Below are 56,921 nucleotides of genomic sequence, written 5' to 3' on the forward strand. Positions count from 1 at the left end.
ATCTCGCCGAGCATATGGAGTGTAAGGATATGGCTATATCCAAAGAGCTTGAGGCGCAGATCATGCGCTATCACTACGCCGAGCACTGGCGCGTCGGCACCATTTCCCGACAACTCAATGTCCACACCGATGTCGTCCATAGGGTGCTGGCAAAGGCCGGTATCCCTAGTGCACAACGCACTAGGCGAGAATCGATCATTGATCCCTATGTACCCTGGATCGAGCAGACCCTGGCAGATTACCCCAAAATACCAGCTAGCCGGCTCTATGACATGGCCCGCGAGCGTGGTTATTCGGGCGGCCCTGATCACTTTCGCCACCTGATAAGCCAGTACCGGCCGAAACCGGTCGCTGAGGCGTATATGCGCCTGCGTACCCTGCCCGGGGAGCAGGCACAGGTCGATTGGGGCCATTTCGGCAAACTGCCCATAGGTCGGGCTAAGCGCCCACTGATGGCATTTGTCATGGTCCTGAGCTATTCGCGCTGGATCTTTCTGCGCTTCTACCTCGGCTCATCGACGGCCAACTTTTTGCGTGGCCACGTCGCCGCCTTCGAGGCCTGGCAGGGGGTGTGCAGGTGCCTGCTCTACGATAACCTCAAAAGCGCGGTGCTGGAGCGCTACGCCGAACAGATCCGCTTTAATCCGCAGCTACTCGATCTTAGCGCCCACTACGGCTTTGAGCCACGGCCAGTAGCCGTAGCCCGAGGCAACGAAAAGGGCCGTGTCGAGCGGGCAATCCGCTATGTGCGTTCCAGCTTCTGGCCCGGTAGGCAGTTTAACTGCCTTGATGATCTGAACGAGCAGGCGCAGCACTGGTGCGTAAGCATTGCCGCCGAGCGGCGCTGCGATCAGGAGCAAAAGAGCAGTGTTCGCCAGGCATTTGCCGAGGAGCAGCCTTACCTACGTGCCTTACCCAGCGAGCCATTTCCTTGCTATGAGAACGTGCCTGTAAAGGTAGGCAAAACCCCTTATGTGCGCTTTGACCTTAACGACTACTCGGTGCCGCACGAATATGTCCGCAAAACGCTCAGCGTCAGCGCAACTCTGGAGAGGATCCAGGTGCTTGATGGCGAGAATGTTATAGCCTCGCATCCACGCAGCTATGATCGCCATGCTCAAATAGAGGACCCGCGCCATATCGATAAGCTAGCCCAAGAGAAGCAAGCTGCTCGACTACATCGTGGCACCGACCGGCTTAGCAGCTCTGTACCGCGCGCCAAGGAGTTTCTCTCGCAAGCGGCAACGCGCACCAATAGCCTCGGCAGCGTCACAGCTGCGCTACTTCGTCTGCTCGATCACTACGGCGCCAGCGAGCTCGATGCCGCCATTGAGCACGCTCTCGAGCGTGGTGTACCCCACCCACATGCCCTCAGCCAGATCCTCGAACAACGCCGCGATCAAACCCCTGGCCCGCCATCGCTGCCTCTGCGCTTACCCGAGCAGCTACGTCAACGTGAGCCAAGCATCCGGTTGCGCGGGCTCGATGGCTACGACGCCCTAACCCCTAACTATGAGAAAGACGACAATGACCCCGAAAACACCTGAGCAGCAAATGATTGAGCGGGCCAAGGCCCTGCGCTTGCATGGCATCCTCGCCCACTGGGAAGAGATTGAGGATAAGGAGTGGATCGAGCAGATGCTGTGCTGGGAAGAGCAAGAGCGCACCCGCCGCTCTCTCGAGCGCCGCCTGAGCGAAGCACATATAGGGCGTTTCAAGCCGATGAGCGAATTCGATTGGTCGTGGCCTACTAGCTGTGACCGCGGCGCTATCAATGCCCTGATGAGCCTGGAATTCATCCCCGAGGCCGGTAATGTCGTCCTGCTCGGCAGTAACGGCGTCGGCAAAACCATGATAGCCCGCAATATCGCCTACCAGGCGGTAATCGCCGGCTATACCGCGCTCTTTGTCAACGCCAGCACCATTCTCGCCGAGCTGGCCTCACAAGACAGTGAGAGGCTACTCCAGCAGCGCTTTAACCGATTCACTAGGCCACGCTTACTGGTCATCGACGAGCTAGGGTATCTCTCCTACTCGACGCGTTATGCCGATCTGCTCTTCGAATTGGTCAGCCGCCGGTACGAGAAGAACTCTATTATCATCACCACCAATCGCCCCTTTAGCGAGTGGGGCGAGGTCTTCCCGAGTGCTGCGTGTGTCGTATCCCTGATCGATAGACTGCTGCATAACGCTGAAGTGCTCGCCATAGACGGCGAGTCATATCGCTACAAGGAAGCTCAAGAACGCAGAAACACCCGAGAAGCTAAGCGCAAGTCCCCGAGCAAAAAAGCCAAAGCAGAGAGTTAATTTACCACCTGTAAGGAAAAGGACATGGCGGTGGATCTCAGTAACGTATTAGTATGTCTGAATCCTCCGCCAATTTCGTACGGTTTTCCAAAGCCGCTAACACCCTGGATGCAACCACGTCGGAGCAAGCCTCATGACCCTATGTTATAGCGTTGAACTACTGCCAAAGGAGACGGTTCAAATCATTAGAACGGGACGTTCACTTCGCTTGGAATGGGCATGTCACTTCAATTGGAATAGGACGTTCACTTCGTTTGGAATGGGGCTATCACTTGACTGGAATCTGCATCCTTCGGCACCATGGTTGGCGTGATCCCCCGAGACATGGCCCGGGGTAAACGTGGTACAGGTAGGCTAAGGCGTGCCTATTGCCCTTACTTCTACCGAGGCGTTTCCGAATGCGCTAGGCTGGTTGCCCGGGGTCAATCCGGGCAATCAGACTCTTTGGAGGCGTCGGTGACCTTGGGAGGAGGAAGCCAAGGGAGGAGCATATGGAACGTCTGCGTTCCCTCTCTATGATCGCCTGCGTATGTAATTTCAGCCTAGTCATGCACGCGGCATCCGCGGCGGATCGGGAACCGCTTTATGTCGAAGCCGCAGTAGGCGATCCCGAAAACGCAGTGGAGTTGATTGAGGCGGGCGCCGACCCTAATGCTCGGGAAGAGGACGGCTGGACCGCTCTCATGGTTGCCGCTCAGTTGAACAAGCCGGACATGGCCGAGACTCTCCTCGATCATGGCTCCGACCCCAATGCTCGGGGCGAGAGGGGCGAGACCGCTCTGATGATAGCCGCTCATGAAAACGATCCGGAGATGGCCGAAACGCTGATCGAGCACGGTGCCAACCCAAATGCTCGGAGAGAGAGCGGCGTGACCGCCCTTATGTTCGCCGCTCAGCACAACGAGCCGGACATGGTCGAAACACTCCTCGATCACGGCGCCGACCCCAATGCTCGGGAAGAGGACGGCTGGACCGCCCTCATGCTTGCTGCTCAACACAACGAGCCGACCATGGCCGAGACCCTGATCAACCATGGCGCCAAAACCGATGCTCGGAACGAGATCAACGCGACCGCCCTTATGATCGCCGCTCAGTCCAACGAGCCGGACATGGCCGAGACACTCCTCGATCATGGCTCAGACGCCAATGCTCGGGACGAGGACGGCTGGACCGCCCTCATGTTCGCCGCTCAGCACAACGAGCCGGACATGGTCGAAACACTCCTCGATCACGGCGCCGACCCCAATGCTCGGGAAGAGGACGGCTGGACCGCCCTCATGCTTGCTGCTCAACACAACGAGCCGACCATGACCGAGACCCTGATCAACCATGGCGCCAAAACCGATGCTCGGAACGAGGTGAACGCGACGGCCCTTATGATCGCCGCTACGGGAAACGATCCGGCCATGGTCGACGCCCTGCTCGACCACGGCGCCGACCCGGGGAAGCGCATCGATCAGGGAACCACGGCTGCTGACTTCGCCGAGGACAACCCGGCTGTCCGCAATTCCGACGTCTACTGGCGCCTCCACGAAGGGCGCTACGAGTAAAAGCCAGGGCCGACGGGGAAAGTTACCGGGGCCGCTCCGCCCGTCCCCCGCCCTGGCCACCAACCGCCCAATGCGGGCGCTAGAGGGCTCCGAGGTGAGACCCCCGACGCTACCCAAATCTGTGTAGGTGATGCCCCCGCAGGATCATGCGGCTCATGACCAGCAGGTTGTCGTGTGCGGTCGCACCGCCAACCGGACACCCCGCTAGCTCAGGCACCGGCTGGAACCCAGCCCGGCTTTTGATCAGTCGGGTCCAGAGCCGGACTAGCCGCTTTTTCTTACTGCACCATCTTTCATTAACTGGAACACCGCGACGTTCTCGTCCTCGGCTTCCGAGTTTGCGTTGAGCGCCTTCGCTGAAGGGTGGTGGCAGCTGAGTATTCTTTTCGCAGTGACCCGGGACAGGAACACATGCGCCTTTCGAGCTGCAGCACCTACTAATACGATGCTCTCTAGTCTCGGCATCGCTGCGATTAGCGGCCTCAGATGCTTCACGCCGGCCCGAATGTCAGCTGACTTCGCCCCGCGGATCTTCTGGCGCCCTTCACCTCCGAGGTACCAAGGCACGACGTTCCAGACTGCAATATCTTCCTTTCCTATACCCGCCTCGCGTAGCTGGCGCTGAAAATTGCGGGCCGTAGGGTCCGGGTTGTTCACGGATACATAACCAGTTTGCACGGCCTTCGGCCCGGGGGCCTCAAGCAAGAACAGGTAGTGCGCCTGCTCGTTTCCGTTCTCTGGATCAAAGCTCGGTACCTCGCAGCTAAGCCCCTGTTCTTCTCTGATCTGATTAACAATTTCGGTAAATCTCATGTTCCTAGACAGTTCTAACGCGAAGCTGGGCAGCAGGCTTTAGTGCGTCGGCTCCAGCGTGTGGTTATGTTCTACACGACCGTTGCTTCTTCTTTTATTTCGGCAATCTCATCGAAATGACCGCCGTCTCATGATGGCGAGTCATTGCCGCACTAACGGTTTCAAAATGGTGAAGAAAATACTTTGCTTCCACGGAGTCCGCGCCGACATGATCTTTCACGGCCGGAAGCAATGCGATGCCAGCATTTAGCGCCAAAGGGACGAAATTGAAAAACACGCGCTCCTTCTCGATCCCCGATGCTAGTGCTTCCGCTTCGAATGAATCCGCAGCAAGGTAGTCGCGTATGAGATCTCGCGCTCCAGCCCGGAGTCGAGATTCCGCCTTCGGAAGTGAAAGGAAGTGATCCAGGTCTGCCCAAGACAGCGGAACATCAAAGCAGTCTCCTCCCTCCTCCTCGGGGGGGGCGGGGAAGTCCACGTAGAAGTAGTTATCGGCCATCGTAGGGTCAGCCGCAACGTACCGGTGATAGTTATATAGGCTCCGTATACGATTAGCCTTGTTGTGGTGCCGAGCATTACGGATGGCGAGGATCACGCAAAGCTCGGCCGTCTCGTACCAGTTTGGGCTGTCGAGTCCCTGCTGTCGCATGAGGTCGTATAGGTTGTGGAATGCGTTCAGCTTGGCATTGATCGCGGTCTCAAGCGTTCCGATAGCCTCCGCTCTATCAACCGGCATCAGTCGTTGCAAATGGAAGTTGGATTCCAGTAACACTCGAAACGCCTGCGCTAGGTCCTCGAATGAGTATGTCAGCATCGCCTTACGCTCCCCGTGACGGACAACGCTGAACTACGGTGCTGGCCGGAGCACAGCGTAGGCCGGTCGGCTTGAGTGCCGTGTTACGCGGATACGAGTTCACGGGCGCCCTCCCTTGAAACGAGTACGCAACGAAGCGAAAGCTGCCCGAGGGCGTATTCAGGAATCTTACGCACTTGACGTTCCCACTTCGGCTCATCCGGGACCGCCAGGACATAGTTTTGCCCGGGACCATGCATGAGGAGCGCCGCTTGCCCAAGGGCCGAATACATGGCTTGTTCGGATTGTTTCGATGAAGTGCCTTCGACCTCCACAAGATAGACTCCGTGTGCCGGGTGCTCTGCCACAATGTCCGTACGCCCAAACTCCGTATGTGCCCCGATAGTCGCTCCAAGATCTACTAGCTCTGCCTCCGCAACCTGAACTCGCTCCTTCTTTCCCTCGGGGTGTTGGCCGCCGCGGGCCCTCTCCATCGCATCAACGTCCACTGTGACGACCCAGCCATCCTTTGGGTTAAATCGGTGCGCCACAAGCCATCTTTTCACCTCAAGCTGGTACATGATTCACCCTTGTCTGTGTAATGCTACGGCTCACCGGCGGGGCGGCCGCGTAGCCGTTGGCCCGTCTGGTGGATCCGATTGTTGGGCGGAATTATCGCCGTTCGAAGGAAGAAATGAGCCAGTGTATCGAACGCGTTCTTGACAACACGCGCATCCATTTCTGAATGCGGTGATTTCTCGCCATGGAAAAGATTGCAGCGGACTCGATAGATGGTGTTGAGGCAGTGTGGCCAATCAACAGGGACCGCACCGGCCGCATCTTGGTGAAAGAACGCACACCGGGGCTCATAAGCGATACCCTCGATCCCACGGTAGTGTTCGATCACCTCCCTTCGATCATCTGAGATATGCCCGAAATGCCCAGCGCGCCGAATGTCTTGGGCCTTAAAGATAGGCCAAAGGTCCGCGAAGCTCTGGACGGTTCTTTGGAAATCGTCATCTTCTTCTAGTAGCTTCGAAAACAGGTCGCGCGTCTTCGGGCAATTTGCGACGCGGCGAATCATATTGGCATCTCGATCCTCGCCCGTCACACATGCAGCCCACGCATTGAACGCGATCCACAGAAAGATGAATGGCTCAAACGCTTCTTGAGCATCGCAATCGAGCTCACGATACGCGCGATTGGCCCAACCCTCTACGAGTCGCCGTCCCTCTCGGTGCGACCTCTCGAAGCGGCCGTAATCAAGTTCTTCATTGTTGGGAACTTCGTATGGACAAATCATCGGAAATCTGCCCAACTCTAGCGCTCAGCGGCGCTCATTTTCAGAGTCCGCTGGAGGGCCTTTTTGTGCACCACCTCTTTCAAATCTTTGAAACTTGACATTGCGCTGCCCATCGAAATCGGATTTAAGGAGCGATGTACACTCCTCTATGCGATTGAATGCCAAATCTATAAATTGGGTTCCCGGAAAATCGGGACCCTCAAGCTCTGCGTCAATACAAGAAGAAGAAGCTGACTCCAATTTCTCTACAACACCAGGAGATAGAACAGCAAAGTACTTCTCCCTAAACGCTTCTAGCTGCTTTCGAGTTTCGTTAGCGGATTGAGCCATTTCCTCCAGTGCATCTCCCCATTCCATGTCGGGATAGCGCTTTTCCGGAACCATATCTTTCTTGAGCTTATAAAGCTGCAAAACCGCATGGTATTGCTCTCGAAATATGAACTCGGAGTTTTTAAGCTTTTGCTTATGAACCTCAAGGTTCTCTCGAAGACTGCCCTCTAAAGATGCAATCTGGGATTTATACAAAGCCCGCTCGTACTCGAGTTTCTTATCCAGGTAGCGCTTTCCGAGCCAGCCTGCAATGATTACTAGTAAGCTTGGAATCCCAAGTGTCTCAATCCAATCCATTGGCACCTCGGCCAGTTCTCATTTCTGTACAACGCCAGAATAATCCTTAGAGCCCGGAGTTGCTCATTCCGGTGATCGTGACCGCTGATTCCGCTGATCGTGACCGATGTCACCACCGACACCACACTGGAGCCTATTTTTTACTCTGACCGGTCACGATCAGTCAACTCGGCGACGTTTTGAGTAGTATTGGTAACCTCACCTCCTTCGTTACTGCGTAACGTAATTTTCATGTCGTAGAAGTCATTTTGCTGCGCACCATCGAGGGTTTTGAGCACCTGTTCAGTAGCATCCTCAATGATCTGCTCTAGAAAGGCCCGCTGCGTTACGCCGTAATAGTGAGCTAGGCGTTTAAGGCCGATCTTGGCTCTGTGATGGATCATCATGTTGATTCTTTCGAGCATCTGCTGCTCGTCGTCAAAGCCCTTGAGATGGCGTTGACGGTAGGCTTGTTGGCGCTGAGCGTTGGTCTTGGGCATGGTTATCTCCGTTACGCAGTAACGCTTTATACGGACCACATCTGGACGACTAAGCGCCCGCGGGTCATCGTGGCCGCGTGGTAAAACCTAGTAGCGGTGCACACAAGCCCTTCTAGGCCATAGGTACGCCGCCACAGGCGGTGCTGCCGACAGGTGTGCTGAGGCTTAGTGGCAGAGCCTGGCATAGCAACCTGCGTTACGCAGTAACACTATTGTGTGAGTTTGCGTCACCGCCAATAGCCTCAGAGTGCTGCTTGCGCATTGATTCACCACTGAGCTTGAGCCGATGTGCCCCGTGCAGAAGGCGATCGAGGATGGCATCAGCGAGCGTTGCCTCGCCGATGTATTCGTGCCAATGCTCAATAGGGAGCTGACTGGCGATTAGCGAGGAGCGTTGGCCGTGGCGCTGCTCAATCACCTCCATCAGATCCTGACGCTGAGAGGCAGTCATCTTTTGAAGCCCCCAATCGTCGAGGATAAGCAAATCCATTTTGAGCAGCCGGTTCATCAAGCGAGGATAGGAACCGTCGCCGTGGGCGATGCGCAGCTGCTCAAACAGCGTCGGCAACCGCAAATAGCGTACCGAGAGCCCTTGGCGGCACGCCTGGTTGCCGAGAGCGCAGGCCAACCAGGTCTTGCCACAGCCGGTGGGGCCGGTGATGCAGAGGTTGTGAGCGTTGCGGATCCAGCCGCACTGAGCCAGTGCCGCCATGCTCGATTTCTCTAAATCCCTGGGGTGGCGGTAATCGATATCCTCGACACAGGCTTGGACTCGGAGCTTAGCCTCCTTGAGCAAGCGGTTCAGCCGCCGGTTCTCGCGGTAGAGCACCTCTTGCTCGACTAGCATAGCGAAGCGTTGTTCGAAGGGAAGTTCGTAGGTTTCAGGCTGTGCCTGTTGCTGCTCTAGCGCGTGGAGCATGCCGACGAGCTTGAGAGCGCGTAGTTGTTCGATTGTCTGTTGATGGAGCATGGCAAGGTCCCCCTCAGTGGTAGTAGTCAGCGCCGCGGACATTCGTGTGAGCCGGTAGCTCGTCTGCAGAGTCGCTTTCCGGCTCCAATGGCAGTTGGTCGAGCCCCTGCTTGATGATGGAGGCGACGCTCTTATAGCTAGCGGCACCGATTGCTAAGGCCCGCACACAAGCCGCCTCTAGGCGGGGACGACCGAAGCGTCGGGATAGATTCAGCAGCCCTAAACAGGCGCGGTAGCTATGCTCGGGGTGGGGGCGGTTGTATAGCTGCTGCTCGACGAGCTCGGCGGTAGCCGGACCAACCGCCGCTGCCCAGTGCATGAAGCGCTGCGGCGACCACTCGCGATGGGCCTGATGGGACCTCGGCATGTGCTCGATCACAGTAGAGTAGCGCCCCTGAGCGTGACGGGCATGGCTAGCGACCCGCTGACCTTTGTGTAGAATCTCCACCGCAGTAGCGCTAATGCGTAACTCCAGCATATGACCGACTAGAGCGTGCGGGACGCTGTAAAAGCGCCCCTCATATTCAACGTGGTAGTCGATGCCTGGCTTAGCTCTGTGCCACTCGGCGTACTCGTAGGCCTCACGGGGCAGTACGCCCAGGGCTGGGCGATCCAAAGACTCAAACAAATCCCTACGGCTCTCGCTGCGACCTTGAAAGGGGCGTTCGTTGAGCACCGGTAGCAGTTCGCAGATGGCCTGATTAAGCTCCGCTAACGAGAAAAACGTATGATGACGCAGCCGCGCTAAAATCCACCGTTCGACTACCTGGACGGCCACTTCTACCTTGGCTTTGTCCTTCGGTTTGTAGGGGCGAGCGGGCAGTATGGCGGTGTTGTAGTGGGTCGCCATATCTGCATAGGTATCGTTGACTTTGGGGGCGTAACGATCTGCCCTCGTCACAGCAGCCTTGAGATTGTCAGGAATCAGAAGCCGCGGTACACCGCCGAAAAAGCGCAGCATCCGCTGATTTGAGGCAATCCAGTCCGGCAGAGACTGACTCCAGGTGGCTTCGGCGTAGGTATAGCTTGAAGCCCCAAGGACACCGACAAAGATCTGGGCAAGGCGCACTGCACCGGTATCGCGTTCGTTTACCGCTACCGTCGTGCCGCAGTAGTCGAGGAACGCCTTCTCTCCAGCGCGGTGGTGTTGCCGCATACTACGCTTTTGCCGCGAGCGCCACTGGCGATAACGGTGGCAATAATAGCTGTAACGGTAAGCCCGCTCACCATAAGTGGCAGCATACTCACCCCACAGCAGCTGCAGCGTCACCCCTTTGCGCTTGAGCTGTTGATGGATCTGGAAGCAGTCAGGCTCCACAAAGCCGCGCTGCGGCTGCTCAGAGGGGTAGAGCAGCGCCTCCAGTCGCGCCTCATCAACACCCTCGGGAAGCGGCCAATAGAGACCCTGTGCCTTGGCCAGGCTGACATACTTGCTAACTGCCCCTTTGGAGAGCTTACAGACTCGAGCAATCTGCTCATGACTCAGACCGGCTTGGTACTTGAGGCGCAACACTTCGGTAATCTTCTTCATTCGAACCCTCTCCGTTGGCATCGCCGTCTCCCTCTTCAATAGGTAAGTAAAGACAGCGGTTATGCCGATTTAAGACTAAGGATTCCAGTGGGTTCGATGATATTCCGCACCAACGTGACCGCGGTTTACGGCATCGTGACCGCGATTTACGTGATCGTGACCGCGACTTACGTGATCGTGACCGCAGTTTGCGCGATCGTGACCGCGGTTTACGCAAAGGAGATCAAAATCGGTCACGTTCAAACGGAAAACGCGGTCACGTTGGCTCGGAATTCCCGGTCACGTTCACGCGGAAAACGCGGTCACGATCGTCCGGAATACGCAATCATAGCAAGTTTCTCCTTTGCGTAGTGCCACATCACGGGCAAAGGCACACATCGGCCCTTACAGGGCTAAGTGCCTGCCCGGCCATTGGCGGTTAGGATTAAGGTGTAGCGAAGGTAGGAGGGACTTAGTGGCTAAGCAGCAGTTGCCCCGTTACATCGAAGAGCGAGTTCTTTAATTCACTTAGCTGATCGATGCGTATAGCTTGCGGGAAAAGGTGATCGACGCGGTGCTGGATACCGATTCCGATCATCTCAAGCTGTGCCGATTGGGCACGGCTGATCATCGACAGTGTGCTATCCGTATCGTTCGGCTCACCGTCGGTTAGAACCAGAACCACCTTACGAGGCTCAGAACGTGCGAGCAGATCTGCCGCTGCAAACCACAGCGCCCCTGTCATCGGAGTGCTGCCACGCGCCTTTTGCACGAAGGCTCCAGTTCTAGTGCTTACCCTGTCATCGTGGGCAAGCACTTGAGTGACATAGCTGCTTTGCCCCCTTAGTCCTGGGAATACCGAGACCGCCCTAGAGACACCGTTTATAGACTCTAGCGCCAGGGCTAGAGACATAGCCGCATCTAGGGCCAAGCGATCCGGCCCACCCTGCATCGAGAGCGAGAGATCGATGAGCAGATGCAGTGCGGTGTTAGGGGCAGGTTGCGCTCTGCTTGCCCTGAATATCCGGCTATCCGCAACACCCGCCCGGTGCAGATGTTTCGCACTTAAACGCCGGCCAGAGCGTGCGGTGCGTGAACGGGTCAATCGTTGAGACTGAACCAGCCCTTGCAGTTGGGCATTTAGGTGCGCTGAATGGACCTTGACCCGCTCCAAGGCCTCCTTGCCTAGCTCTGCATCGCCCTGATAGGACTGCGCTGTTGGCAGTAGTTGGGTGTCATCGCTAGAGTGGCTTTGCAGGATGTTGCCAACCGCCTCGAATAGATCCTCCGGCAGAGCGTCCTTATCGGCTTGCAGTGCTGCCTGTGCGGCTTGAGCTGCCAGACTTGAGTCTGGCCCTGAAGAGGAACCTTGCTCCGATGTCGAGCCTTGCTGTGACGTGCTGTCGGCCGACTGCTTATGATGATCCTCATCACCAGAGTCGGCATCAGTAGCGGCACTAGCTTTGGCATCAGCACCGTCATCTGCAGATGCACCGGCGCAATCCTCACCGCTTGCCTGCTGCCCCTCTTGGTAGGAGTCATCCTGAGCAGAATTATCCTTCCCTGATGCCTGATCATCCGCTGTGTGATCACCGGCGGGTTGATTATCAGGCTGATCAGCCGCGTTAGCTTGCTCAGGCGATTGTCCCTGTAAGAGAGACTCAAGCAGGGAGATAATCCGCTGCGCTAAAGCCATCGTCTCGGCTGTACAGGTGAGTCCCGGAATCTCGGCTAGAAGCCCATGTAACTGCCTCACGAACTGCTGACCGAATACCTGTGAGAGCACCTCTTCTGATTGCTGAGAGTGCATCTGCAGTGCGCTTTGCCGACGATAGTGATAACGGCCAATCAACAGTACCGCGTTTCCAAGCACCTGCCCCGGTGGATCTTGATCACTGGGAGGTTGCATCCGACCTGCTTCAATCAAATGCTCCAGCACCGCATCGAGGGTCTTCCTCGTCCCTGGATAAGTGGTAATCATCGCCGCCTCAATGCGGATATCCTCGATCACTCCCTCCAGAAGCTTCCCTAAGGGCTGGGGATGACGCGCCTGAGTGAAGTCGGTGAAGCGCACATGACCGGCTTCATGGGCAAGGTAACCATAAGCCAACGTCCTGCTCCTCACCTCTTCGGATAGACTCGGGATGTTAATGCTCTGCCCGTCAGTGAACGCATTCTGACCGCCAACCCGAACCTTGACGCCAAACTTACGCCCATAGGCGGCAGCCACTATCGGTAGAGCATCGTTGAGTGTACTAAGTCGCATAATCGCCTCCTAAAAACGAAAAAGGCGCAGCAGCCGGGCTAACCGGCCACTGCGCCGTGGTAGAGGTTGAGCTGATTGGTATCGGCTCGCTAGAAAAAGAAGCTTGGCACCGGCTGAGGGTCGGTTATTACCGGCCTGTGCGAGGGAGTGCTATCGCCGCTGTTCTCGCCCTCTCGCTCAGGCGTTGTGTCGGCCCCACTTTCCTCAAGACCGGCATCCGATGAATCGATCTGCTCAGCGCTTTTGTCCGTTGGCAGCGTGGGCAGTGGCAAGCTGAGTGCATCGATCTGACCGGCACCATGACGGGCCATGCGCTCGGCATCGGATAGCAACAGGGCTAGGCCCATCCCTTCGTTGAAAAGGGAGCCCTGGATAGGGGCTGTAGCCGGCAACCGGTGCAGCCATTGATCGACGCTACCGAGTACTGGCTCGATACGCCTGTCGATAAAGCTCAGACAGGCCAGCTTGTTACGGATCTTTCTGAAGGTGCCTAAGGCACGGCGGTTGAGCTTATCCTTGCCCTCGAAGCTATCAGTTAAATCCCGGGCCATTTGCTCGACCTCGCCAAAGACACCGTCACCGAGTTCGGCTACCTCCTCGTCTAAGGTGCCAGGCACGATAGCCGGCTTTATCTCAACGAGCTGATAGCCAAATCGCAGCCGTGCAGCCACACTACTTGCTGGCTCCACGGCCCGGCGAATCGCCGTCTCGAAACCAGGCAGAGTTTGAATCCAATCCTCTAGGTCCCGGTCGTAAGTGGACAGAAAGTTATCACGCTCGGCATCGAACTGAGCCTTAATCTGATCGAGCTCCTCAGCCAGAGCGGTGGTCTGCTCCTTAGCAACGGCAAATCCGCCGAGAAAGCGGGTGCCAACCCGCAGACAGGAGCGTTCTGCCGATTGCTTAAGCCGATGGAAGGCCTTGAGCTGCTCCGGGTCACAGACGCGCTTGGAACCGAGAGATACCAAATCTTCGGGCGGTATCTCCCCATCATCCAAGTGTAGATCCTCTGCGCGCAGCTTCTTACGCCCTGACCAGATCCGTATATCCAGCACTACCAAAGTTAGCTGATCGGTGATTTCAGTTATGTTTGTCATCGCAGACCTCCATAGAGAGTAGATCGCCGCACAGCACGACACACCAACTCGCGGGGTGGCGAGTCGGTGCATGGCGGTATCGGCGGATGTGACTGGGGAAGGTGTGGTATCGGTGATGGGTGGAGCGGCTCAGCAATTGCTGCTTTGCCAGTAGTCGCCGAATACGTCAGCTGCTATCCGGTGAATGGCCTCGCGCTGCTCGGCCTCTGCACGTGCTGTCAGTGCCTGGTTTAACGAGTACTCGAAAACGTTAGGCGCCCCCTTAAACGTGGCGGCTAAGGTTGCCCAGCGCACCAGAGTCCTTGTGCTCATGGTCACCGTCAGCTGACCAGCCTCACTATCTGAGCCCATGAACAAGCGCCTCACCTCACCGGCGACACTTAGCATCCTGCTGACTATCTCCTCGGGCAGGCTCGGCACGGCAGCTTGGAGCATCTCCTTCTCAGCTTCCGGATCCGGGTAATCAACGTGGATAATCCGAAAGCGGTCCATGAATGCCAGATTTTGACGTAGAACGCCCTGATACAGCCCGGTGTTATCGCCAGAGCCGAGCGAGTTGCCGGTGGCAATGAGGCGAAACTGCGGATGCGGATGAATAACCTCACCACCATTCTCAGCAATTACCAACGGTTGCCCCTCGATGATGTCATTAAGCCCGGCCAGTTCTGCCGGATCCATCATGTCGAGCTCGTTCAATATGAGTATGTGACCGTCACGGGCTGCCACCGCCAAAGGCCCGTGAACGAACTCTGTTGAGCCATTAACCAGCACGAACTGCCCTATCAGTGACTGAAACTCCAAGCGGCCATGGCATGTTACCGATTGGACGGGCCAGTTAAGCCGGGCGGCTATTTGGCTGATCAAGGTGCTCTTACCTGAGCCGGTCGGACCGCAGAGGAAAAGCCCATCACCGGCGCTGTGATGCAGAAAGGCGAGCACATCGCCTAATAGCCGGTGGCGAAATACATAGCTAGATTTCAGTGGGGGGATGTTCGGATGTGTCGGATCCGAATAGCCCGGCACTTCAAGTCCTGGATGTGCGGGGACATTGAAGGTTTGGGATACGTTAAATTGCGTTAAAGCTGACATGATAATCTCCTTTGTCATCAGTAAAGTAGACAAGAGCACCACCACTACCCCAATGGCTGGGGCAGTGGTGGCAGGGTTGATTCAGGGTTAAGAAGACGGTGGCTGTGAGCCGTTACCACCTTGCTTAGCGGATGCTGGGTGGTTTTGCTCATTAAGGCTTGCAGGCTGTGGCTGTGGGATTTTTGAGAGCTGCTCTGAGAGTGAATTACTCTCTTGTGGCTGAGTAGACGCACCTTGAGCCGAATAAAACTCCTCGGCAACAGCAGCACCCTCCTCCGGGGACTCCTCGAAAGCGCCATTGGCCAGGCACTGCTTCGCAGCCCTATCCAACGCCTTTTGGTCAAAGCCTATCGCCTCACGCTCTTGCTGAAACCGATCGGCTTCAGCGAGGCTCTCTTCCAGCGTCCAACCCTCGCGCAGGGTCAGATCGACGTAGAAGATCGGTCTGCCAAAGGACTGCCTAGTCGATTTGCCCCTTAGGCGCAGCTCAAGGGGAAGGTAGGCCAATCGATTGCAGGATATCGCCTGGAAATAGCTCAATCGGGCCTCTAATGTCCTGATGGAGTTAAATCCGGTTGTCCTAAAGATAAAGCTACCGAGTGGGTCTTCCTGCTCGCCGATGAGCACACTAAGCCGGGCAAAAGGCTTACAACGCCCTCCTGCGGCCAACTCACAGCCATCCGGTGATGGGCAGGGCAACTCAACTAGCCCCTCTTTGGTCCGTCGACGACAGGTCTCCCCATCCCCCATGCAAAGGGGGCGACCCTGGTCTCGATCGAACAGGGCGTATGAGGCACGCAGGTTGAGATTCGGCTCACTGAAGAGCATGCGCACCGGCAAACGGCGCAGCTTCGCCTCGCCCTGCTGCTCGCGCAGCTGAGTATCGAGTGGGTGGATTATCCAGTCCCCGGCAGACTGGATCTGGGAGGTGATGGTAAATTCGTCGTCCTTCTGCGGCAGACGCCTGCCATCGCGCTCTACTACTTTGCCTATGGTTATCCGCCCGAGTACCGGCGGAGTTATAGCTAAGCCTTTAATCATCTTGGATCTCCTCTAAACGAAAAAACCCGCCTGAGCACGTACCCCCTGGTTACGGGGGTACGTGCTAGACGGGTCTGCTGGTGGTAATTTAAGTTGAACTAATCGCGGATCGTGAAGCGCCTCGAGCCTGGCACCTGCTGTTTGTAGCGTGCTACCAGCTCAGGATAGTCGGCCTCTAGAGCCTTGGTATCGACTCTATTGCTCGGGGCGGATTGCTTCCAGGTCACGGTACCGGTGGGAAAGATAGCCTTCTCCGCCTCGCCCATTGCCGCCTGGATGCTCTGCTTTAGCACATCCTCCCGGCGCCGGCGTTCAGCTATCTCTTCACGCACTCGCTGCAACTGAGCAAAGCTGCGGCCAAGCTCAGCATCCTCCTGAAAGTCAACAACCACACCGACATGGCTCTCCTGGTAAAGCTCGCGTAGGGCTTGAGCCGAACTCTCGGAGCCATCGGGCCGTGGCGGAGTATCCGCCTCGACACAGGACCAAAAGGCTTGCTCCAGGGCGATCAACCGCTCTATCACATCCTCATCGCGCTCGATGCGGTGTATTTCCAGGTTCTGACCACCGATAAGAACAGCAACGTCAGCCGCCCTTTGCCCAGTCACCGCTAACTGGTGCTGAACCTGCAGCTGCACGTGTTGCGGTACTCCATTGCGCCAACGCCTCGCCTCCATTACACCCGTGGTCTTGATCTCCAAGATTTGGATATCAGGATCACCGACCACCTCACGGTCTAAGTTACATAGCATCCAAGGATGCTCGGGGTGCTGGAGGATGGCGTTGACGCGCCGCACCTTACGCCCGGTGACCTGGGCGTAAGCATCGGCTACGGTCGGCTCAAGGAGCTGCCCCCACCAGGCAGGATTTTGCGGATCGACTGACTCTGCCGATTGCTCGACCTGCCGTCCGCTCTTATCAAGCCAAACCTCCAGTGGCGAGGAGTACGGATGCATGCCAATTACAGCCGCTGCCTCAGATGCCCCAATTCCACCACGACGGATCGACAACCACGTCGCACGATCTAGATCCCTTGTCTCGACCAGACGATGCGCCTGACCCCAGTGCTCCGGAGCACGGCTACGCTGGCCACGGCTTTCAAGACACACAACGCCTTCAGTGGCTACCGTCATGGCGCACCTCCTCCCCACCGGCGCTAGAGCGAATCGGCAGCGTGAATCGATATCCACAGGCCATGCAGATGTGTGTATTGAGGACCGGACCGTCGAGTTGAGCGCCGATTCTCGCCCCACTGAGCCCACCTGCTACACCACCTAACAGACCTCCAATCAAAGCTCCCGAAGCAGTGCCCGTCGGGCCACCTGCCGCAGCCGCTGTAGCTCCCATCCTGCTGCCATGTATAGCACCAGTTATGCCGGAAGCTAATCCGGCACTTGCACCTGTGACTGCTCCTACAGTCTGACCGAGACGACGTTCTTCGACGTCTCTCGACCAGCATTTTGGACACGAATACATACGTCACCTCCACTTTGCTTTAGAAACCGCAAACCCCTCTGGCTTGCACGGAGGTGATGTATATTTTAAATTTTGATGAGTCCAAGGTTTGAGTTAGGTCGACGTGAGTTAGGTTTTTGTCTTGATAGGATTACCTGGATGATTTAATTAGGCTGCACTTGAGTTACGTTATTATATGGACTTTTCTTATAATTTCATCAACCTAAACATAACCTTAGGCTATTCATGGCGAGTGTTTAAAAGATATTCTAATTTAGGTAAATGTTAAGATCTATATATAGCACAGCTGATACGGCTGACACAGCTAATGCTGCTAATGCATCTTATAAAACAATTACAGAGTATGCTTCAGTTACTACAGTTTCAGCTATTACAGCTGATACTGCGGGCACTGCGGATACGGCTAATGCAACTAACACAGCTGATACAGCTGATACAGCTAATGCAGCGGATACAGATACGCATCCATACACACAGTGCACGATATATCTAAAAAACTAAGAACATAATCAGCATTTCTGCTATATAATTAAACTTCAGCCTAGTAAACCAACCACACCCTTAAAGATTCCCCTCCCCAAAGGGGAATCGATTCTTATCGATTACGACGAATGATTACATCCCACGAAGAGTAGATCCAGCAACAACGCAATCAACTCAGACACTTGCACACTAAAAGCAAGCATCTGGATCTGATCCATGCTGTATCCAGATACTTGCTTTCATGCTGCCTATCGTGCCTTACAACCCTCTTAGCAACCAAGCCTCAAAGATCGGCTCTTTTAAGATAGCCGATCTATTTGTCCAATACAAACCGCAAAAGGTGAAGACGATGAAAACCCAGCCCAGATACCATCCACTAAACCGAAATTGGCGCCTTCACTACGAACCTACCTACCAAGGACTACCTGTGAAGTGTGAGAGACATAATCACAGCCCTCTTGTCGAGAATTTTTTAGAGAAAACGCTCACACTCTTTCAACGCACAAGAGAACAACACCCAAGAACTTTCGCACTAAGATTCGATCTCTACTTTCCAGCCGACTTCGACCTAGCAGCGATTAACCATGGCAGTGACATCATGAAAACCTTTTGGCGCTACCTAGACTCGCAATTTAATGCCGCCTCTTTAGCGCATTCGCCGAAAACCGAGTACATCTGGGTGCGTGAAATAGGCCCACAATCAGACAAACCCCACTTTCACGTACTTCTAATGCTCGATGCTAACGCCATCTTAACCCTTGGCAATCCAGCGCCTAGTCCTGATGGCACTTACTCCGACAACACACTCGCTCATCGGATTATCCGCTCCTGGCTGGGCGCTTTAGCTTATCCTGCTCTAGATCCTCTAGGTTCGTTGGTATATTTCCAGAAAGATCCTCACACTGGAGAGTTTATACGCTGGCTTCTTGATAGATCTGACGATTATAACTGGACAAGACTATTCTATTTAACCAGCTATTTATTCAAGGCTTACTCCAAGCCTGTCGGCCAAGGTATTCGCGCGTTCGGCTCATCTCGTCTCTACCGAAGGACTCCAGCTTAGACTCATGTACTTATCGCGTTTGATATTTTTTTAGTACTTAGATATTTACCTTTTTGACTGAATTGATAAACGGGGATAGCTGGAGTTGGTATAAGGGGTTTAAGGCTATCCCCGATTTGCCTTTTGTAAAGCCACACTAAGCCTCTCACAGATTTTAAGAGTAAAGCACTACGTATGGATTCATTTAGCCTATAAATCGCTCATATCGGCTATGCGCAGCTCTCACAGGCATTTATGTTTGCTCTTCTCGATGGTTATTTTAAAACATGGGCATGAGTCGATTATAACTGGATAGCGATTTTACCTAGACCGGGAATTAATGGTTTTATTTTAAAAGCTACACACTGACTCTCTAAGCGATTTCTTACTTCCATCAGTAGGGTAGCATAGATGCATCCCATAAAAACACTCACAGCAGCTGTGCGTAGCTCACAGAGACATTTCTAACTGCTAAATTCGATACTTATCCACCCGAAACAAGACTTTAGCACAACCCCTTCACTAACCTACAGGATCAGACCTATCTAAAACCTAGAATCACTTCCATCGCTCTACTATAGCACCACTAGATTGACTCTAACCACCTCTCACCAGACAACCCATAGACACCTTTTAGTCACCTAACCCTTTAGCACCCGCACCTCTACTCATCACCCTTAAACGAACAGAGTAACAACCACTGCTTGGCCTACCCAGAGTCAGTCTAGCATCCCTCACCTGAGCGGATCAGCAGTGAGAACAAATTCGACTAAATCGCATGATCACACCCTCACCAAACCCATCAACTACGATCATCTACTACGGCACTGCTAATGGTATGAGCGAAACCCTTCCCCCCTTGCCATTGCACTGACTCAAAACCCTAAACGCTCAGGCAATGGCAGCACAGCCGGATCGCTCACTTTCACCTACATTTAACCATGAGGACAGAAACAATGTTAGCGTCTACCAAAGATCCTCTCCAGTATACTGCACTTCACTACGACAGTGAGTTCAACGGCTTGCCCGTAGACCAAGGTCAAGGGCCACTAATCGCCCGTCATCTCGGTCTACTCGAAGACTTACTCCAACGAGCTAGAAACGCGCACGATAACTCCCTAGCTGTGCGCTTCGACCTGCACTGCCCGAATACCATAGCCATCTCAGCGACTCTCAACCAAGGCAACGGTCTTGTCAGCCTTTTCTGGAGTAATCTCTACGAGCAGCTCTTTAACGCTCAACCTGCAGCGCCCTTCGATCTGCACTTTGCCTGGACACGTGAGCACGATCCTCACACCGGACAGGCCACTTACAAAGCCCTAATCTTACTAAACGCTCGCGCCTTTCATGGGCTCTACAGTAACGAGCAGGCGCAGGATATAGGCAAAAGTGACAGCCTCGCCGGATGCATCCTGCGAGCCTGGGCTAAATCCTTACGTATCTCTGACCCACCACCGCCTGAGCTAGTCTCCTTTCCAACAGATCCGCTAAGCGGCAAGACCCAGGTTATGCTCTTGAACAGATACGATCATAACGCCTGGCGAGAGCTTTTCACTCAATCGAGCAGCCTATGCAAGTACGAAGGTAAGCCGCTCGGTCGGGTCTTCTGCGCATTTAGAACTAGCAACCGCCAATAGCTCAAGCACAAAGACGCCCTGCGGCTCAACCAGCCTCTAATACAAGGGAGGAAAGTCGAGCGAGGTACTTTCCTCCCGCTCATGTTTAAAGGCTAACCGGGTAAAGCGCTGAGCCATACATCATGACGATGAACTCGTTAAAAGCCACATCAACTCATCATCCTATGACAGCAGCGCCGTAGTCCTACCCACATCAAATCAAGGAGATCCCAACCATGACAGATAACGACCTGCTCGAGCGCATATACGCGCAGATGCACCAGCCTATCCCCACCACAGCAAAAGCACAGCCAAGCACCGACTTCACAAACAAGCAGACCACAAACGATACCGCAGCACCAGGATCTACCCAAGATACGCCATACACACCGGCGCCGGTTCACACTGAACAACTACATAGCGCGAATCTCGCCAACTCACCCCGCAACGACGATATCGATCCGACCACTTTGATACAGGCGGTTATAGAGCACCGCCAAATCCATCAACTCACCCAAGAACAACTCGCCACTGAGCTTGGGATCAGTGTGCGAACACTTCGAGATTGGGAGCAAGGCAGACGCCAGCCCAAAGGACCGTCCCAAGCCCTGCTACGTCTATTCATCACTTCATCTAGAAGCTAACCGAGCTAGAAATTTCTACTGGCTCAGCATCCAAACCAGATGCCCCTTCTCCCGTAACACCACACAACCGAGACCTCGATGATTGCGGCTGCCCCTGCATATGGGGCGCAGCCGCGACTGCCTGGAAACGCCTGTTCTTCCTAAAGAGCATCGCATAGGCCCGAAACCATGGCGACTCAACCGTTTTACGTTAACTAGAACAAAGGCACCAATATGCTATAGCCAAGAAGCGCTCACACTTTCGCATCAACTCCTCAAATTCCTTTCATCTTTGGAGAGCTCTCTAGCCAGCCCCCTGCTCGGTCCATTCCCAAGGACGGGGAATGGACCGGGGAACGGGGGGCTGGCTTTTTTACTTTCTGCTCAATCTCAAATACTCCACCTCGCGCCTGCCACTGCTAACACTCAGACGATCCCTTGAGCACTGCTTGAGGCTAGCACGTCGACTAAAGATCGTTCATCAATCCAAAACGCCAGACGACAGAGTACCGTGACTTAATTTCAGTTACCTAAGGAAGAGAGACAGGATCACTTCTAGTGCGAGCCGCCTGCACGCTACCTGATAGGATCACCCTGTGGGCATCTAGCCTGACGGTCCAGAGTATCGGCTGCGTGAACCGAGGAGGCGAAAATCACAATTCTCTGGTTCACTGATAATTACCACGCTCGTAGGCACTGTAGCACTCAACCCAAAACCGCACAGTGCCTTACCCCCCTAACATATTGGGGAACTTTTTTGGGAGAATTTGGGAACAATTTTGAGGTATTGGAGATCGATACACACATAGACTGAAAGGTTGAGCCTGATATGCTGCCACCGACATTGGCAAGCAACTAATCTCAGAGGAACTTTAGACAACCAAGGAGTATGTAGGAAAAGTACCAATGGCTCGCAAGCATCAACCGAGGTGGTATAAACGCGCCCGCAAGGTCATCCAGAACCAGCATTCCCGGTGGCAGCTGATCGATCCGCATCACCCCTCCGGACTAGAGTTTGACCCTTACAAAGTAGAGACCGCCCGCCTAATTGCCTTAGTTGACCTCGAGGAACTTGTACACAAGCTCCTCAAAATCCCCAATGATGGGAAATCAATCTGGGACGAATTCCAGCCAAGCAGCGCAGCCAGTTCCTCCAAAGGCTTACCATTCATGCCCCATGAGGATAGCCTAATTGCTCAGGCACAGCGCATCTTCAAAGCGCTATACCAGCCGACTATCTGGGGCATAGAACCTCTCCTGCAAGAGTGGAAACCCCTAAATATCAACCCTCTCATTATGAAAGCTGATGACGAGCTCAGACCCCATACACAGCACCACGCTACAATGCAGAACCAGCGTGGCCGTTGGTTCCCCTCATCCAAGGAGAGTGTATCGGAACTGCTAGAACGCCTCCAAAAGAGCAGCCATAGCCTACGCAAGTTTGCCGAGGACCCGTCAATACGCAACCGGTTACGCAGTGCGCGCAAGCGCAGTAAGAAAATCGACGAATACCTCCGAGATTGCTTTCGCTGCAACCCCAAGCCGCGGCTCATGATACGGGTCGACTTAGGAGCGCATGAACTCCGTCCTCACCATTTCACCCCTGAGGGCCGAATCTGGTTAAACCCAGACAATCTGCAGCTCCATGCCGAGACTCTTGAAGAGCTGATCATGAGAAGAATTCTCGCGCGCCACAAGCCGCAACGAGATTGGCTCAACCGGTGGACAGGCTACCTCGTAAAGCGTCAATACGATTTTGACAAGGGGTATTATTGGCACCTAATTATGTTCTTCGACCCCAATACCGTAGGTAGTCACCCTGCGACCATGGAAAACGATCTGAGCGAGGCGTGGAAAGAAGTTACCCGCGAGCAAGATCTCACAGGATTGTGCTGGGGAGCCAATCGCGATATTAAAGCGCGCACCCCGGAAAGAGGCAGCCTATTGCTGCCGAAGAGCAAAAACCTTCCTATAAGGGAACTCGCTTTCTATCTCGGTGATCTCGACTACATCGCCCACGTCCACCGATGGGACAATCGCCATAACCTGCGCCATCCTCAATCCCCATCCAAAAAGTCTGCCCCCAAGCGCAGCCGCTCAACTGTTAAGAACTCCGCGAAACAGCCGAAAAAAACTCTGATAGAAATGGGCTCCGAGCGCTTATCGCCGCTTGACACCGGTAACGAGCAAAGCCAAGGGCAGGGCTTCGAGACAGGCTCTGAAAAGGGTGACGATTCCCCGCAGGATCCACCCGGTAACGCTTAGCTCTCCCCTCGCGACCATGCCTCCCAACTACAGTATTCATTATGCATATCCCTCACCGCCTCTCGCCAACTCTCGAATACGCGCTCTCTCATACCTGGTGATTAGGAATATCCGCATCTCTAATATCTATATTCCGCCTTTCCTCAACACAGTCCAAAGCCTGATCGCTTCCCGTGTAGCTGCGAACTAGCGCATCGATTACCTCGCTTCGGCTGCCAAGACCGAGTTCTTCCTTGAAATTATCCAAACTATCCCGGATCGCGGCATCCACCGTCAGCTCAAGCCGCACCTGGCCCTGCTGTTGCCTCTTTTTACGCAGCCGCTGTTGACGTTCGCTCTGACTCATGCCCACCTTCTCAATTGCGCTGATCTTCTAGCCAGAACCTAAAGAAGAAGTCGCCTATTGTCGGCCGGTGACGCCTTAAACCTCCATCCCGCGTTATTCACTAGAAGCCGAGTTTAACCCTTAGAAGATATGTTGCTTGAACAGGCTGAACAAGAGAGATTTGCCCCCAAAACCACTGACACAAAAGCGCTATTAGAGACTACCCTTAGATACACCGGATTCACGATCGTTCAACTCTTCATTCCTCCGACTCCTTCGACCGGGAGCCTTTGCTCGAGTACTTCAACTTCCTAATTTCTTCCTGGGTCAGCGCGGGAGGGTCCCCGAGCCTGATATTTCTATTCAGTTCGACCATCAGGGCCACGATATCCTCTTTATCTGCCTGACTCCTACCTGACTTAATCGCCGTCATCAGGCTCTCCATTGGTAGCGAGAGAACCAACCCGCCCTCATCGAGCTGGACCTGGACACCAAGGCGGCGGAAAACCGCTAGCAATGCTTCCAGTGTGCTTGTCCTAACCTTGTCGACATCTCTAAGCGTCTCGACCCTATTGATGGTTGGTCGCGAAACCTGCGAAGCCTTGGCTAGGTCCGATTGGCTCATATTGAAAAGCGCACGGAGAGTCCGAAGCACCACCGAAACCTGTTCAGCGTAGCTTGGCAGGTGCTCTTGACCTTTTCTGTCCTTGTGATTCATAATGAATACCAATTCTTGCTTATGAATTTTGATAAACCATTTTAGCACCTCATGAAACACATTATGACACCAATCGGGCGCGTTACAAACATGCTCAAGGGGCTTACCGCGATTGAGTAAGCATCATCACCATGAGTTGACCCAACAGCAGACATGAAGAGCTTGCCACCACCCAAAATGATGCGTGAACGGAGCCGCAAAGATACGCCACACGCAAAGCGCGAGATGAAGTGCTCAAGGCTCTGTGCAAACAGAACGAGCATCGTATGGAGTTTGTGCCGGAGGATGAAATGCTATTAACTGACAGAGAAATCAGACAGCTCACCGGGCGGAAGCGGTTCGCCGCACAGTGCCGCGCCCTTGGCAGGATGGGACTGCCACATGATAGAGACCCGGATGGCCGTCCGCTAGTATTGCGGGAGGTAGTTATGGAAAGATTAGGTGGAGAGAAGCCACCGCAAGAGTGGGAGCCTGATTTTTCAGTTATCCGAGGCTAGACATGGGACGCAAACGCCAAAAAGACAAGAGCCTGCCGCCACGTATGCACTGGAAGAATGGCGCTTGGTACCACGTCACATCAATGCAACCAAGGCGCTGGACACGGTTATCTGCAAACCGCGCCGAAGCAACACGCAAATGGGCAGAGATTGAGGCGCGTCAGCAGGCCGACGACGGCACTGTCGGTGATTTGCTAGCACGATATGAAAAATCTATCCTGCCAAGCAAAGCAGAAAAAACCCAGATAGAGTATAGACGACAGCTAAGCAAGCTCAAAGCAGTTTTCGGCAGCGCCAAACCTGATGATATAAAGCCCCATCATGTAGCGCAGTATCTTGATATGCACGCCTACCCTACTACGGCTAATCGCGAGGTGGCTTTACTGTCTGCCGTCTATGCTGAGGCCATGCGCTGGGGATTAGCAGACAACAATCCGTGCCGAGGCATTAGGCGCAACAAAGAAAAGCCGAGAGACAGATACATCGAAGATGCTGAGCTTGAAGCCCTGCGCAGGGTGGCTAATGAAAGAATCAAGGCAATCATTGATATCGCTTACCTGACTGCTCTACGCAAAGGCGATCTGCTTAACCTGCGCTTATCGGATCTGTACGACGATTGGATTCAATGCCGAGTCGGCAAGACAGGTCAGGAGGTCAGGATTGGTTGGAGTGACGCGTTGCGAGAAGCTGTTAGCCGTGCTCGTAAATTGCCGCGCCGCGCGTCTAGCATGTATCTGCTAGCTAATCGCAATGGACAGCCATACACTGTTTCAGGCTTCGACACGGAGTGGAAGAAGGTGGTAGCGAAATCAGGCATAGGGGATGTCCACTTTCACGATATTCGAGCCAAAGCGCTCACCGATATTGCTCGCGATCGTGGCAGAGATGCTGCTCAAGCTCTAGCGGCTCACCTTGTCGGGGAGACTACCGAGGCATATGTGCGAGCCAGGGAGAAGCATGTGGTAGCACCAACTCGGTAATTTTGTAGACAGGCGGCTTAATTTTGTAGACAACCACCGCCGAAGTTAGCGCTAAGTATCTGATTTAGTGGCGCGCCGGGGAGGATTCGAACCCCCAACCTTCTGATCCGTAGTCAGATGCTCTATCCAGTTGAGCTACCGGCGCTAAAGATTCTCATTATGCAATAAATGATTGACCGGGTCAAGCACTTGCTTGGCGGAGAGAGAGGGATTCGAACCCTCGGTGGGCGTAAACCCACACTCCCTTAGCAGGGGAGCGCCTTCAGCCACTCGGCCATCTCTCCACATCAGGCGCATACCTTAAGGGATTGACTTCATTTAGTAAACCCCTCAAGGCCAATTCTCTCTAAAACTGCCTAGCGGCTCTCGCCCTGGTGGCCATCGCCCGCAGATTGAGATCCGTCCGCCTCACCTTCATCGTCGCGCTCATGTCGGATCCGCTCGTAGATCTCCTCCCGATGTACCGAAACATCACGAGGCGCGTTAACACCGATCCGTACCTGGTTTCCTTTTACTCCGAGCACAGTCACACTGATCTCATCGCCAATCATCAGTGTCTCGCCCACTCGCCTTGTGAGTATTAGCATTGACTACAACTCCTCCTGCTTGAGATGCCAACAATCCCTGCGCGGCGCCATTCCAGCTTTGCCGCGCCTCTATCCCTGGCTTAACCCTGGGTTAACTCTCCTGTTCGGCCACAGGCTCCTTATTCAGCTCGAACGCCTTATGCAGCGCCCGCACCCCTAGCTCCAGGTACTTCTCCTCCACCACCACTGAGATCTTGATCTCCGAGGTAGATATCATCTGGATGTTTATACCCTCATCTGACAACGTCTGGAACATTGTGTTCGCAACACCGGCATGCGATCTCATGCCGACACCGACGACCGATATCTTAACAATGTTGTCGTCACCATAAACGTCCCGCGCCCCCAGCACCTCGGCATTCGAACGAACCAAATCTAGGGTATTCTGAAAATCGCGTTTATGCACCGTGAAGGTAAAATCGGTCAGCCCCTGTTGACTGATATTCTGGATTATCATATCCACTTCGATACTGGCATCGGCCACTGGGCCGAGGATTTTCGCTGCAATGCCGGGGGTGTCTGGTACTCCGATAACCGACACCTTCGCCTCTTCGCGATTAAATGCGATGCCCGAGATTAGCGGTTCTTCCATTCCTTCTTCCTCGTAAGTAATCAGTGTTCCAGGGCCTTCCTCGAAACTCGATAAGACGCGCAGGGGCACCCTATACTTGCCGGCAAATTCAACGGCGCGTATTTGGAGGACCTTGGAACCCAGGCTTGAGAGTTCCAGCATCTCGTCGACGGTTATCTTATCAAGCCTCCGGGCGTTAGGAACTACACGAGGATCTGAGGTATAGACACCGTCAACATCAGTGTATATTTGACACTCATCCGCCTCTAGGGCTGCTGCGAGAGCCACCGCGGTGGTATCTGAACCGCCACGGCCCAGGGTAGTTATGGCGCCATTCTCATCAACGCCCTGAAAACCAGCCACTACTACAACTCTGCCGGCACCTAAATCTTCACGGATCGATTCGGCGTCAATATCCTGGATGCGTGCCTTACTAAATGTACTATCGGTAAGTATGCTTACCTGAGCGCCGGTGTAGCAGCGGGCCGCGCAGCCTATCTGCTCAAGCGCCATAGTCAACAGCGCTATCGTCACCTGTTCGCCTGTAGAGAGGAGTACATCGACCTCACGCGGCGGTGGATTTGAATTCACTGACTCGGCTAACGACAACAGGCGGTTTGTCTCACCGCTCATAGCGGAGACAACCACAACCACATCATCTCCCGCATCACGGCTAGCCTTGAGCTTCTCAGCGACAGCCTGAATACGCTCCGTAGTGCCGACGGAAGTACCACCAAACTTTTTAACAATTAGCCCCATAAAGTCCCTCGGATTAAAGTGTCCCTCATTAACGCACGGGGCCCATTTAACAACATTGAGTTTAAGATGTTAAATAGTCTCAAACAAGTCAAGCATAAATTTATCTGACTTTTACCCCGCGCTTTCCTTTATCCATTGATCTACTGAGGCCAACGCGTTATTAACATTGCTCGGATCACGCCCCCCGGCCTGGGCAAAGTCAGGGCGGCCGCCGCCTTTGCCGCCAAGCTGCTGAGCAACAAAATTGACCAAATCACCCGCAGAGAATTTTGCGGTTAGATCCTTAGTCACCCCTGCGACAATCTGCACTTTCTCGCCCTGCACCGCAGCCAGCAGGATAACCCCACTACCCAGCTGATTTTTCAATTGATCTACGGTCTCACGCAGCCCTTTGCCGCCAGCCTCTACCTTACTGGCCAAGACCTTCACGCCTGCCACTTGATACGCCTCATCGACCAACGAACGCCCAGCTTGCGTGGCCAGCTTCTGCTTTAACCGCTCGAGCTCCTTTTCCAACTCGCGGGACCGATCGGCAAGCTGTTCTACTTTATGTTCGAGATTATCCGGACTTACCCGCAACACATCGCTAAGCCGCTGGATCTGCCCCTCGATCTGCTGCGCCCATTGGACAGCGCGCCCGCCGGTGACAGCCTCAATCCGCCGCACGCCGCCAGCTATGCCGGTTTCATGGACTATCTTAAATAAACCTATATCACCACTGCGCTGGACATGGGTTCCACCACACAGCTCACTCGAATAGTCACCGAGCGAGACCACCCGCACGGTATTGCCATACTTCTCGCCAAATAAGGCGACAGCTCCAGCCTCCAAGGCCTCGTCGAAACCCATTATCTCAGCCTGCGCGGGTAAGTTGGCTTGGACTTGAGAGTTGACCCGATACTCAATCTCCATAAGCTGATCGCGAGTGGGAGCCTCGTAGTGCGAGTAATCAAAGCGCAGGCGATCTGGGGCGACTAGTGATCCTTTCTGCTGTACATGGTCACCGAGCACCTCGCGCAAAACCGAGTGGAGCAGATGGGTAGCCGAGTGATTACGTACCGTCGCCTCGCGAGTGCCTTGATCAACCTGTGCACTGACCTGGTCGCCAACACTCAACTCCCCCCTCTCCAACCTACCGAGGTGGCCGTGGGCATCGCCCTGTTTGACCGTATCTTCCACCCGAAACCAAGCAGAGTTGGTATAGATCTCACCCCGATCACCAACCTGACCGCCAGATTCAGCGTAAAACGGTGTCTGATCGAGGACTAGCATGCCCTCTTCGCCAGCCTCGAGCTGCTGAACAGATGAACCCTCACGATAAATGCCGATGATTCGGCCGACATCGGCGAGATTACTATAGCCGGTAAAACGGCTCTCGCCGGCATCGATCACTTCTTCACGGGGACCACCAAAGCGGCTAGCCGCCCGGGCACGCTCACGCTGCTCAGCCATACGCCGCTCAAACCCATCATGATCGACCTCTAGACCGCGCTCACGGGCAATATCGGCAGTCAAATCGACCGGGAAGCCGTGTGTATCGTAGAGCTTAAAGACCACCTCACCATCGATAATGCCGCTATCGGTACGGGCCAGATAGTCGTCGAGCATATCCAGGCCGTCCTCGAGCGTCTCCCGAAAGCGTTTCTCCTCCTGATAGAGGATCTTCTCGACAAACTCACGACGCTGGCTGAGCTCACTGTGGGAGTCGCCCATTATCGACTCGAGGGGCTCTACTAGGCGATAGAAGAAGGGTTCATCGATGCCTAACTGGTAGCCGTGACGAATAGCACGCCGGATGATGCGCCGCAGGACGTAGCCCCGGCCTTCGGTAGATGGCAACACCCCATCTACTATCAGAAAAGAACAAGCCCGAATGTGATCGGCTACGACCTTTAGCGACGGATTCTTAGGGTCACTTATTCCGGCGATATTACCTGCCGCCTCGATAAGCGGAACGAATAGATCGGTTTCGTAGTTATCGTGCACGCCCTGAACTACCGCCGCGAGACGCTCCAGTCCCATACCGGTATCGATAGATGGACTCGGCAAGGGGTTTAGATTACCCTCGCTGTCCCGGTCATACTGCATGAAGACAAGGTTCCAGACCTCAATGTAGCGATCACCGTCTTGATCCTCGGAACCCGGTGGACCCCCGGGCACATCCGGGCCGTGGTCGTAAAAAATCTCCGAGCAGGGGCCACAGGGGCCCGTATCGCCCATCGACCAAAAGTTATCGTGGGCCCCTATGCGCCGAAAACGCTGCGGATCGATGCCGATTTCCTCGAGCCATATCTGCGCAGCCTCATCGTCCTCTTCATAGACGGTTACCCACAAACTCTCTGCCGGCAAACCAACAACCTCGGTCAGGAAGTCCCAGGCGTAGTGGATGGCATCGCGCTTAAAGTAATCGCCAAAGGAGAAATTACCCAGCATCTCGAAGAAGGTATGATGCCGGGCAGTATAGCCGACATTTTCCAGGTCGTTATGCTTGCCACCGGCTCGCACGCAGCGCTGACTGCTAGCTGCCCGGACGTAGCCACGATCTTCCCGACCCAAAAATACTTCCTTGAATGGCACCATGCCGGCGTTGGTGAACAACAGCGTCGGGTCGTTGGCAGGCACCAAAGCAGAACTATGCACTACCTCATGAGCGTGTTTACGGAAATACTCCAGGAACGCAGTGCGCAACTGCGCCGATGTCATCCTTTCACCCATACGGGACCTTTCCCCTAGTCGTTATAATACCCAAGTTCACCTATGGCGGCTCTGGTCTGCTCTGTAGTGAAGCCACGCCGCTGCAGAAACTGCGCCTGGCGCTGCATCTCCCGGCGCTGCTGCGGAGAATTATCTCCGAAGCGCTTCCTGCGAACCTGATCAGCTAACTCACGCCAATCTAGTTGGTGCTCATCAACATATTCTTCAATGGCCTGATCAATAATCTCTTCAGGCAACCCCCGCTGCAGCATCTCGCTACGCAGGCGCAGCGGCCCCTGGCCGCGCTCGACTCTGCTGCGCACAAAGGCCTCGGCAAAACGCTGCTCATCAAGCCAACCCTGCTCGAGCGCCTCAGCTACTATTTGCTCGCGCACCGCTGAGCTAAAGCCACGTCTGGTTAACTTATCGTCAAGCTCACGCCGGGTATGTTCTCGCCTAGCGAGCAGGCGCACGGCAACCTCGCGCGCCTGCTCGATCAGACCATCGCTGCCCATCTAATTAAGAGTCGGCAGAGTCATCCGCAACTGCCTCCCCTCCAGCCTTACCCTTTCCGCCGGCAGCTTGTGCTTCGCCAGATTTGCCCTTTTTGCCGCCCTGCGAGGGTGCGGTCGTAGCTCCCTTTTCAGTTGCACCGGCTTCTACGGCTTCTCCATCTTCGCCACTCTCAGAATCCAAACTACCGAGCACCTTATCGCGGATCTTGCGTTCTAATTCAGCAGCTATATCGGGGTTACTCCGCAGATACTGTCGGGCGTTATCCTTACCCTGGCCAATGCGCGTCGAGTTGTAGCTGTACCATGCGCCCGATTTTTCGATCAGCCCCTGCGCCACCCCCATGTCGATGATCTCGCCCTCGCGCGATATACCCTCGCCATAAAGGATCTCGAATTCAGCCTGCTTAAAGGGCGGCGCCATCTTGTTTTTGACCACCTTTACGCGCGTCTCGTTGCCGAGCACCTCATCGCCCTTTTTGATCGCCCCTAACCGGCGGATATCCATACGCACTGATGAGTAAAACTTAAGCGCATTGCCGCCAGTAGTGGTTTCGGGGCTACCGAACATGACCCCTATCTTCATGCGGATCTGGTTGATGAAGACAACCAGGGTGTTCGAGCGCTGAATGCTGCCGGTCAGCTTGCGCAACGCCTGTGACATAAGCCGGGCTTGCAGACCGACGTGCGAGTCGCCCATCTCGCCTTCTATCTCTGCCTTAGGGGTGAGCGCGGCAACCGAGTCGACGACCACCACATCCAGCCCGCCTGAGCGAACCAGCATATCGGCAATCTCCAGGGCTTGCTCGCCAGTATCCGGCTGGGAAACCAACAGGTCATTGATATCCACCCCGACAGCCTCGGCATAATCGGGGTCCAGGGCGTGTTCGGCATCAACAAACGCCGCCGCCCCTCCGGCTTTCTGTGCTTCGGCGATTATGTGCAGGGTCAGGGTGGTCTTGCCGGATGATTCCGGGCCGTAGATCTCCACCACCCTGCCGCGCGGCAAACCTCCTATGCCGAGCGCCACATCGAGGGCAAGAGATCCGCTGGAAATCGCCCTGACATCACCGCGCACCGCACGGGCATCACCCATGCGCATCACGGCACCCTTACCGAACTGTTTCTCTATCTGGCCCAGCGCTGCACCGAGCGCCTTTTTACGGTCGTCGTCCATTGCCGTTGTCACCCTTCTCGCGTCAATTCTACCTGATGAGTTTCAGGTTGCGGCGCTAAGGGACCCGCTGTGCATCCCTGCCCCCGGAGCCGCCCCTGCATTTATGTCTAACCCACTGTCATGGGCACAGGCCACTATAACTTAGCTGATCCATCTGAGCTAGCGGCTAATTGCCAAAAAGGGTCAGGCGCTGAGTAGAGCATCAATCGCAGCAGCCGCACTGCCTAACCGAATAGCCTGTCTATCCCCATTCAGTTGCAAGCGCTGTGCCATAACCCCGGCTGCACTTGCCCTCGCCACCCAGACTGTCCCTACCGGTTTGCCCATACTTCCTCCGGACGGACCAGCAACTCCGGTTATGGCAACTGTGTAATCAACCGGTGCCCGCTCCAATAAACCGGCTGCCAGGGCCTCGGCTACCGGCTGGCTGACTGCCCCGTAATCCTCCAGCAGCTCCTCGGGTACTCCTAGTAGTTGCTGTTTAGCTGCATTGCTATAGACGATCAAACCACGTTCGAACCAGCTTGACGCTCCGGGTATATCCGTTAGCACCTTGGATAGCAGACCGCCAGTGCATGATTCAGCTACCGCCATGCAAGCGCCACGGGATTCGAGTAGCTTACCCAGCTGCATAGCCCGCTCTTGCAAAGTGGCCTCATCGTGTACCATATCGCCCTACTCCCCAACCACTAGCTATACGGGAAACACTACCTGACAGCCAACAACCCGGGAAGCAATACACACATAAGTATGGCCGCACAACCTAACACCAGTGACCCTGCCGCAAACAGCTCCGCGCACACGCCCATGATGCGCCAATATTGGCGCATTAAGGGCGATTACCCTAATACCCTGCTCTTCTATCGCATGGGGGATTTCTACGAGCTGTTTTACGACGATGCCCAACGGGCCGCCAAGTTGCTCGATATTACCCTAACCAAGCGCGGTGAATCAGCCGGGGCGCCGATCCCCATGGCGGGAGTCCCTATCCACTCTGCAGAGAGTTACCTAGCTCGTCTCGTCCGCCTTGGCGAGTCGGTTGCCATATGTGAGCAGGTAGGCGATCCGAACACCGCGAAAGGTCCTGTTGACAGACAGGTTGTGCGGGTCGTAACCCCGGGCACCCTCACCGAGGAGGCGCTGCTTGAAGAGCGCAGCGATAACTTGCTTGCAGCCATAGCTCCAGGCCCTCGCCCGACTCGGGACGGTAATGAGTGCAGCTACGGCATTGCCACCCTAGAGCTTTCCTCGGGACGCTTCACGGTACTTGAGGTGCCCTCTGGAGAAGAACTGGAGGCCGAGTTAGAGCGCCTCAAGCCAGCCGAATTGATCTACCCTGACGACGACCAGACGCCTATTCCGCAGGTGGATTGCGTCGTTCAACGCCGCGCGCCCTGGCACTTTGAGCTTGAACCGGCACGGCGCTTGCTGCTGCGCCAATTCGCCACTCACGACTTGTCAGGGTTTGGTGCTGAGGGTCTCCAAGCGCCTATTGCAGCAGCTGGGGCGCTCCTGCAGTACGTCAATGAGACCCAGCAGGCAAGCCTACCCCATGTCAGCGGTCTGAGCGTGGAGTCGCGCAGCGATGCGATAACCATTGATGCGGCTAGTCGACGTAACCTGGAGATTGAGCGCAACCTCTCCGGCGGCACCGAACACACCCTGGCCGCGGTGATTGATAGCAGCATCACGGCAATGGGCGGACGGCTGCTGCGCCGCTGGCTACAGCGCCCACTTCGCCAGCGTGAGGTAGTTGCTGAGCGCCACGCAGCGGTAGAGGCGCTGCTCAACGGCGGCTATACTCGACTACGCCAACTCCTCGACGGTTGCGCCGATGTTGAGCGTATCCTCGCCCGCATCGCGCTAGCCAGCGCCCGTCCGCGCGATCTTACCGGCCTGCGCGACGCCCTCCAGCGCTTGCCAGAGCTGCAGAACCTGCTCAGCGAGCTACATGCCGAGCGCCTGCAGCAACTCGCCGAACAGGCCAGTGAGCACCCCCAAACCCTTGAACTGCTGCGCAGCGCAGTGATCGACTCGCCCCCTGCAACGATTAGGGATGGCGGGGTAATAGCCGACGGCTATGACAGTGAACTCGATGAGCTGCGTGATCTCTCCCGTAACGCCGACACCTTTCTAGCCGATCTTGAGCTACGCGAGCGCGAACAGAGCGGCATCGCCACGCTCAAGGTCGGTTTCAACCGGGTCCACGGTTACTATATCGAGGTCAGTCGTGGTCAGAGCGACAAGGTGCCCGAGCACTTCTCCCGCCGCCAAACCCTCAAGGGCGCGGAAAGATATATCACCCCTGAGCTAAAGCGCTTTGAGGAAAAGGTTTTATCCGCTCGTGAGCGCGCCCTAGCCCGCGAAAAGGCCCTCTATGAGGCGCTGATAAGCAAGATCGGCGAAGATTTAGCGCAACTGCAAGAGTGCGCTGCGGCGCTTGCCGAACTCGACGCCCTAGGCACATTTGCCGAGCGAGCTCAGGCGCTCGCCTACGTCCGCCCAGAACTTAGCAATACCCCAGGCTTGCTGATCGAGGCGGGGCGTCACCCGGTAGTTGAACACACCCTTAACGGTCCATTTGTGCCCAATGATCTGTGCTTCGACAATCAGCGCCGCATGCTCTTGATTACCGGGCCAAACATGGGCGGTAAGTCGACATACATGCGCCAAACCGCGCTCATTGCCTTGCTCGCTTACGCCGGGTCTTTTGTCCCCGCCAAGCGGGCTGTACTCGGCCCGATAGACCGTATCTTTACCCGCATCGGCGCCGCAGATGACCTCGCCTCAGGACGCTCAACATTCATGGTCGAGATGACCGAAACCGCCAATATCCTGCACAACGCCACCGCCGAAAGCCTAGTGCTGATGGACGAAATCGGTCGGGGAACGAGTACCTTTGATGGGCTCGCCCTGGCTTGGGCGTGCGCTGAACGCCTAGCTAAAGAGATACGCGCCTTTACTCTCTTTGCGACCCACTATTTCGAGATGACTACGCTCGAGCAGACCCATCCCGGGGTAGTCAACGTCCACCTTGATGCCACCGAACACGGTGATAGCATCGTCTTTCTCCACTCGGTGCGCGAAGGGCCGGCCAACCAAAGTTACGGCCTGCAGGTTGCAGCACTCGCCGGTGTTCCTCAGGGGGTTCTGAAGGCCGCACGCGAGAAGCTGCAGGGACTGGAACAGAATGCTGCAATAACTCCCCAGGGCGATAGCCTGCAGTTATCGCTGTTTGACCCCTTCACGCCTGCCGCCCCCCCGCCGCAGACGGAGCCTAAGCCTGACCCTGTTAGGCAGAAGATCGAGCAAATAGATCCGGATGAGTTGACCCCTCGTCAGGCCCTAGAGAAGCTTTATGAATTGAAACAGGAGTGCAAAGATTAGGACATAAACGCAGATAGGCGGTAGAATAGCCAGCCTCAGGGGTTTAGGCTGACCGGTTCAGTCCACGTTTGGCCTGGTCAATTCCCTGATTAATAAATAGCGGAGATACCAACGGCAACGGAGCCTTTCCATGAGTTACGTCGTCACTGACAACTGCATTAAGTGCAAATACACCGATTGTGTAGAGGTATGCCCGGTGGACTGTTTCCACGAAGGGCCCAACTTCCTGGTCATCGACCCGGAAGAGTGCATTGATTGCACGCTTTGCGAACCGGAGTGCCCTGCTGAGGCAATATACTCCGAAGATGACTTGCCACCGGAAATGGAGCAGTTCCTGCAGCTTAATGCTGAGCTTGCTCAGCAGTGGCCGCTGATAACCGAGAAAAAGGATCCGCCGCCGGATGCCGAGGACTGGAACGGGGTGCCTGATAAGCTGCAGTATCTGGAGCGCTGAGCGGCGCCTCGGCAGTTAACCGCGCGGGTGATGCTCTGAGTGCAAACGCTGCAGACGATGCCGGGCTACATGCGTGTAGATCTGGGTTGTGGAAAGGTCAGCGTGGCCGAGGAGCATCTGCACCGCGCGCAGGTCGGCCCCATGGTTGAGCAGGTGGGTCGCGAAGGAGTGGCGCAAGGTGTGGGGGGATATCTCCCGCTCAATCCCGGCCACACGGGCATGATGCTTGATGCGATACCAGAAGGCCTGTCGGGTTAATCCCTCGCCGCGCTTGGTTACAAAGACCTTCTCGGCCGGCTGCACCCCGATGAGGGCGGGGCGCGCCTCGCGCATGTAGATCTTCAACCAGTCTTGAGCCTCCTCACCAAGTGGCACAAGGCGCTCTTTGTTGCCCTTACCCAGCACCCGCACTAGACCTTGGCGGGTGTTAACCGAACTGACCGCCAAACTGACCAGTTCCGAAACCCGCAACCCGGTGGCATAAAGCACTTCAAGCAGTGACTTATCACGGATGCCCAGCGGATCGTCGGTATCTGGGGCCGCTAACAGCCTCTCCACCTGATCCTCAGTTAAAGCCCCCGGGAGAGGCTGGCCGAGTCGCGGCGGCTCGATATCTACACTCGGGTCATCCTCTCTAGCCCCCTGCCTGACAAGCCACCGATAAAACCGGCGCATACTACTGACCAGGCGCGCGGTAGTCCGCGGCCGAGCACCCTGACTAACCCGCCAGGCCAAGAACCCGAGCAGATTTGCCCGACTGGCATCAGCTAGACCCTCGGAACAGGAGTTAAGGTGTAAAGCTACCGCTTCGAGATCTGATCTATAGGCGGCAAGCGTCGCCTCTGATAGTCCCTGCTCACTCCAGAGCGAGTCTAGAAACCCCTCCAGCAGCTCGATATCGCCATCGCTAGGCAGTGGTCGGCTGCGCGGCCGACCACGGCGCTCAGGCTGGGAATGCCGTTTGAGGCGCAACCGACGCTCTGCCATCTAAGCAGCCTACAGCCTTACTCTCTGAAGGTTGCCATCAGGTGCTACCGCTAGCCCCGCTTGAACTACTCGCCGGCGACGCCACACCGCCCCCGGCCCCAGCTGCCGGCGCGCTGCTGCTATCACCGAAGGCACGTAAAAACTCCAACGGCAGCGGGAAGATAATCGATGAGCTCTCGTTTTCGTTGGCGACCGTAACCAGAGTCTGCATATAGCGCAATTGCACCGATGCAGGGCTCTGGCCGAGTATTTCGGCAGCATCGCGGAGCTTTTCCGCCGCCTGCATCTCACCATCAGCATGGATGACCTTGGCCCGCCGCGCCCTTTCAGCTTCGGCCTGCTGCGCTATCGCACGCACCATCGATTCATCTATATCGACGTGCTTGATCTCAACATTGGCTACCTTCACGCCCCAGTTGTCGGTCTGCTGATCGAGAATCTCCTGAATATGGGCATTCAATTTATCCCGCTCGGCAAGCATCTCATCGAGTTCGTGTTGTCCCAGCACTGAGCGTAGGGTGGTCTGAGCGAGTTGACTCACTGCGGAGTAAAAGTCTTCGACGTTTATAATCGCTCGCTCGGGATCGACTACCCGAAAATAGAGCACCGCATTAACACCAACCGAGACGTTATCGCGTGAAATAACATCCTGGCTCGGCACATCCATGACTACGGTGCGCAGATCAACCCTGACCATCTGCTGGATGACCGGGATTACGATGATCAGGCCAGGGCCTTTGACCCGCCAAAAGCGGCCAAGCTGGAAGATTACCCCACGCTCATACTCGCGCAAGATCCTGATGGCCGAGGCAAGAATAGAGATCAGTATCGCCAAAACTATAATTAGAGCGGTTTCCATAATCGGTCTCCTCGTTGTCTGGCTCTTCACCCAGCATACTGCCTGCTACTGTGACTTTACCAGCCCATTTAGTAACATCCCCTGCCATGCAAACTAAAGGATGGCTTTTTCACTGCCGCAGCGGCTATGAGTCGACCCTTGCCAGCGAAGTCAGTGCTGCTGCTGACAGCTTGGGGGTACACGGTTTTTGCCGCGCTCGCAAGGGCGATGGCTTTGTGGTATTTGAGGTGCTGAGCACAGATGTGCCGCCACCGCCGCAGTTGATCTTTGCCCGCAGCGGGTCAACCCTGCTAACCGAGCTGGACAATTTACCGAAGGGCCAAAGGGCCGAACACATCGCCGCATCACTGCAGCAAAACCTTGGCAGCGCAACCCCTTGGGTTGAATATCCGGATAGCCCCGAGGGACGTCACCTAGCGCGTTTCTGTCGCCGCTTTAGCGGCGCTGCTAAACGCACATTAGAAGCCAGTAAGGTTATTGCCGGAGACCCACGTCAACGGCTGCACTTGCTATTCACTGACTCAAGCCGAGTGATAATCAGTGTCAGCACCGACAGCACCTGGCCGATGGGAATACCCCGACTACGCATCCCCAAAACCGCCCCTAGCCGTTCGGCGCTAAAGCTCGAGGAGGCGCTGCTACGCCTCGTGCCCGGGGACGAAACTCCCAGCCCCGGAGAGCATGCTATAGATTTAGGAGCTGCCCCTGGCGGCTGGAGCTGGATAATGCGTCAACGCGGTGCTAAAGTAACTGCCGTCGACAACGGGCCACTAGCCAGGCAATTGGCAGATGACCCCGGTGTTGTCCACCTCGAACAGGACGCATTCCGTTATCGCCCTGCCCAGCCTGCCGACTGGTTGTTGTGTGATGTTGTTGACCGCCCCCATGGGGTTGCTAAACTTATCTACAGGTGGTTTGAAAAAAGACTTTGCAAAGCGGCGGTTTTCAATCTTAAACTGCCGATGCGCGAGCCGTTAAATACGGTAAAAAGTTGCCTCAAGGTAGTGTCAGCAAGCGGAGTTCGCGTGCACGCAGCACAGCTCTACCATGACCGCGAAGAGATTACAGTTTACGCGAGATTGGTTGAGTGATTTTATACCTTCGGTTAACGGGTGATTGTAAAAAGAAATGACACTGGACGAGTTGAAAGAGAGCTTTGAACTGATCGATGACTGGGAAGAACGCTATAGGATTTTGATAGAGCTAGGCAATAACCTTCCCCATTTTCCCGAAGAGCAACGCATAGAAGCCAATCGTGTAGAGGGCTGCACCAGCAACGTCTGGCTTATCAGTAAGCGAGATGAGGAGGATCCGCAGCGCCTTATTTTCCTTGCCGATAGTGACGCGTATATTGTCAAAGGGCTTATCTCTCTGGTATTGATGGCCTATTCTGGGGCGACACCAGAGCAGATCAGAAAAACCGATATTCGCGATATATTCCAAACTCTCGGCTTAGAAAAGAACCTAAGCCCCAACCGTCGTGATGGTTTCTACTCGATGGTTGATCGGATTCACGAGTTAGCAGCGCAGGCAGAAGCCGCGGAAACACGAGCCTAGGGCTTAATCCGGCTAGTACAATCACCTAGACTAAACAGTAAAATGCTAAACAATCAGAGAGCAACAGATAATCGACAGGGCGTGTTGATGAACAGTGAATCGACTCAATCCAAGAACAAACTACAGGAAACACTAAGCAATTACTCCTTAACAGAACTGCAGGAATTGCTTGCAGCCATAGACAGAGAGATTGAAGTGCGCTCATTCGCGGAAAGCATAGAAGCGCAGATGAGACTATTTATGCGCCGACGTGAACAATAATGAAGCCATCTGGTCAAACAAAGGCCTTTCATGTGTCCGATAGATAGATTGTTTGACCGAATGTTGATGGCATTAGGGAGTTCCCCTAGAGCTACTCGGAGCGGGTGAATCATTATTTAATGCAGCGCATAACAGCCATAAAAACACTGCTGTTTTGTTCTCTATGCTGCGCCAGCTTAGCTAGCGCGGCAGATCAGAGGCATAGTGACCAACTCCCTGCTGTAGAGGACCTAGCGGAACAGCAATCGCCAGGCTGGAGCGCAACCCATATCGTTACCGCGGATGACTATGGCCTCCCCTACCGCTACTGGTATCCGCAGGATCATGAGCCTGAAGCCATAGTACTCGGTCTCCACGGACTCAATGACTATAGCGCCGGCCTGAGCACGTTGGCCGAATACCTGGCCGAAAACCATAACGTCGCGACATACTCATACGATCAGCGTGGGTTTGGGGCTACAGCTGACCGCGGCTCATGGGCCGGGAAGGAAAAATTGCTTAGCGACGCTGAGTTGGTCTCTGAGCTTCTTGCCGAGCGCTATCCGGATAAGCCTCTGTTCATAGTCGGGCACAGCATGGGCGGCGGTATAGCTATCCGCTTAGCGGCTGAGCGTCAACCCGAGCATGTCGATGGATTAGTCTTGATCGCACCAGCAGTCTGGGGCCGTGATGAAATGCCGTGGTACCAACGCTCAGGGCTGTGGCTCGCTACCCATTTAATACCACAACTGGAACTGCGGGGCGATTGGGTTGGAGTGGAGCCTACAGACAACCCGCAAGAGCTGGAAAAATGGCACAACGACCCGCTTATCCAACAAAGCGTTAAAGCTGAAACACTGGAGAAGGTTACTGAACTTATGGGTAAGGCGTTAGAGGCCACTAAAAAGCTGCGTCTACCGGCACTAATCCTCTACGGCGAGAGAGATGAAGTGGTCCCTGCTGAGCCTATCTGCGCAATGCTCGAACGCCTCCCAGAGCCGCCTACCGGGAAGTGGCGATTTGCCCTCTACCCAGATGGATATCACATGCTTACCAGAGACTTGCAGCGCCAACTAGTGCTACAGGATATAGGCGCCTGGATCAGCCATGGTCACCGCGATGCAGACTTACCCTCTGAACACGAAAAAGACCGCCAAGAGGCACTGCAAGCCCTTTGCCGATAGGGAGCTTCACAAATCTCACCCTGGAGCCACTCAGCTATCCCGGTGCGGAGGGCGCCGTGAATCCATCCCTGGAGGCTTCATGGCGCCATCCGAGGCTTCATGGCGCTATCCCTGGCGCCAAGACCTCCGCACCGGGGCAGTTGAGTGACTCCAGGGGAGTTTTTGAAGTACCCAGTAGGTAGTAATTTTATATATGACTCGATACCTAAGTTTCGATCTGCTAGATTCTATAGTGCGTTTTGAGGCTCCCCCAGCAGAGCTGCAACATATAATAATACGCCCAGGAGGAACCGAGTATGTCCAGAGACCATCCGTCACAACCCCCCCGAGAGGGGCAGAGTAACTTGATTGAGGTAGCCAGTCGCCGAGATTTTCTCAAACTCTCCGGAGTTGGAGGCGGAGCATTGGCGGCTGGTGCCATGGGTGCCCCAGGCTTGCTCTACAGCGCCCCGAGCCGTGCTGTATCAACCAATGCCCGCATTGTCATAGTAGGTGCCGGTGCTGCGGGGCTAGCCGCTGCTAACCGATTCAGCCGGCGCCTGGATGGCGCCGAGATTACAGTAATCGACCGACGCGAGCCGCACTACTATCAACCTGGTCTGACCCTGGTTGCTACCGGCATCTGGGAGAAAGGCAAAACCGAGGATAGCAACGATCGCTACATGCCCAACGATGTGCGCTGGGTAAAGGCGATGGTCGAGGAGTACGACCCGGAAAACAACCGCCTGGTCACTGACGAAGGCGATACCATCGAATATGACTACCTGGTTGTAGCGACTGGCCTTGAGTTACGCTTCGATCGTATAGAGGGGATGAGCGCCGATCTGATTGGAACCAACGGCATCGGCTGCGTTTATGACACCCCCGACAACGCCCAACGGACTTGGGATGCGCTGGAGCCATTTACCCGTGAAGGCGGCAAAGCCCTCTTTGTTCGCCCACCCGGAGGGATAAAGTGTGCCGGGGCGCCGCTGAAGATGATGATGATCACCGAACACCGGCTTCGTCAGCAGCAAACCCGCGAGAACAGCGATATAAAATATTTCGTTCCCGGTGATGGCTTGTTCTCGCAGCCGGACATAGAAGATTATCTGCGCGATCATCTACCCAATGAGCGGGGTATCGATATCAACTGGCACCACCAGGTCAAGGCCATTGACCCGGAAAACCGCCGCATAACCTTTGACTCCGATGAGGAGGGCGAGTATACCGAGGACTACGACTTTATCCACCTGCCACCGCCGATGAGCGCGCCCAAACCGATTCGCGAGAGTGATCTAGCAGCCAAAGAAGGTCCCTATGCCGACGGCGGATGGCTCGAGGTAGACAAATACACCCTGCGCCATAAACGTTACAGCAACGTCTTTGGGGCGGGCGACGTATGCGGAGTGCCGATTAGCAAGACCTCTGCTTCGGCTAAAAACATGAATCCGGTTGTCGTTCAGAACATCATTGATGACATAGAGGGGCGCGAGTGCAGCGCTGAGTACGACGGCTACACCTCATGCCCGTTGATAACAGAGATTGGCAGAGCGATTCTGCTCGAATTTAACTACGACCTTGATATGGTACCGACAGTCCCGCTGATAAACCCATACCGGCCGCACTGGGTTGGCTGGGTCATGAAGGTGGAGTTTCTCCAACCGATGTACAATGCCGTGCTGCGCGGCCGTTTTGCCTAAATCAACGGAGGGATAGTCATGGAGTTACCAGTTTCTCCACTCGAAGTATTAGCCTTGGGACTGGAGTACGTGCGGCCGGTACTCGGGGCCTTGATCACCGTCATCAGCATCGATGTAGCGCTGCTCTTACTCGCTCTGCTCGGCTTTGGCGGCGGATTCCGTAATGCCGGCAAGGCCATCAAGAGTTCGCTTATGCTCGGCGGTGTAGTCGGGGTTATTGCCCTGGTTCTTGCCGTACCGGCCACCGGCGCTGGCTTTAACGATCTGCTCGGCTGGATAGATTACGCTACCCTGCTGGGGGCTGGAGTCGGTTTCGGCCTGGCAGCGGCAGTTATCAGCTACCCGCCGATCCAGTTGCTAGTGGCAAGCAATAGCCGCCATCAAGCCAGGCACTTTACCCGCTGAAGCGGCAATCAATCTAGGGGGCGTAATCATTGCCAGCAGACCTCATGGCGCCAGAGCTAGCCGGCTCTGGCGCCATGAAGCATCCAGGGATGGATTCACGGCGTCCCCCACACCGGGGCGGATGGTGGCTCCGGCGAAGTTTTTAGAGGTTCCCCTTAGCCACTTCTAGCATTTTCAGTAAAGGAAATCCGGCAAGTGCTGGCGGATTTGTTCCGGCTTGGTCAGATTGCAGATGTCTTTTGATATCTCACAGCTTATTACTTGGTGCAGCGATTTGGACATGTTCTGCCTCAACAGCCCGAGAAAGTGAGGCGCTGCAGCGATAACTAAATGGTTGAAGCGCTGCTCATGGTAAGAGTGTTCCAACCACTTGACTAGTTCACGGGCAAAACGCTCCGACTCAACCTCTTTGACATCACTTGACTCTGCCAGTGCATGGCGCCCCTCGCCGCCGGAATCAAAGCTACGCCCAGGACGATCAGATGTCAGATCATGGGCAGGCTGGCGCAACTCGGGGTTTACCCAGGTTTCAAGTTCATGCATATCCTTGGCACTACGCTGCTCAGACTCAAACAACCTGGCTTTGGCAGCATCGGCGGCGACCACCCAAACTTTCGCCATGATTTGGCCTCCTTTTATTGGCTTACTATTACCCTTACTCTATAGGGAACATCTAAATACACCCCCGGGCCAATTGGCTGCCCCGGTGTGGAGGTATTGGCGCCAGGGATGGCGACGCCTTTTCTAAGCCCACCGCAGGCAGTCTTTTTAGCTGCCCTCTACTCCATAATGGGGATTATTGCTCGCTACAACAAGCCAAGCTTCTCACCGGGAAATAAAGAGGATACCTTTATGCTTCAAATCGGCGCTCACGTCTCTGCTGCTGGAGGAACACCCAACGCCCTGGGCAGAGGCGAGGAGATTGGTTGTAACTGCATTCAGATATTTACCCGTAACCAACGCACCTGGAAAGCTAAGCCGGTAAGTAGTACGGAGGCTGAGGAGTTCCATACCAAGCGCGGCGAGCACCCGATGCAGACGGTGATGAGTCATGCCTCTTACTTGATTAACTTGGCCGCCCCGGATGAGGAGAAGCACCAGAAATCGAGTGCTGTATTCGCCGAGGAGCTAACCCGCTGCCAACAATTGGGCATTGAACTGCTCAATTTCCACCCCGGGGCCCACATAGAGGCAGGTCTTGAACAGGGCATAGAAAAAATCGCCACCACTCTCAATGCAATATGTCATGAGCATGCCGACAAGCAAGATGTCACCCTAGTACTGGAGAATGTCGCCGGACAGGGCACAACCATAGGCGCCGACTTCGCTGAGTTGGCTGCAATCATAGATCTTCTCGATCAACCTGAACGCTTTGGGGTATGTGTCGACACAGCACACGCCTTCGCCGCCGGCTACGAGCTGCACCATGAACAGGGCTGGGAGGATATGTGGCAGGATTTCGACACCAAGATCGGCCTGCACCGCTTGTGCGCCTTACATATTAACGACTCCAAAGTCGGTTTGGGATCGCGCAAAGACCGCCACGCCCTGATCGGACGCGGCGAAATCGGCCCCGATGCCTTCATTCGTGCGCTCACTGACCAGCGTACCCGCGATATCCCGCAGTTCTTGGAGACACCGGCCGGACCCGAGGGCTGGGCAGAGGAGATAAAGTGGCTGCGCGCCAGTGCCGCCGGTGATAGACCTGAGCTTCCCGAAATAGCAGATAGCGGAGTAAGCTTATGATCGTTTCCTTATCGACTTGAGCTCAGCATGACCAAACCCTTAACCGCTATTGCCCATGAGCGGATAGCTGACAGTCTCCCGCCTGCCTGCAGCGCTATAGACGCCACCGCCGGCAACGGCCACGATACCCTCTTCCTAGCCCATGGCGTGGGCCCTCACGGCAGGGTGTTATCTATAGACATCCAAAGCACGGCACTCGAGCAGACCCGGCGGCGTTTGCAGCAACATGGCCTGCTGGAGAGAGTAACCCTCATTCAGGGTGATCACCGCAATATGCGAGATTTTGTTGAACAACAAGGGCTTGATAACATCCGAGCAGTGATGTTCAACCTTGGTTACCATCCCGGCGGCAACAAAGAGATAACCACTCAAGTGCCGAGTACGCTATCGGCCTTGGCTGCTGCGCTTGATATACTCAGTGCAAACGGAGGCACTTTAAGTGTCATGGCTTACCGTGGCCATGAAGGTGGCGCGCATGAGGCCGATGAGGTAAAACGATTCCTTGAGAGAAGCTCTAAAAACCTCCCCGGTGTCGAGGACGCCATGAATCAATCCCTGGAGGCTTCATGGCGCCACCCTTGGCGCCATGACCTCCACAATGGGGCAGATTATGGCGCCGGGGAATTTTTTAGAGGTACCCTTGAGAGGGAAATAGCTACTCCGCAAAATGAGTGCAAACTTGATGTTTTAGAGACTCAAAGCCTTAACGGCCCGGTGCTTTATCTATTCAGCCTGAACAGCAATGAGGAGCGGGACAATGAGTAAACTAATCATTGGAGCTAGTCGCGGAATCGGACTAGAGGTGGTCAAGCAGCTGCGTGAACGTGGCGACGAGGTCCTAGCTACTGTCCGCTCTACTCCACCTAGTGAATTGCACTCATGCGCTGCTAAGGTCTTTGAAGGTGTTGATATAACCGCTCATGATACTCTGCGTGAACTGGCCAGCAAGATAGGCTCTCAAGAACTGGAGTGGGTCTTAGTAGTTTCCGGCCTGATGCGAGTTCAGCATCTCGGCAGGCTTGATGAAGATGCGGTAAAGGGTATACGCGAGCAGTTTGAGATTAACTCGCTTGGGCCGCTGATGGCTGCAGAGTTTCTTAGCCCACTAATCGGCAACGGCGGCAAGTTCGGTATCGTAACCAGCCGCATGGGTTCAATTGCCGACAATACCTCGGGGAATAGCTACGGTTACCGCATGTCTAAAGCAGCAGTAAACATGGCGGCTGTATCACTTGCGCACGACCTACAGCCGAAGGGAATTAGTGTTGCCCTGCTCCATCCAGGCTGGGTGCGCACCGATATGACCGGGCATAACGGCCTTATTGACCCGCCGGAATCTGCAGCGGCCCTAATAGAGCGGATGGACAATATCGGTCCTGAGGAGTCTGGCTGTTTCTGGCACGCACCCAACCGCGAGATACTGCCGTGGTAACGTGATCCTCTAAAAGGAACCTCTAGAAACTTTCCCAGAGCCACTTATCGGTTCCGTTATGGAGGACGCCGTGAATCCATCCCCGAAGCCTTCATGGCGCCAACACCTCCACCCCGCGGCAGTTCTAGGCTCAGGAGGAGGTTCTCAGAGGCGCCTTAACCGACCTAGATGGTTCCGGGGTAGTTTTCTGAGGCTCCATTTGCAGGCTCAATAGCCATTAGCTCAGTCTCGATTGAGGCCGCGGTTATTTCAAGGTCGTATTGATTTTGCAGATGCAACCACAACTCAGGCGCTGTACCCAAAAAACGCGCTAAACGTAATGCGGTATCGGCGCATATGCTGCGTGTACCGGCAAAAATCTCGGCAATATCTTCTGCCGGCAACCCAATCTCATCTGCCAACCGCTGCCCATCAATGCCGGCTGGCTCAAGAAACTGTTCAAGAAGAATCTCACCGGGGTGGATGGCCCCGGCAGGCTTATGCATGGAATCGTTACTCATAAAAAAATGGCCAGCGTAGGTATAAGAAGAAGCGGACCCTTACGAAATTTATGTTAAGGTTTAGGTATATATAAATCTATAGCTTATTTTAAGCAAACCAGCAGGTCTCGCGCAGGAGGAAAAATGACCAATCACCAAGCTCTAATCCAGTGGGTAGAGGAGACTGCCGCCCTATGCAAGCCTGACCAAGTTCACTGGTGCGATGGCTCGAACGAAGAGTACCAGGCAATGTGTCAGCTCATGGTCGATAGCGGCACGGCACAACAGCTCAACCCAGATTTGCGCCCGAATAGCTTTCTGGTCCGCTCCGAGCCAGCAGATGTGGCCCGGGTTGAGGATAGGACATTCATTTGCTCCTCCGACGCCGCTGACGCCGGCCCAACCAACAACTGGGCCGACCCGCAGCAGATGCGCGAGAAGCTGCGCAGCCTTTTTGATGGCGCCATGCGCGGGCGCACCCTCTATGTTATCCCCTTCTCTATGGGACCGGTAGGCTCGCCCATAGCCCATATCGGCATCCAGATTACCGACTCCCCCTATGTTGTCGCCAACATGCACATAATGACCCGAGTCGGCACCAAGGTTCTCGAAGCACTAGGCGATTCCGGGCGCTTCGTCCCCTGTCTGCACTCGGTCGGCTATCCGCTGCCGGATGGCAAGCCCGACGTAGCCTGGCCCTGCGATCCTGATAACCGCTACATCGTCCACTTCCCGGAGACCTACGAAATCTGGTCGTACGGATCAGGGTATGGCGGCAACGCCCTGCTCGGCAAGAAGTGCCTGGCCCTACGTATCGCCTCGGTAATCGCCCGCGATGACGGCTGGCTCGCCGAGCACATGCTGATCCTCAAGCTCACCAGCCCCGAGGGCGAGGTCAAGTACATTGCTGGGGCCTTCCCGTCAGCTTGCGGCAAGACCAACCTAGCCATGCTAACCCCTCCCCTAGAGGGGTGGAAGGTCGAGACCATCGGCGACGACATAGCGTGGATGAAGGTCGGCAGCGATGGCCGACTCTACGCCATAAACCCCGAGGCCGGATTCTTCGGCGTGGCCCCCGGCACCTCCTATAAGTCGAATGCCAACGCCATGGAGTCGCTCAAGGAGAACTGCTTTTTCACCAACTGCGCCCTAACTAAGGAAGGTGACGTCTGGTGGGAGGAGATGACCGAGCAACCGCCCGCCGAAGCTATCGACTGGAAGGGACGTAAGTGGACGCCGGATAGCAGTGAGCCTGCGGCACACCCTAACGCCCGATTTACTGCCCCAGCCCGGCAGTGTCCCTCTATAGCCGCGGAGTGGGATGATCCGCGCGGCGTGCCTATTGATGCCATAATCTTCGGCGGTCGGCGGGCTGACACCATTCCGCTTGTCCAAGAGGCCCGTGACTGGCGCCATGGTGTCTTTCTCGGCTCGATAATGGGCAGTGAAAAGACGGCTGCAGCGTTCGGCGATCTCGGTACCCTGCGTCGTGACCCGATGGCGATGCTGCCCTTCTGCGGCTACAACATGGCCGACTATTTTGGCCACTGGCTCGGATTTGCTGACAGAGAAGGTTTGCAGCTGCCTCGCATCTACCACGTCAACTGGTTCCGCAAAGACGCCAATGGCCGCTTTGTCTGGCCCGGCTTCTCAGATAACGTCCGCGTGCTGAAGTGGATATTCCAGCGCTGCAGTGGTGATGTAGGCGCCGAACAGACGCCTATAGGCCAGCTACCACATGCCGAGGACATCGACCTATCCGGTCTAGATCTCGACCATGCAACCCTAAAGGGCCTAATTGAGTTTGATCGACAGGGCTGGCAGCGCGAAATCGAGCTTATCCGTGAGCACTATGAGCGCTTTGCTGATCGTTTGCCGCAGCAGCTCTATGACGAGTTAGATGTGCTCAAGGATAACCTTAACTAGCTTGATACGGCGCACTAGCCACAAACCGCTATTTTGATAGCTTCAAACTGTAATTGCGGGGAAGCTCGCCCCCCCCCTGAGCCACTTGGCTGGCCCGGTGTGGAGGTCTTGGCGCCAGGGATGGCGCCATGAAGCCTCCAGGGATGGATTCACGGCGTCCTCCACACCGGGCGGCCAATTGGCTCAAGTGGGGAGTTCGATGTCCTCGGGACGCCTTTGCTCCCCGCCCGTCTCCTGTGACAGCCCCAGGTTATGCCAGATGCGCTCCACCACTGGTGCTTTATTCAAGGCGTAGAAGTGGATTCCTGGTGCTCCGGCATCGAGCAATTCCTCACAGAGGTTGGTAATTACATCAATGCCGTACTCCAGCCGCCCCTGTGGGTCGTCTTTCATCCCCTCCATGCGCTTAGCCAGCCAACGCGGAATATCGGCCTTACAGGCCTCAGAAAAGCGTGCCTGCTGCTCGAAGTTCATCAGCGGCATGATCCCAGGGATTATAGGGATATCAACACCACGTTTCTCACAATCCTCGACAAACCTGTAATAGGCCTGAGCATTGTAAAAGAACTGGGTTATTGCCGAATCGGCACCGGCGTTGACCTTACGTACAAAGTTATCGATGTCAGCAAAAGCCCCCGGGGCCTCGGGGTGAAACTCCGGATAGGCGCCGACCTCGATGGTAAAGTGGTCACCGGTAATCTCACGGATAAACTCAACTAGTTCATTGGCATAGCGGAAATCACCTTCGCCACCAGATCCCGACCCTGACGGCCTATCGCCGCGCAAGGCAACGATGTATTTAACGCCCTCCTCACGGTAGGCGAGGATCATCTCCTTGAGGCGCTCGCGACTTGAGTCGATACACGAGAGGTGGGGAGCGGCCTCGGCGCTGCTTTGGCGCTGGATATCGACTACCGTCTCGAAGGTACGGTCTTGGGTAGATCCGCCGGCACCAAAGGTTACTGAGAAGTAGGCCGGATTTAACTTCTCCAGACGCTGCCGCGTAGTACGCAGGGTCGCTGCACCTTCATCTGTTTTGGGCGGGAAAAACTCGAAACTGAAAACGCGGGGATGTTTCTTTTGGCTCTCCATGGCACCTCTCCAATTCTGCTCAACATAAATTTGCGGGGGGAACACTCAGAGATCAGCGTTCAGAGCTCAGCATGAGGGGAGTTGGCTAATTGCTACAGCGCTGAACGCTGCAAGCTGAATGTTGTTCACCTTGCAATTCGAGCCTGAGGGGAATCACCTCCCCCCAGGCTCGTGCAATAGAGCCACAGTAGTGTAGCTACTGGCCCAATGATGGGCCTTAGTAGCGATACCACTCCGGCTTGTACGGACCATCGACCGAAACCCCGATGTATTCGGCCTGCTCCTCGGTCATCCGAGTCAGCTTAGCACCGACACGGCCTAAGTGCAGTGCAGCGACCTTCTCATCGAGGTGCTTGGGCAGCACATAGACGTCGATCTCGTACTTGCCAGGATTGTTGTAGAGCTCCATCTGAGCCATTACCTGGTTGGTGAATGAGTTCGACATCACAAACGATGGGTGGCCAGTACCACAACCTAGGTTTACCAGACGACCCTCGGCAAGCAGGATGATCTTCTTGCCGTCGGGGAACTCGATATGGTCAACCTGAGGCTTGATCTCATCCCACTTATACTGCTTCAGGCTAGCAACGTCGATCTCATTATCGAAGTGGCCTATGTTGCAGACGATGGCCTCATCTTTCATAGCCTTCATGTGATCGTGGGTAATGACATTGTAATTACCCGTAGCGGTGACAAAGATGTCAGCGACCGGGGCCGCATCTTCCATGGTGACTACCTTGTAGCCTTCCATGGAGGCCTGCAGGGCGCAGATCGGGTCGACTTCAGTTACCCAGACCTGGGCACCGAGACCGCGCAGCGATTGCGCCGATCCCTTACCGACATCACCGAAGCCGGCTACGACGGCCACCTTACCGGCGACCATGACGTCAGTCGCACGCTTGATGCTATCAACCAACGACTCGCGGCAGCCGTAGAGGTTGTCGAACTTCGACTTGGTCACCGAGTCGTTGACGTTAAACGCCGGCATGCCGAGTTCGCCCTTACGGCTCATCTCATAGAGACGATGCACACCGGTAGTGGTCTCCTCAGAGACGCCGTAGATATCTTTCATCATCTCCGGGTACTGCTGATGGATAACGGCCGTCAGATCGCCGCCGTCATCGAGCAGCATGTTCGGTTTCCAGCCATCAGGACCGTTGATGGTCTGCTCGATGCACCACCAGTACTCCTCCTCGGTCTCACCCTTCCAAGCAAAGACCGGGGTACCGTTAGCGGCGACTGCCGCTGCCGCTTGGTCCTGGGTGGAGAAGATGTTACAGGAAGACCAACGCACCTCAGCACCGAGCTCTTGCAGGGTCTCGATAAGCACCGCGGTCTGGATGGTCATGTGCAGGCAGCCGGCGATGCGCGCACCTTTGAGCGGCTTTTGTGCGGCAAACTCGCGCCGGGTCTCCATCAGACCCGGCATCTCGTTTTCGGCAATTTTGATCTCTTTGCGGCCCCAATCGGCCAGTGAGATGTCGGCTACTTTGTAATCTTGGTTACTCATGCTAATCGGTTACTCCTTCGGAAAATTCTGCTGTTACTTAAGGCCAGCTGCTTCTTTGAGCGCTGCGGCACGGTCAGTGCGCTCCCACGGCACGTCGATATCTTCGCGACCGAAGTGGCCATATGCGGCGGTCGGACGATAGATCGGCTGCTCCAGGTTGAGCATCTTGAGTATGCCGTACGGGCGTAGGTCGAAGTTCTCACGGACTATCTTGTTTATGAGCTCTTCTTCGACCTTGCCGGTACCAAAGGTTTCGACATTGACCGAGGTCGGCTCGGCAACACCGATGGCGTAGGAGAGCTGCACCTCACAGCGGTCGGCCAGACCGGCAGCCACTATGTTCTTAGCTACATAACGGCCAACATAAGCCGCCGAGCGATCGACCTTAGACGGATCTTTGCCGGAGAAGGCACCGCCGCCGTGACGGCCCATACCGCCGTAGGTATCGACGATGATCTTACGGCCGGTCAAGCCACAGTCACCCAGCGGACCACCAGTAACGAAGCGGCCGGTCGGGTTAATGTGGTACTTGGTCTCGTTGGTCAGCCAGCCGGTGTCACCGAGGATGGGCTTGATGATCTCTTCCATCACGCCCTCGTGGACGGTCTTCTGATCAACGGTCTCGTCATGCTGCGTGGAGAGCACCACCGCATCGCAACCGACGATCTTATCGCCTTCGTACTTGAAGGTGACCTGGCTCTTAGCGTCCGGGCGCAACCACGGCAGCTTCTTGGAGTTACGGACTTCGGATTGGCGCTTAACCAGCAGGTGCGAGTAGTGGATCGCTGCCGGCATGAGGACGTCGGTCTCATTGGTGGCGTAACCGAACATCAGTCCTTGGTCACCGGCGCCCTGCTCCTCTTCCTCTTCCCGGTCAACGCCTTGATTGATGTCGGGGGACTGCTCGCCGAGGGCGTTGAGTACGGCACAGGTGTCGGCATCAAAGCCCATATCTGAGCTGGTGTAGCCGATATCGCGGACAACTTCACGTACCAGCGGCTCAACATTGATCTTGGCATTGCTCTTAATTTCGCCGGCAACTACAACCATGCCGGTCTGAATCATCGTCTCTGCAGCCACCCGCGACTTTGGATCCTGGCGCAGGAACTCATCGAGCAGTGCATCCGAAATCTGGTCGGCCATTTTGTCCGGGTGGCCTTCAGAGACCGACTCAGAGGTAAATAGATATCGCTTAGTCATAGTTTCTCCTTTGCTATAGTTTATTCGAGCGCTAAACCAGAATTCACTCTTTTCTATGTGCAAATCCACTGGGCTAAAACATATGCGCCCGAAGCGCGGCACAATTACCGCGCCTGCGATTTAGCGCTCTAGTGATCACCCTTTGCGGAAGTAAAAGATACCCCAGGTGAGATAACCCTTGTTACCGCCATTGACCCAGTGGTCAAGGCCATTTTTCATGCGTTCGATGTACTCTGCCGAGACATGCCCCTGCAGTTCACCTTCTCGACGATCTAGCTCACGGCGCACGCGCCCGTAATGGCGCGGCAACTGATGGGTGTGGTCTTCGAAGGTGATTTCCTCAAAGCCCAGATCCCTAAGGGTCTGGCGATAGAAATTAGGCGTGCCCATCGTCTCGAGGTGGATCCTATCGAGGATCGGTTGAATAACCCCCTCGGGGCAATCATCCGCCTGCATTGGATCGGTGAAGATAAACTCGCCCCCAGAACGCAGAACTCTACTAGCCTCCCGCAGTACGCGTTCCCTATCCGGACTATGGAGGAAGGAGTCCTGCGACCAGACCAGGTCAAACACCCCATCATCATAGGGGACATCTTCAAAGGCAGCATCGACAACCTCAATCAGGTGATCGACTCCTTGCTCCTTATTCATCTGCCGATCACGCTCATTCTCACGTTCGGAGAGATTGAGCGCCGCCACCTTACAGCCATACTTATGCGCAAGGTAACGGGCAGACCCTCCGTAACCAGCCCCCATGTCGAGGACATAGCTATCTGGGCCAAGCTGCCGGGACAGTGACGACATGCGCTCTACAGTACGCCTGCTGGCATCTGCTATCGGCTCTTCATCATCGTTGTACAAACCGATATGGATATCCTCACCACCCCATATTATGGCGTAGAAGTTATCGGCATCCTCACTGTTATAGTACTGCCTCGCCGTTTCTATGGCTTGATCGTCGTAGCGCGTCGCCATATATCAGTCCTCCTCCCGATATTCCTTCTCGGCGACATGAATAAAGAAATCCGGATCTGCATCGCGGTAGGTTGCCTTGAAGTCGCCGTAGGTATCGATTTTTTGGAAACCCACCTCATGCATTAGGCGGCGCGTGTAATCCTTGCGCAGCGGGAACATGTTCAGGAAGTAAGTTGAACCGTCGTTGAATTCATACTTGAAGCGGGCTAGGCCATCATCAACGTGCTCAGGATAGACAGAGACGCCCTCACCGCAATAGTAGTAGGAGTGGCTTGAGTCATAGCCGTGATCGAGGATGCCGTCGTAATTGCGCTGATCCAATATCAGCACCCCTTCCGGGTTCAGCGCGGAATAGAACTCTGCCAGGGTCTTGCGCCGATCTTTTTCATTAAACAGGTGGGTAAACGAGTTGCCAAGGCAGATAATGGCGTCATAACGACCGTGGATATCGCGATTCAGCCACCGCCAGTCGACCTGAACCGTGCGTAGGATATGGCCACGCTTACGCCCATTCTCGAAGGCTTTGGCGAGCATCTCGGCACTGCCATCAGCACTGACGACATCAAAACCCGCCTCGAGCAAACGCACTGAGTGGAAGCCGGTACCTGTTGCGGCATCGAGGATGCGTGTGGCACCACGCTTCTTCAACTCTTGAATAAAGAAATCACCTTCACTCTTCGCGCGGCTATCCCAATCAATCAAGTCGTCCCATTTGTCGACAAACCCGTCAACATACTCTTCCGTGTAGTGGTCGGTATCTCGGACTTTTGTTGGGTCCGCTCCGAAGTCCTGCTCAGTAGTCGTATTCATATATCACCTCAGCTTGGCGAATGGTTGGTGTAGCGAACGCGCGCTACGGTATACCCATACGCTGTGAATTCAGATCGTGTGCTTGATCGCCGGCGCCGCTTGGACAACTGAATGTCAAGTGCCTCTTGTAGCAAGTTCATTATCTATGGCATGCGCCTCCGTAACTACGGGGCGTGTTTCTGGCCAGGGGGCTGCCCTGTATTGGTGGCACCGAGCCTGCCACGGCTCGTCAGGCGATCCGGGTCCCGGTACCTTCTTTCGCATGCCTTCACGACCGCATCACGATCGTTAGCGTGGGTATACTGTGCGTGAGTTGGCCGGGGATTTCAAGCCCCGGCGCCCAAACGTACTGTTAAGAGCATACTGAGATGGTATTATCTCCCCGTTTATAAGGGAAATATCCAGATGACGGCACACATCCCAAAACATCCATTTCACGCTGAAAAGCCCAACTCTCCTCACTGCGAGCACCACCCCAAGCCTCCTCCCCCGGCAACTGCTCATTTGCCCAGTTACTAACTTCTTGTGCTGTGGCGCTATTACCCACGTCGGTTCCACCGGATATAGCCGCAAGCTCCCGGCACAAGGCAGAGCGCGGTCGCCGGACCCCATCCATGGCACCGGACAATATCAGCGGCTCAATGAGGTGCACATTAAGATCGCCACCATAAGCTCTGGTGATTAAATCTATAATAGAACTGTATGAACCCTTCGAACGCCCCCCAACTATGCGCCGAGCTGACGCCCTATCAATACAGGCAATTGCCCCTAACCCGAAGAGAATGCGGTCGTGATCTATGGCCGTAAACCCCCATTCACTTCGATTAATATCGGGCGGCAACACGGTAATGCCATCCTGCGCGGCGTTTCGACACACTTCTAGTAAGGCATCTCGATGCTCGCTGCCTTGCGAAGTGCCGCTCGGCTGGGTATATCTGACCCCCTCCCATGCCCCAAACAGTTCCAAGAGCATGTTCATCTGAGCGGCATAGAATACCGCCGGAAAGCGCGCTCGGATATAGGCTTGACGGTATGCCTCTAACACCTCCGGGAGCAGTGCACTGCGCTCAATGGATTGCGCTAACGCCTGACGCAACATGCGAAGCAGATAAACCCCCCTCGCTTCAGGCAGGGCGCAGGATTCGGCTATGGCCTTGGCTGCTCGTGCACTCGCCTCTCCCTCAAGGGCGGTTTCACTCTCAGCCGCCAGCTCACGACTAACCCTCAGTGCCTCCTCCCAGCTTAACCTCATCAGCCTCGCCAACGCTGCTACTATCTGCTCGGAAAAAAGCCAAACGTTCGCCGTAGGTGCGAGTACCTTTTCTAGCTCAGGATGTGGTAAAGCCGGTATATCTTGGCCCTCGCAGGCTGCAAGATACTTGTTCTTCTGCCCACCATGGGCACCGTGACGGCAGGCAGCCACAAGCCTAACCAGTTCGTCCAAGCTTTGCGGCGGCTTGCGCAGGAGACATTCGCGTAGCTGCGGATCATCGAGCAAGTGGATACCAGATGTCTGCCCCCGGGCAATAAGAGCGAATGGTTTGCGGTCGTTATCTGACCATGTCCAGATGCACTCGGCGGGATCATAACCACTGTGGCCCTGCATTCTAGCGAGCATGTCTATCATCTCACGCGACAGCCCAGCGGCTCGCTCCCGCCCGATGACAACGTAAACCGCCTTTTCATCTACCTCGTCAATCGGCGAGAGACGGGCGTAGTGGCGCAGCATGGACGCCGTTTCTGCCTGTTCAGCGCGGCTCGGAACACGCAAATGCAGTCGCTGCGCTTCTAACTCGCTACCAAACCCGGTAAATGGCAGTTCGTGCTGGTGCGGATCGACCCCATGCAGTCCCAGCAAATAGAGCAGCAGTGAACCGCACTGCGGGCCGTAACCGAGCCCAAAAACCACCCCGCGCGAGCGCAGATCTCGCACCACCCATGAGAGCTCCAGAATTACACCGGGATCTATGCTCAGCTCATCAAAGGCCGCCAGCTCAATCTCGAGACGCTGCATATAGCGATCGAGCTGAGGGCCAAGGGCCAGGCTCGCCGCCTGACTACGGCATAAATCACGTAGCCGACCCTTAGCGGCTCGCTCTAAGGCGCCCCCACGAAATGGGACTATACTCAAGGAGTCGTCTTGCATTGGCATATATTACAAACATTAGCGTCCACCATGAAGCCTCCAGGGATGGGTTCACGGCGTCCTCCACACCGGGGCAGCTGAGTGGATCAGGGGGAGTTATAGAGGTTCCCTACGGGGCTCATCATGGGGCTGCCAGTCAAGCGTGAACAGTTTAGCCACGACGCTGACGGAAGAAATTACGCAGCAAATCGCCGCACTCCTGCGCCAAAAGACCACCAACGACCTGCGGATAGTGGTTGTGGCCGGACAAGCCAAGCAAGTCAAATTGACCACCACAGGCCCCCGTTTTAGTATCGGGAGCGCCATAGACAATACGACTCAGGCGGGCGTGGATAATAGCCCCTAGGCACATAAAACAGGGCTCCAAGGTCACATAGAGCGTGGTATCCGGCAGCCGATACGCCGCTGTTCTTTGCCCCGCCTGACGCAAGGCCACTATTTCAGCATGGGCACTAGGGTCATTGTTGCTGATCGGGCTGTTCCAACCCTCCCCGAGCGGCTCATTATCGCGCACCAAGACAGCCCCTACCGGCACCTCTCCTGCGTCTGCCGCCCGCCGCGCCAGCTCCAGGGCGTAGCCCATCCAGTAAAAGTCGTTGTGCTCAGCGCCCATCCTCGCTGCCGCCCGGGGGGGTAATCGACCACAATTTGAGCTCGCCCTCACTCCCACTCTATGGTTG

The 56,921-nt window shown here is 55.3% G+C and carries 55 protein-coding genes, 2 tRNA genes and 1 pseudogene (1 of these 58 running past the window's edge); 22 read left to right on the top strand and 36 right to left on the bottom strand.

The window, feature by feature from the left end:
• The first annotated feature begins 29 nt into the window (after positions 1–29).
• The 3 genes from istA (HH1059_RS07100) to HH1059_RS07110 all read left to right on the top strand — a co-directional run bounded on the left by istA (HH1059_RS07100) (position 30) and on the right by HH1059_RS07110 (position 3,857).
• Positions 30–1,547 (top strand): IS21 family transposase, encoded by a 1,518-nt coding sequence (istA, locus tag HH1059_RS07100; RefSeq protein WP_096409535.1) that lies wholly within the window; start codon positions 30–32, stop codon positions 1,545–1,547.
• The gene (gene istB / locus HH1059_RS07105; protein ID WP_096409536.1) at positions 1,528–2,307 is read left to right on the top strand and encodes an IS21-like element helper ATPase IstB; all 780 of its coding nucleotides are present in this window, start codon (positions 1,528–1,530) and stop codon (positions 2,305–2,307) included. The genes istA (HH1059_RS07100) and istB (HH1059_RS07105) overlap by 20 nt, the downstream gene beginning before the upstream one ends.
• A gap of 491 nt (positions 2,308–2,798) precedes the next feature.
• On the top strand, positions 2,799–3,857 hold the full coding sequence (locus HH1059_RS07110) for an ankyrin repeat domain-containing protein (RefSeq protein ID WP_096409537.1): 1,059 nt from the start codon (positions 2,799–2,801) through the stop codon (positions 3,855–3,857).
• 264 nt (positions 3,858–4,121) lie between these two features.
• On the opposite strand, the gene HH1059_RS07115 is transcribed toward HH1059_RS07110, so the two are convergent.
• The 8 genes from HH1059_RS07115 to istA (HH1059_RS07150) all read right to left on the bottom strand — a co-directional run bounded on the left by HH1059_RS07115 (position 4,122) and on the right by istA (HH1059_RS07150) (position 10,394).
• A complete protein-coding gene (locus HH1059_RS07115; RefSeq protein WP_096409538.1) occupies positions 4,122–4,670 on the bottom strand; it encodes a uracil-DNA glycosylase in 549 nt (182 codons plus the stop codon).
• Between the two features lie 94 nt (positions 4,671–4,764).
• The gene (locus HH1059_RS07120; protein WP_096409539.1) at positions 4,765–5,484 is read right to left on the bottom strand and encodes a hypothetical protein; all 720 of its coding nucleotides are present in this window, start codon (positions 5,482–5,484) and stop codon (positions 4,765–4,767) included.
• Between the two features lie 83 nt (positions 5,485–5,567).
• Entirely contained in the window at positions 5,568–6,029 is a 462-nt protein-coding gene (locus tag HH1059_RS07125; RefSeq protein ID WP_231901897.1) for a hypothetical protein, read from the bottom strand.
• A gap of 38 nt (positions 6,030–6,067) precedes the next feature.
• Positions 6,068–6,766 (bottom strand): hypothetical protein, encoded by a 699-nt coding sequence (locus tag HH1059_RS07130; RefSeq protein WP_096409541.1) that lies wholly within the window; start codon positions 6,764–6,766, stop codon positions 6,068–6,070.
• A 24-nt stretch (positions 6,767–6,790) separates the two neighbouring features.
• Complete coding sequence (locus HH1059_RS07135) at positions 6,791–7,393, bottom strand: hypothetical protein (protein WP_096409542.1); 603 nt, start codon at positions 7,391–7,393, stop codon at positions 6,791–6,793.
• A 140-nt stretch (positions 7,394–7,533) separates the two neighbouring features.
• Positions 7,534–7,872: a hypothetical protein gene (locus HH1059_RS07140; RefSeq protein ID WP_096409543.1), complete on the bottom strand. Its 339-nt coding sequence runs from the start codon at positions 7,870–7,872 to the stop codon at positions 7,534–7,536.
• Between the two features lie 196 nt (positions 7,873–8,068).
• Positions 8,069–8,842 carry an IS21-like element helper ATPase IstB gene (gene istB, locus HH1059_RS07145; RefSeq protein WP_096409544.1) on the bottom strand — a complete coding sequence of 258 codons (774 nt, stop codon included), beginning with the start codon at positions 8,840–8,842 and terminating at the stop codon, positions 8,069–8,071.
• A gap of 13 nt (positions 8,843–8,855) precedes the next feature.
• Complete coding sequence (gene istA, locus HH1059_RS07150; protein ID WP_109962873.1) at positions 8,856–10,394, bottom strand: IS21 family transposase; 1,539 nt, start codon at positions 10,392–10,394, stop codon at positions 8,856–8,858.
• Positions 10,395–10,469: 75 nt separating this feature from the next.
• On the opposite strand from istA (HH1059_RS07150), the gene HH1059_RS13320 reads away from it, so the two are divergent.
• On the top strand, positions 10,470–10,724 hold the full coding sequence (locus HH1059_RS13320; protein ID WP_096409546.1) for a hypothetical protein: 255 nt from the start codon (positions 10,470–10,472) through the stop codon (positions 10,722–10,724).
• 100 nt (positions 10,725–10,824) lie between these two features.
• Here HH1059_RS13320 and HH1059_RS07160 read toward each other — a convergent pair whose 3' ends face one another.
• The 6 genes from HH1059_RS07160 to HH1059_RS13325 form a co-directional block, all read right to left on the bottom strand.
• Positions 10,825–12,618, bottom strand: coding sequence for a VWA domain-containing protein (locus HH1059_RS07160; RefSeq protein ID WP_096409547.1), 1,794 nt, complete (start codon positions 12,616–12,618; stop codon positions 10,825–10,827).
• An 89-nt stretch (positions 12,619–12,707) separates the two neighbouring features.
• Entirely contained in the window at positions 12,708–13,715 is a 1,008-nt protein-coding gene (locus tag HH1059_RS07165) for a DUF3150 domain-containing protein (RefSeq protein WP_096409548.1), read from the bottom strand.
• 129 nt (positions 13,716–13,844) lie between these two features.
• Positions 13,845–14,804 carry a CbbQ/NirQ/NorQ/GpvN family protein gene (locus HH1059_RS07170; protein ID WP_096409549.1) on the bottom strand — a complete coding sequence of 320 codons (960 nt, stop codon included), beginning with the start codon at positions 14,802–14,804 and terminating at the stop codon, positions 13,845–13,847.
• An 87-nt stretch (positions 14,805–14,891) separates the two neighbouring features.
• A complete protein-coding gene (locus tag HH1059_RS07175) occupies positions 14,892–15,845 on the bottom strand; it encodes a recombination directionality factor (RefSeq protein WP_096409550.1) in 954 nt (317 codons plus the stop codon).
• A gap of 98 nt (positions 15,846–15,943) precedes the next feature.
• A complete protein-coding gene (locus HH1059_RS07180; RefSeq protein ID WP_096409551.1) occupies positions 15,944–16,978 on the bottom strand; it encodes a YqaJ viral recombinase family nuclease in 1,035 nt (344 codons plus the stop codon).
• Positions 16,962–17,321: a hypothetical protein gene (locus HH1059_RS13325; protein WP_162549430.1), complete on the bottom strand. Its 360-nt coding sequence runs from the start codon at positions 17,319–17,321 to the stop codon at positions 16,962–16,964. The genes HH1059_RS07180 and HH1059_RS13325 overlap by 17 nt, the downstream gene beginning before the upstream one ends.
• 832 nt (positions 17,322–18,153) lie before the next feature.
• Between HH1059_RS13325 and HH1059_RS07190 the strand changes: the two genes are divergently transcribed.
• The 4 genes from HH1059_RS07190 to HH1059_RS07205 all read left to right on the top strand — a co-directional run bounded on the left by HH1059_RS07190 (position 18,154) and on the right by HH1059_RS07205 (position 23,350).
• A complete protein-coding gene (locus tag HH1059_RS07190) occupies positions 18,154–18,867 on the top strand; it encodes a YagK/YfjJ domain-containing protein (protein ID WP_162549431.1) in 714 nt (237 codons plus the stop codon).
• Positions 18,868–19,802: 935 nt separating this feature from the next.
• Positions 19,803–20,483, top strand: coding sequence for a YagK/YfjJ domain-containing protein (locus HH1059_RS07195; RefSeq protein WP_162549432.1), 681 nt, complete (start codon positions 19,803–19,805; stop codon positions 20,481–20,483).
• A 215-nt stretch (positions 20,484–20,698) separates the two neighbouring features.
• The gene (locus HH1059_RS07200) at positions 20,699–21,106 is read left to right on the top strand and encodes a helix-turn-helix domain-containing protein (protein WP_231901898.1); all 408 of its coding nucleotides are present in this window, start codon (positions 20,699–20,701) and stop codon (positions 21,104–21,106) included.
• An 885-nt stretch (positions 21,107–21,991) separates the two neighbouring features.
• Positions 21,992–23,350: a hypothetical protein gene (locus HH1059_RS07205; protein ID WP_096409517.1), complete on the top strand. Its 1,359-nt coding sequence runs from the start codon at positions 21,992–21,994 to the stop codon at positions 23,348–23,350.
• An 88-nt stretch (positions 23,351–23,438) separates the two neighbouring features.
• Here the strand turns inward: HH1059_RS07205 and HH1059_RS07210 are convergent, their stop codons facing one another.
• Both HH1059_RS07210 and HH1059_RS07215 read right to left on the bottom strand, forming a co-directional pair.
• Entirely contained in the window at positions 23,439–23,696 is a 258-nt protein-coding gene (locus tag HH1059_RS07210; protein WP_096409518.1) for a hypothetical protein, read from the bottom strand.
• 238 nt (positions 23,697–23,934) lie between these two features.
• The gene (locus HH1059_RS07215; protein ID WP_162549419.1) at positions 23,935–24,393 is read right to left on the bottom strand and encodes a helix-turn-helix transcriptional regulator; all 459 of its coding nucleotides are present in this window, start codon (positions 24,391–24,393) and stop codon (positions 23,935–23,937) included.
• Between the two features lie 290 nt (positions 24,394–24,683).
• On the opposite strand from HH1059_RS07215, the gene HH1059_RS14115 reads away from it, so the two are divergent.
• Positions 24,684–24,890: a DUF4224 domain-containing protein gene (locus HH1059_RS14115; RefSeq protein ID WP_162549433.1), complete on the top strand. Its 207-nt coding sequence runs from the start codon at positions 24,684–24,686 to the stop codon at positions 24,888–24,890.
• Between the two features lie 2 nt (positions 24,891–24,892).
• Complete coding sequence (locus HH1059_RS07225) at positions 24,893–25,870, top strand: tyrosine-type recombinase/integrase (protein WP_096409557.1); 978 nt, start codon at positions 24,893–24,895, stop codon at positions 25,868–25,870.
• Positions 25,871–25,938: 68 nt separating this feature from the next.
• Here HH1059_RS07225 and HH1059_RS07230 read toward each other — a convergent pair.
• The 8 genes and pseudogenes from HH1059_RS07230 to HH1059_RS07265 form a co-directional block, all read right to left on the bottom strand.
• Positions 25,939–26,015 (bottom strand) — tRNA-Arg (locus HH1059_RS07230).
• A gap of 49 nt (positions 26,016–26,064) precedes the next feature.
• Positions 26,065–26,154, bottom strand: a tRNA-Ser gene (locus HH1059_RS07235).
• Positions 26,155–26,226: 72 nt separating this feature from the next.
• Positions 26,227–26,457: a carbon storage regulator CsrA gene (gene csrA / locus HH1059_RS07240; RefSeq protein ID WP_096409558.1), complete on the bottom strand. Its 231-nt coding sequence runs from the start codon at positions 26,455–26,457 to the stop codon at positions 26,227–26,229.
• A gap of 91 nt (positions 26,458–26,548) precedes the next feature.
• Positions 26,549–27,787, bottom strand: coding sequence for an aspartate kinase (locus HH1059_RS07245; RefSeq protein WP_096409559.1), 1,239 nt, complete (start codon positions 27,785–27,787; stop codon positions 26,549–26,551).
• Positions 27,788–27,898: 111 nt separating this feature from the next.
• On the bottom strand, positions 27,899–30,490 hold the full coding sequence (alaS, locus tag HH1059_RS07250) for an alanine--tRNA ligase (protein ID WP_096410367.1): 2,592 nt from the start codon (positions 30,488–30,490) through the stop codon (positions 27,899–27,901).
• A gap of 26 nt (positions 30,491–30,516) precedes the next feature.
• On the bottom strand, positions 30,517–30,996 hold the full coding sequence (locus HH1059_RS07255) for a regulatory protein RecX (RefSeq protein WP_096409560.1): 480 nt from the start codon (positions 30,994–30,996) through the stop codon (positions 30,517–30,519).
• A 210-nt stretch (positions 30,997–31,206) separates the two neighbouring features.
• Positions 31,207–32,170: pseudogene (recA, locus tag HH1059_RS07260) on the bottom strand (recombinase RecA); the annotation flags it as partial.
• Positions 32,171–32,353: 183 nt separating this feature from the next.
• On the bottom strand, positions 32,354–32,839 hold the full coding sequence (locus tag HH1059_RS07265; RefSeq protein WP_096409561.1) for a CinA family protein: 486 nt from the start codon (positions 32,837–32,839) through the stop codon (positions 32,354–32,356).
• A gap of 138 nt (positions 32,840–32,977) precedes the next feature.
• On the opposite strand from HH1059_RS07265, the gene mutS reads away from it, so the two are divergent.
• Both mutS and fdxA read left to right on the top strand, forming a co-directional pair.
• Positions 32,978–35,557, top strand: coding sequence for a DNA mismatch repair protein MutS (gene mutS / locus HH1059_RS07270; protein ID WP_096410368.1), 2,580 nt, complete (start codon positions 32,978–32,980; stop codon positions 35,555–35,557).
• 130 nt (positions 35,558–35,687) lie between these two features.
• Complete coding sequence (gene fdxA, locus HH1059_RS07275; RefSeq protein WP_096409562.1) at positions 35,688–36,011, top strand: ferredoxin FdxA; 324 nt, start codon at positions 35,688–35,690, stop codon at positions 36,009–36,011.
• Positions 36,012–36,026: 15 nt separating this feature from the next.
• On the opposite strand, the gene xerD is transcribed toward fdxA, so the two are convergent.
• A complete protein-coding gene (gene xerD, locus HH1059_RS07280) occupies positions 36,027–36,998 on the bottom strand; it encodes a site-specific tyrosine recombinase XerD (RefSeq protein ID WP_096409563.1) in 972 nt (323 codons plus the stop codon).
• Between the two features lie 37 nt (positions 36,999–37,035).
• Positions 37,036–37,857 (bottom strand): slipin family protein, encoded by an 822-nt coding sequence (locus tag HH1059_RS07285; RefSeq protein ID WP_170113001.1) that lies wholly within the window; start codon positions 37,855–37,857, stop codon positions 37,036–37,038.
• Between the two features lie 86 nt (positions 37,858–37,943).
• Here HH1059_RS07285 and rlmM point away from each other — a divergent pair, with 86 nt between their 5' ends.
• From rlmM to HH1059_RS07310, 6 genes are all read left to right on the top strand, one after another.
• Positions 37,944–38,948 carry a 23S rRNA (cytidine(2498)-2'-O)-methyltransferase RlmM gene (gene rlmM / locus HH1059_RS07290; RefSeq protein WP_096409564.1) on the top strand — a complete coding sequence of 335 codons (1,005 nt, stop codon included), beginning with the start codon at positions 37,944–37,946 and terminating at the stop codon, positions 38,946–38,948.
• A 37-nt stretch (positions 38,949–38,985) separates the two neighbouring features.
• Entirely contained in the window at positions 38,986–39,414 is a 429-nt protein-coding gene (locus HH1059_RS07295) for a SufE family protein (protein WP_096409565.1), read from the top strand.
• A gap of 87 nt (positions 39,415–39,501) precedes the next feature.
• The gene (locus tag HH1059_RS13585) at positions 39,502–39,675 is read left to right on the top strand and encodes a hypothetical protein (RefSeq protein ID WP_170113002.1); all 174 of its coding nucleotides are present in this window, start codon (positions 39,502–39,504) and stop codon (positions 39,673–39,675) included.
• A 119-nt stretch (positions 39,676–39,794) separates the two neighbouring features.
• Positions 39,795–40,838: an alpha/beta hydrolase gene (locus HH1059_RS07300; protein WP_096409566.1), complete on the top strand. Its 1,044-nt coding sequence runs from the start codon at positions 39,795–39,797 to the stop codon at positions 40,836–40,838.
• A 296-nt stretch (positions 40,839–41,134) separates the two neighbouring features.
• Positions 41,135–42,520, top strand: coding sequence for an NAD(P)/FAD-dependent oxidoreductase (locus HH1059_RS07305; RefSeq protein WP_096409567.1), 1,386 nt, complete (start codon positions 41,135–41,137; stop codon positions 42,518–42,520).
• A gap of 18 nt (positions 42,521–42,538) precedes the next feature.
• Entirely contained in the window at positions 42,539–42,925 is a 387-nt protein-coding gene (locus tag HH1059_RS07310) for a hypothetical protein (protein ID WP_096409568.1), read from the top strand.
• 174 nt (positions 42,926–43,099) lie between these two features.
• On the opposite strand, the gene HH1059_RS07315 is transcribed toward HH1059_RS07310, so the two are convergent.
• Positions 43,100–43,546, bottom strand: a complete 447-nt coding sequence (locus tag HH1059_RS07315; protein WP_096409569.1) for a host attachment protein — start codon at positions 43,544–43,546, stop codon at positions 43,100–43,102.
• Between the two features lie 108 nt (positions 43,547–43,654).
• On the opposite strand from HH1059_RS07315, the gene HH1059_RS07320 reads away from it, so the two are divergent.
• From HH1059_RS07320 to HH1059_RS07330, 3 genes are read left to right on the top strand one after another with little or no spacing between them, the layout of a single operon-like run.
• The gene (locus tag HH1059_RS07320) at positions 43,655–44,671 is read left to right on the top strand and encodes a deoxyribonuclease IV (RefSeq protein WP_231901899.1); all 1,017 of its coding nucleotides are present in this window, start codon (positions 43,655–43,657) and stop codon (positions 44,669–44,671) included.
• 27 nt (positions 44,672–44,698) lie between these two features.
• Positions 44,699–45,436, top strand: a complete 738-nt coding sequence (gene mnmM / locus HH1059_RS07325; RefSeq protein ID WP_096409570.1) for a tRNA 5-(aminomethyl)-2-thiouridylate-methyltransferase MnmM — start codon at positions 44,699–44,701, stop codon at positions 45,434–45,436.
• On the top strand, positions 45,429–46,103 hold the full coding sequence (locus tag HH1059_RS07330) for an SDR family oxidoreductase (RefSeq protein WP_096409571.1): 675 nt from the start codon (positions 45,429–45,431) through the stop codon (positions 46,101–46,103). Before mnmM ends, HH1059_RS07330 begins: the two co-directional genes overlap by 8 nt.
• Before the next feature lie 164 nt (positions 46,104–46,267).
• On the opposite strand, the gene HH1059_RS07335 is transcribed toward HH1059_RS07330, so the two are convergent.
• A complete protein-coding gene (locus HH1059_RS07335; RefSeq protein WP_096409572.1) occupies positions 46,268–46,603 on the bottom strand; it encodes a HigA family addiction module antitoxin in 336 nt (111 codons plus the stop codon).
• 123 nt (positions 46,604–46,726) lie between these two features.
• On the opposite strand from HH1059_RS07335, the gene HH1059_RS07340 reads away from it, so the two are divergent.
• A complete protein-coding gene (locus HH1059_RS07340; protein ID WP_096409573.1) occupies positions 46,727–48,508 on the top strand; it encodes a phosphoenolpyruvate carboxykinase (GTP) in 1,782 nt (593 codons plus the stop codon).
• Positions 48,509–48,691: 183 nt separating this feature from the next.
• On the opposite strand, the gene metF is transcribed toward HH1059_RS07340, so the two are convergent.
• The 8 genes from metF to guaA form a co-directional block, all read right to left on the bottom strand.
• The gene (gene metF, locus HH1059_RS07345; RefSeq protein ID WP_096409574.1) at positions 48,692–49,600 is read right to left on the bottom strand and encodes a methylenetetrahydrofolate reductase [NAD(P)H]; all 909 of its coding nucleotides are present in this window, start codon (positions 49,598–49,600) and stop codon (positions 48,692–48,694) included.
• 217 nt (positions 49,601–49,817) lie between these two features.
• The gene (ahcY, locus tag HH1059_RS07350) at positions 49,818–51,110 is read right to left on the bottom strand and encodes an adenosylhomocysteinase (RefSeq protein WP_096409575.1); all 1,293 of its coding nucleotides are present in this window, start codon (positions 51,108–51,110) and stop codon (positions 49,818–49,820) included.
• 33 nt (positions 51,111–51,143) lie between these two features.
• A complete protein-coding gene (metK, locus tag HH1059_RS07355; RefSeq protein WP_096409576.1) occupies positions 51,144–52,310 on the bottom strand; it encodes a methionine adenosyltransferase in 1,167 nt (388 codons plus the stop codon).
• A 135-nt stretch (positions 52,311–52,445) separates the two neighbouring features.
• The gene (locus tag HH1059_RS07360) at positions 52,446–53,285 is read right to left on the bottom strand and encodes a sarcosine/dimethylglycine N-methyltransferase (protein WP_096409577.1); all 840 of its coding nucleotides are present in this window, start codon (positions 53,283–53,285) and stop codon (positions 52,446–52,448) included.
• A gap of 3 nt (positions 53,286–53,288) precedes the next feature.
• Complete coding sequence (locus HH1059_RS07365) at positions 53,289–54,095, bottom strand: glycine/sarcosine N-methyltransferase (RefSeq protein ID WP_096409578.1); 807 nt, start codon at positions 54,093–54,095, stop codon at positions 53,289–53,291.
• Between the two features lie 352 nt (positions 54,096–54,447).
• Positions 54,448–56,226 (bottom strand): helix-hairpin-helix domain-containing protein, encoded by a 1,779-nt coding sequence (locus tag HH1059_RS07370; RefSeq protein ID WP_162549434.1) that lies wholly within the window; start codon positions 56,224–56,226, stop codon positions 54,448–54,450.
• A 166-nt stretch (positions 56,227–56,392) separates the two neighbouring features.
• On the bottom strand, positions 56,393–56,854 hold the full coding sequence (gene tadA / locus HH1059_RS07375; RefSeq protein WP_096409580.1) for a tRNA adenosine(34) deaminase TadA: 462 nt from the start codon (positions 56,852–56,854) through the stop codon (positions 56,393–56,395).
• A gap of 47 nt (positions 56,855–56,901) precedes the next feature.
• A protein-coding gene (gene guaA / locus HH1059_RS07380) for a glutamine-hydrolyzing GMP synthase (protein ID WP_096409581.1) crosses the window boundary here: on the bottom strand, positions 56,902–56,921 show its 3' end. The gene runs 1,597 nt beyond the window's last position; 20 of the gene's 1,617 nt are visible here — the last part of the coding sequence; its start codon lies beyond the right edge, outside the window; its stop codon occupies positions 56,902–56,904.

Origin of the sequence: Halorhodospira halochloris, assembly GCF_002356555.2 — a bacterium.
GTDB lineage: Bacteria > Pseudomonadota > Gammaproteobacteria > Nitrococcales > Halorhodospiraceae > Halorhodospira > Halorhodospira halochloris.

Coding starts and splice junctions, on each gene's coding strand:
- HH1059_RS13325 (WP_162549430.1), bottom strand. CDS start 17,321: ATGTATTCGTGTCCAAAATGCTGGTCGAGAGACGTCGAAGAACGTCGT.
- HH1059_RS07340 (WP_096409573.1), top strand. CDS start 46,727: ATGACCAATCACCAAGCTCTAATCCAGTGGGTAGAGGAGACTGCCGCC.
- istA (WP_109962873.1), bottom strand. CDS start 10,394: ATGCCAACGGAGAGGGTTCGAATGAAGAAGATTACCGAAGTGTTGCGC.
- HH1059_RS07330 (WP_096409571.1), top strand. CDS start 45,429: ATGAGTAAACTAATCATTGGAGCTAGTCGCGGAATCGGACTAGAGGTG.
- xerD (WP_096409563.1), bottom strand. CDS start 36,998: ATGGCAGAGCGTCGGTTGCGCCTCAAACGGCATTCCCAGCCTGAGCGC.
- HH1059_RS07190 (WP_162549431.1), top strand. CDS start 18,154: ATGAAAACCCAGCCCAGATACCATCCACTAAACCGAAATTGGCGCCTT.
- metF (WP_096409574.1), bottom strand. CDS start 49,600: ATGGAGAGCCAAAAGAAACATCCCCGCGTTTTCAGTTTCGAGTTTTTC.
- mutS (WP_096410368.1), top strand. CDS start 32,978: ATGATGCGCCAATATTGGCGCATTAAGGGCGATTACCCTAATACCCTG.
- HH1059_RS07300 (WP_096409566.1), top strand. CDS start 39,795: ATGCAGCGCATAACAGCCATAAAAACACTGCTGTTTTGTTCTCTATGC.
- HH1059_RS07180 (WP_096409551.1), bottom strand. CDS start 16,978: ATGACGGTAGCCACTGAAGGCGTTGTGTGTCTTGAAAGCCGTGGCCAG.
- HH1059_RS13585 (WP_170113002.1), top strand. CDS start 39,502: ATGAACAGTGAATCGACTCAATCCAAGAACAAACTACAGGAAACACTA.
- HH1059_RS07360 (WP_096409577.1), bottom strand. CDS start 53,285: ATGGCGACGCGCTACGACGATCAAGCCATAGAAACGGCGAGGCAGTAC.
- HH1059_RS07120 (WP_096409539.1), bottom strand. CDS start 5,484: ATGCTGACATACTCATTCGAGGACCTAGCGCAGGCGTTTCGAGTGTTA.
- HH1059_RS07115 (WP_096409538.1), bottom strand. CDS start 4,670: ATGAGATTTACCGAAATTGTTAATCAGATCAGAGAAGAACAGGGGCTT.
- HH1059_RS07285 (WP_170113001.1), bottom strand. CDS start 37,857: ATGGAAACCGCTCTAATTATAGTTTTGGCGATACTGATCTCTATTCTT.
- HH1059_RS13320 (WP_096409546.1), top strand. CDS start 10,470: ATGATATTCCGCACCAACGTGACCGCGGTTTACGGCATCGTGACCGCG.
- HH1059_RS07255 (WP_096409560.1), bottom strand. CDS start 30,996: ATGGGCAGCGATGGTCTGATCGAGCAGGCGCGCGAGGTTGCCGTGCGC.
- HH1059_RS07305 (WP_096409567.1), top strand. CDS start 41,135: ATGTCCAGAGACCATCCGTCACAACCCCCCCGAGAGGGGCAGAGTAAC.
- HH1059_RS07265 (WP_096409561.1), bottom strand. CDS start 32,839: ATGGTACACGATGAGGCCACTTTGCAAGAGCGGGCTATGCAGCTGGGT.
- HH1059_RS07295 (WP_096409565.1), top strand. CDS start 38,986: ATGACACTGGACGAGTTGAAAGAGAGCTTTGAACTGATCGATGACTGG.
- HH1059_RS07160 (WP_096409547.1), bottom strand. CDS start 12,618: ATGCGACTTAGTACACTCAACGATGCTCTACCGATAGTGGCTGCCGCC.
- HH1059_RS07200 (WP_231901898.1), top strand. CDS start 20,699: ATGACAGATAACGACCTGCTCGAGCGCATATACGCGCAGATGCACCAG.
- HH1059_RS14115 (WP_162549433.1), top strand. CDS start 24,684: ATGCTATTAACTGACAGAGAAATCAGACAGCTCACCGGGCGGAAGCGG.
- tadA (WP_096409580.1), bottom strand. CDS start 56,854: ATGGGCGCTGAGCACAACGACTTTTACTGGATGGGCTACGCCCTGGAG.
- HH1059_RS07210 (WP_096409518.1), bottom strand. CDS start 23,696: ATGAGTCAGAGCGAACGTCAACAGCGGCTGCGTAAAAAGAGGCAACAG.
- HH1059_RS07195 (WP_162549432.1), top strand. CDS start 19,803: ATGTTAGCGTCTACCAAAGATCCTCTCCAGTATACTGCACTTCACTAC.
- istA (WP_096409535.1), top strand. CDS start 30: ATGGCTATATCCAAAGAGCTTGAGGCGCAGATCATGCGCTATCACTAC.
- HH1059_RS07310 (WP_096409568.1), top strand. CDS start 42,539: ATGGAGTTACCAGTTTCTCCACTCGAAGTATTAGCCTTGGGACTGGAG.
- HH1059_RS07170 (WP_096409549.1), bottom strand. CDS start 14,804: ATGTCAGCTTTAACGCAATTTAACGTATCCCAAACCTTCAATGTCCCC.
- HH1059_RS07245 (WP_096409559.1), bottom strand. CDS start 27,787: ATGGGGCTAATTGTTAAAAAGTTTGGTGGTACTTCCGTCGGCACTACG.
- HH1059_RS07225 (WP_096409557.1), top strand. CDS start 24,893: ATGGGACGCAAACGCCAAAAAGACAAGAGCCTGCCGCCACGTATGCAC.
- metK (WP_096409576.1), bottom strand. CDS start 52,310: ATGACTAAGCGATATCTATTTACCTCTGAGTCGGTCTCTGAAGGCCAC.
- HH1059_RS07215 (WP_162549419.1), bottom strand. CDS start 24,393: ATGAATCACAAGGACAGAAAAGGTCAAGAGCACCTGCCAAGCTACGCT.
- istB (WP_096409544.1), bottom strand. CDS start 8,842: ATGCTCCATCAACAGACAATCGAACAACTACGCGCTCTCAAGCTCGTC.
- HH1059_RS07110 (WP_096409537.1), top strand. CDS start 2,799: ATGGAACGTCTGCGTTCCCTCTCTATGATCGCCTGCGTATGTAATTTC.
- HH1059_RS07165 (WP_096409548.1), bottom strand. CDS start 13,715: ATGACAAACATAACTGAAATCACCGATCAGCTAACTTTGGTAGTGCTG.
- rlmM (WP_096409564.1), top strand. CDS start 37,944: ATGCAAACTAAAGGATGGCTTTTTCACTGCCGCAGCGGCTATGAGTCG.
- HH1059_RS07320 (WP_231901899.1), top strand. CDS start 43,655: ATGGCGACGCCTTTTCTAAGCCCACCGCAGGCAGTCTTTTTAGCTGCC.
- HH1059_RS07130 (WP_096409541.1), bottom strand. CDS start 6,766: ATGATTTGTCCATACGAAGTTCCCAACAATGAAGAACTTGATTACGGC.
- ahcY (WP_096409575.1), bottom strand. CDS start 51,110: ATGAGTAACCAAGATTACAAAGTAGCCGACATCTCACTGGCCGATTGG.
- HH1059_RS07335 (WP_096409572.1), bottom strand. CDS start 46,603: ATGAGTAACGATTCCATGCATAAGCCTGCCGGGGCCATCCACCCCGGT.
- HH1059_RS07205 (WP_096409517.1), top strand. CDS start 21,992: ATGGCTCGCAAGCATCAACCGAGGTGGTATAAACGCGCCCGCAAGGTC.
- HH1059_RS07315 (WP_096409569.1), bottom strand. CDS start 43,546: ATGGCGAAAGTTTGGGTGGTCGCCGCCGATGCTGCCAAAGCCAGGTTG.
- istB (WP_096409536.1), top strand. CDS start 1,528: ATGACCCCGAAAACACCTGAGCAGCAAATGATTGAGCGGGCCAAGGCC.
- HH1059_RS07365 (WP_096409578.1), bottom strand. CDS start 54,095: ATGAATACGACTACTGAGCAGGACTTCGGAGCGGACCCAACAAAAGTC.
- alaS (WP_096410367.1), bottom strand. CDS start 30,490: ATGACATCGGCGCAGTTGCGCACTGCGTTCCTGGAGTATTTCCGTAAA.
- HH1059_RS07135 (WP_096409542.1), bottom strand. CDS start 7,393: ATGGATTGGATTGAGACACTTGGGATTCCAAGCTTACTAGTAATCATT.
- mnmM (WP_096409570.1), top strand. CDS start 44,699: ATGACCAAACCCTTAACCGCTATTGCCCATGAGCGGATAGCTGACAGT.
- fdxA (WP_096409562.1), top strand. CDS start 35,688: ATGAGTTACGTCGTCACTGACAACTGCATTAAGTGCAAATACACCGAT.
- HH1059_RS07175 (WP_096409550.1), bottom strand. CDS start 15,845: ATGATTAAAGGCTTAGCTATAACTCCGCCGGTACTCGGGCGGATAACC.
- HH1059_RS07140 (WP_096409543.1), bottom strand. CDS start 7,872: ATGCCCAAGACCAACGCTCAGCGCCAACAAGCCTACCGTCAACGCCAT.
- csrA (WP_096409558.1), bottom strand. CDS start 26,457: ATGCTAATACTCACAAGGCGAGTGGGCGAGACACTGATGATTGGCGAT.